The 57,671-nt window shown below is 51.0% G+C and carries 54 protein-coding genes, 1 tRNA gene and 5 pseudogenes (1 of these 60 only partly in view); 28 read left to right on the top strand and 32 right to left on the bottom strand.

Going from position 1 to position 57,671, the window contains the following annotated elements; translation table 11 throughout:
* The 3 genes in view from coaE to yacG are tightly spaced (at most 9 nt apart) and all read left to right on the top strand, a layout consistent with a single transcriptional unit that may run on beyond the window.
* A protein-coding gene (coaE, locus tag EHN07_RS00830) for a dephospho-CoA kinase (protein ID WP_124022340.1) crosses the window boundary here: on the top strand, positions 1-317 show its 3' portion. It extends 304 nt beyond the left edge of the window; the window shows 317 of its 621 coding nt (coding positions 305-621); its start codon lies beyond the left edge, outside the window; the stop codon is at positions 315-317.
* Positions 317-1,060, top strand: a complete 744-nt coding sequence (gene zapD / locus EHN07_RS00835; protein ID WP_124022341.1) for a cell division protein ZapD — start codon at positions 317-319, stop codon at positions 1,058-1,060. Before coaE ends, zapD begins: the two co-directional genes overlap by 1 nt.
* Before the next feature lie 9 nt (positions 1,061-1,069).
* Positions 1,070-1,267, top strand: a complete 198-nt coding sequence (gene yacG / locus EHN07_RS00840) for a DNA gyrase inhibitor YacG (RefSeq protein ID WP_124022342.1) — start codon at positions 1,070-1,072, stop codon at positions 1,265-1,267.
* Here yacG and mutT read toward each other — a convergent pair.
* From mutT to secM, 3 genes are all read right to left on the bottom strand, one after another.
* Positions 1,264-1,653: an 8-oxo-dGTP diphosphatase MutT gene (gene mutT, locus EHN07_RS00845; protein WP_124022343.1), complete on the bottom strand. Its 390-nt coding sequence runs from the start codon at positions 1,651-1,653 to the stop codon at positions 1,264-1,266. The genes yacG and mutT overlap by 4 nt on opposite strands.
* Positions 1,654-1,717: 64 nt before the next feature.
* Positions 1,718-4,423, bottom strand: coding sequence for a preprotein translocase subunit SecA (secA, locus tag EHN07_RS00850; RefSeq protein WP_124022344.1), 2,706 nt, complete (start codon positions 4,421-4,423; stop codon positions 1,718-1,720).
* A 67-nt stretch (positions 4,424-4,490) separates the two neighbouring features.
* Positions 4,491-4,997, bottom strand: a complete 507-nt coding sequence (secM, locus tag EHN07_RS00855; protein WP_124022345.1) for a secA translation cis-regulator SecM — start codon at positions 4,995-4,997, stop codon at positions 4,491-4,493.
* Between the two features lie 22 nt (positions 4,998-5,019).
* On the opposite strand from secM, the gene EHN07_RS00860 reads away from it, so the two are divergent.
* Complete coding sequence (locus EHN07_RS00860) at positions 5,020-5,538, top strand: DUF721 domain-containing protein (protein WP_124022346.1); 519 nt, start codon at positions 5,020-5,022, stop codon at positions 5,536-5,538.
* 8 nt (positions 5,539-5,546) lie between these two features.
* Here EHN07_RS00860 and lpxC read toward each other — a convergent pair whose 3' ends face one another.
* From lpxC to ilvI, 19 genes and pseudogenes are all read right to left on the bottom strand, one after another.
* Positions 5,547-6,464: a UDP-3-O-acyl-N-acetylglucosamine deacetylase gene (lpxC, locus tag EHN07_RS00865; protein WP_124022347.1), complete on the bottom strand. Its 918-nt coding sequence runs from the start codon at positions 6,462-6,464 to the stop codon at positions 5,547-5,549.
* Positions 6,465-6,564: 100 nt separating this feature from the next.
* Positions 6,565-7,716 (bottom strand): cell division protein FtsZ, encoded by a 1,152-nt coding sequence (gene ftsZ / locus EHN07_RS00870; protein WP_124022348.1) that lies wholly within the window; start codon positions 7,714-7,716, stop codon positions 6,565-6,567.
* Positions 7,717-7,779: 63 nt separating this feature from the next.
* Positions 7,780-9,036: a cell division protein FtsA gene (ftsA, locus tag EHN07_RS00875; protein ID WP_034460940.1), complete on the bottom strand. Its 1,257-nt coding sequence runs from the start codon at positions 9,034-9,036 to the stop codon at positions 7,780-7,782.
* Between the two features lie 2 nt (positions 9,037-9,038).
* Positions 9,039-9,872: a cell division protein FtsQ gene (ftsQ, locus tag EHN07_RS00880; RefSeq protein ID WP_124022349.1), complete on the bottom strand. Its 834-nt coding sequence runs from the start codon at positions 9,870-9,872 to the stop codon at positions 9,039-9,041.
* 1 nt (position 9,873) lies between these two features.
* On the bottom strand, positions 9,874-10,794 hold the full coding sequence (locus tag EHN07_RS00885; RefSeq protein WP_124022350.1) for a D-alanine--D-alanine ligase: 921 nt from the start codon (positions 10,792-10,794) through the stop codon (positions 9,874-9,876).
* Entirely contained in the window at positions 10,787-12,262 is a 1,476-nt protein-coding gene (gene murC / locus EHN07_RS00890; protein ID WP_124022351.1) for a UDP-N-acetylmuramate--L-alanine ligase, read from the bottom strand. Before murC ends, EHN07_RS00885 begins: the two co-directional genes overlap by 8 nt.
* A 66-nt stretch (positions 12,263-12,328) precedes the next feature.
* On the bottom strand, positions 12,329-13,396 hold the full coding sequence (murG, locus tag EHN07_RS00895; RefSeq protein ID WP_124022352.1) for an undecaprenyldiphospho-muramoylpentapeptide beta-N-acetylglucosaminyltransferase: 1,068 nt from the start codon (positions 13,394-13,396) through the stop codon (positions 12,329-12,331).
* Positions 13,393-14,637, bottom strand: coding sequence for a cell division protein FtsW (ftsW, locus tag EHN07_RS00900; RefSeq protein WP_124022353.1), 1,245 nt, complete (start codon positions 14,635-14,637; stop codon positions 13,393-13,395). Before ftsW ends, murG begins: the two co-directional genes overlap by 4 nt.
* The gene (gene murD, locus EHN07_RS00905; RefSeq protein WP_124022354.1) at positions 14,637-15,953 is read right to left on the bottom strand and encodes a UDP-N-acetylmuramoyl-L-alanine--D-glutamate ligase; all 1,317 of its coding nucleotides are present in this window, start codon (positions 15,951-15,953) and stop codon (positions 14,637-14,639) included. Before murD ends, ftsW begins: the two co-directional genes overlap by 1 nt.
* Before the next feature lie 2 nt (positions 15,954-15,955).
* A complete protein-coding gene (gene mraY, locus EHN07_RS00910; protein ID WP_064556689.1) occupies positions 15,956-17,038 on the bottom strand; it encodes a phospho-N-acetylmuramoyl-pentapeptide-transferase in 1,083 nt (360 codons plus the stop codon).
* Positions 17,032-18,390 carry a UDP-N-acetylmuramoyl-tripeptide--D-alanyl-D-alanine ligase gene (gene murF / locus EHN07_RS00915; RefSeq protein ID WP_124022355.1) on the bottom strand — a complete coding sequence of 453 codons (1,359 nt, stop codon included), beginning with the start codon at positions 18,388-18,390 and terminating at the stop codon, positions 17,032-17,034. The genes mraY and murF overlap by 7 nt, the downstream gene beginning before the upstream one ends.
* Positions 18,387-19,874 carry a UDP-N-acetylmuramoyl-L-alanyl-D-glutamate--2,6-diaminopimelate ligase gene (murE, locus tag EHN07_RS00920; protein WP_124022356.1) on the bottom strand — a complete coding sequence of 496 codons (1,488 nt, stop codon included), beginning with the start codon at positions 19,872-19,874 and terminating at the stop codon, positions 18,387-18,389. Before murE ends, murF begins: the two co-directional genes overlap by 4 nt.
* Complete coding sequence (locus EHN07_RS00925) at positions 19,861-21,627, bottom strand: peptidoglycan glycosyltransferase FtsI (RefSeq protein WP_124022357.1); 1,767 nt, start codon at positions 21,625-21,627, stop codon at positions 19,861-19,863. The genes murE and EHN07_RS00925 overlap by 14 nt, the downstream gene beginning before the upstream one ends.
* A gap of 15 nt (positions 21,628-21,642) precedes the next feature.
* A complete protein-coding gene (gene ftsL, locus EHN07_RS00930) occupies positions 21,643-22,008 on the bottom strand; it encodes a cell division protein FtsL (RefSeq protein WP_124022358.1) in 366 nt (121 codons plus the stop codon).
* Positions 22,005-22,946, bottom strand: a complete 942-nt coding sequence (gene rsmH / locus EHN07_RS00935; protein WP_124022359.1) for a 16S rRNA (cytosine(1402)-N(4))-methyltransferase RsmH — start codon at positions 22,944-22,946, stop codon at positions 22,005-22,007. Before rsmH ends, ftsL begins: the two co-directional genes overlap by 4 nt.
* A gap of 3 nt (positions 22,947-22,949) precedes the next feature.
* On the bottom strand, positions 22,950-23,408 hold the full coding sequence (gene mraZ, locus EHN07_RS00940; RefSeq protein ID WP_034493348.1) for a division/cell wall cluster transcriptional repressor MraZ: 459 nt from the start codon (positions 23,406-23,408) through the stop codon (positions 22,950-22,952).
* Between the two features lie 560 nt (positions 23,409-23,968).
* Positions 23,969-24,972: pseudogene (cra, locus tag EHN07_RS00945) on the bottom strand (catabolite repressor/activator).
* A gap of 171 nt (positions 24,973-25,143) precedes the next feature.
* On the bottom strand, positions 25,144-25,635 hold the full coding sequence (ilvN, locus tag EHN07_RS00950; RefSeq protein ID WP_124022360.1) for an acetolactate synthase small subunit: 492 nt from the start codon (positions 25,633-25,635) through the stop codon (positions 25,144-25,146).
* A gap of 2 nt (positions 25,636-25,637) precedes the next feature.
* Positions 25,638-27,362, bottom strand: a complete 1,725-nt coding sequence (ilvI, locus tag EHN07_RS00955; RefSeq protein WP_124022361.1) for an acetolactate synthase 3 large subunit — start codon at positions 27,360-27,362, stop codon at positions 25,638-25,640.
* Between the two features lie 617 nt (positions 27,363-27,979).
* Here ilvI and leuA point away from each other — a divergent pair.
* Genes leuA through leuD form a run of 4 tightly spaced genes read left to right on the top strand, consistent with a single transcriptional unit; the run spans position 27,980 to position 32,665 of the window.
* Entirely contained in the window at positions 27,980-29,551 is a 1,572-nt protein-coding gene (leuA, locus tag EHN07_RS00965) for a 2-isopropylmalate synthase (RefSeq protein WP_124022362.1), read from the top strand.
* 2 nt (positions 29,552-29,553) lie between these two features.
* Complete coding sequence (gene leuB / locus EHN07_RS00970) at positions 29,554-30,645, top strand: 3-isopropylmalate dehydrogenase (protein ID WP_124022363.1); 1,092 nt, start codon at positions 29,554-29,556, stop codon at positions 30,643-30,645.
* A 2-nt stretch (positions 30,646-30,647) separates the two neighbouring features.
* Positions 30,648-32,048: a 3-isopropylmalate dehydratase large subunit gene (gene leuC, locus EHN07_RS00975; protein ID WP_124022364.1), complete on the top strand. Its 1,401-nt coding sequence runs from the start codon at positions 30,648-30,650 to the stop codon at positions 32,046-32,048.
* Positions 32,049-32,059: 11 nt separating this feature from the next.
* Entirely contained in the window at positions 32,060-32,665 is a 606-nt protein-coding gene (leuD, locus tag EHN07_RS00980) for a 3-isopropylmalate dehydratase small subunit (RefSeq protein WP_124022365.1), read from the top strand.
* Between the two features lie 54 nt (positions 32,666-32,719).
* Here leuD and EHN07_RS00985 read toward each other — a convergent pair whose 3' ends face one another.
* From EHN07_RS00985 to trmB, 3 genes are all read right to left on the bottom strand, one after another.
* Positions 32,720-33,436: a YggN family protein gene (locus EHN07_RS00985; RefSeq protein WP_124022366.1), complete on the bottom strand. Its 717-nt coding sequence runs from the start codon at positions 33,434-33,436 to the stop codon at positions 32,720-32,722.
* A gap of 72 nt (positions 33,437-33,508) precedes the next feature.
* Complete coding sequence (locus EHN07_RS00990) at positions 33,509-33,835, bottom strand: YggL family protein (RefSeq protein ID WP_124022367.1); 327 nt, start codon at positions 33,833-33,835, stop codon at positions 33,509-33,511.
* Positions 33,835-34,554, bottom strand: coding sequence for a tRNA (guanosine(46)-N7)-methyltransferase TrmB (gene trmB, locus EHN07_RS00995; protein WP_124022368.1), 720 nt, complete (start codon positions 34,552-34,554; stop codon positions 33,835-33,837). The genes EHN07_RS00990 and trmB overlap by 1 nt, the downstream gene beginning before the upstream one ends.
* A gap of 152 nt (positions 34,555-34,706) precedes the next feature.
* Between trmB and mutY the strand changes: the two genes are divergently transcribed.
* From mutY to mltC, 3 genes and pseudogenes are all read left to right on the top strand, one after another.
* Positions 34,707-35,792, top strand: a complete 1,086-nt coding sequence (mutY, locus tag EHN07_RS01000) for an A/G-specific adenine glycosylase (RefSeq protein WP_124022369.1) — start codon at positions 34,707-34,709, stop codon at positions 35,790-35,792.
* Positions 35,793-35,794: 2 nt separating this feature from the next.
* The gene (locus EHN07_RS01005) at positions 35,795-36,067 is read left to right on the top strand and encodes an oxidative damage protection protein (RefSeq protein ID WP_124022370.1); all 273 of its coding nucleotides are present in this window, start codon (positions 35,795-35,797) and stop codon (positions 36,065-36,067) included.
* A 56-nt stretch (positions 36,068-36,123) separates the two neighbouring features.
* Positions 36,124-37,199: pseudogene (gene mltC / locus EHN07_RS01010) on the top strand (membrane-bound lytic murein transglycosylase MltC).
* Positions 37,200-37,238: 39 nt separating this feature from the next.
* Here the strand turns inward: mltC and EHN07_RS01015 are convergent.
* On the bottom strand, positions 37,239-39,374 hold the full coding sequence (locus EHN07_RS01015) for an ornithine decarboxylase (protein ID WP_124022371.1): 2,136 nt from the start codon (positions 39,372-39,374) through the stop codon (positions 37,239-37,241).
* Between the two features lie 433 nt (positions 39,375-39,807).
* Between EHN07_RS01015 and EHN07_RS01020 the strand changes: the two genes are divergently transcribed.
* Positions 39,808-39,883, top strand: a tRNA-Phe gene (locus tag EHN07_RS01020).
* A 590-nt stretch (positions 39,884-40,473) separates the two neighbouring features.
* On the opposite strand, the pseudogene EHN07_RS20790 reads toward EHN07_RS01020, so the two are convergent.
* A pseudogene (locus tag EHN07_RS20790) lies at positions 40,474-40,668 on the bottom strand (restriction endonuclease); the annotation flags it as partial.
* A 2-nt stretch (positions 40,669-40,670) separates the two neighbouring features.
* Between EHN07_RS20790 and EHN07_RS01030 the strand changes: the two are divergent.
* The 4 genes and pseudogenes from EHN07_RS01030 to EHN07_RS01045 form a co-directional block, all read left to right on the top strand.
* Positions 40,671-40,752 (top strand): annotated as a pseudogene (locus EHN07_RS01030) (IS6 family transposase); the annotation flags it as partial.
* 195 nt (positions 40,753-40,947) lie between these two features.
* Positions 40,948-42,978, top strand: a complete 2,031-nt coding sequence (locus EHN07_RS01035) for an EAL domain-containing protein (protein WP_148085458.1) — start codon at positions 40,948-40,950, stop codon at positions 42,976-42,978.
* Positions 42,979-43,042: 64 nt separating this feature from the next.
* A pseudogene (locus EHN07_RS20570) lies at positions 43,043-43,203 on the top strand (helix-turn-helix domain-containing protein); the annotation flags it as partial.
* Between the two features lie 382 nt (positions 43,204-43,585).
* The gene (locus tag EHN07_RS01045; RefSeq protein ID WP_124022373.1) at positions 43,586-44,770 is read left to right on the top strand and encodes a tyrosine-type recombinase/integrase; all 1,185 of its coding nucleotides are present in this window, start codon (positions 43,586-43,588) and stop codon (positions 44,768-44,770) included.
* Between the two features lie 53 nt (positions 44,771-44,823).
* Here EHN07_RS01045 and EHN07_RS01050 read toward each other — a convergent pair whose 3' ends face one another.
* The 3 genes from EHN07_RS01050 to EHN07_RS01060 all read right to left on the bottom strand — a co-directional run bounded on the left by EHN07_RS01050 (position 44,824) and on the right by EHN07_RS01060 (position 48,536).
* Positions 44,824-45,180, bottom strand: a complete 357-nt coding sequence (locus EHN07_RS01050; protein ID WP_124022374.1) for an Arm DNA-binding domain-containing protein — start codon at positions 45,178-45,180, stop codon at positions 44,824-44,826.
* Positions 45,181-45,229: 49 nt separating this feature from the next.
* A complete protein-coding gene (locus tag EHN07_RS01055; RefSeq protein ID WP_124022375.1) occupies positions 45,230-47,143 on the bottom strand; it encodes a DUF927 domain-containing protein in 1,914 nt (637 codons plus the stop codon).
* 85 nt (positions 47,144-47,228) lie between these two features.
* Positions 47,229-48,536 (bottom strand): tyrosine-type recombinase/integrase, encoded by a 1,308-nt coding sequence (locus EHN07_RS01060; RefSeq protein ID WP_124022376.1) that lies wholly within the window; start codon positions 48,534-48,536, stop codon positions 47,229-47,231.
* Positions 48,537-49,136: 600 nt separating this feature from the next.
* Between EHN07_RS01060 and EHN07_RS01065 the strand changes: the two genes are divergently transcribed.
* The 9 genes from EHN07_RS01065 (at position 49,137) to EHN07_RS01105 (ending at position 53,679) form a co-directional block, all read left to right on the top strand.
* Entirely contained in the window at positions 49,137-49,490 is a 354-nt protein-coding gene (locus tag EHN07_RS01065) for a hypothetical protein (protein ID WP_039260984.1), read from the top strand.
* Positions 49,483-49,914, top strand: a complete 432-nt coding sequence (locus tag EHN07_RS01070; RefSeq protein ID WP_124022377.1) for a hypothetical protein — start codon at positions 49,483-49,485, stop codon at positions 49,912-49,914. Before EHN07_RS01065 ends, EHN07_RS01070 begins: the two co-directional genes overlap by 8 nt.
* A gap of 47 nt (positions 49,915-49,961) precedes the next feature.
* On the top strand, positions 49,962-50,390 hold the full coding sequence (locus EHN07_RS01075) for a DUF2787 family protein (protein WP_101778740.1): 429 nt from the start codon (positions 49,962-49,964) through the stop codon (positions 50,388-50,390).
* Positions 50,391-50,448: 58 nt separating this feature from the next.
* Positions 50,449-50,913: a lecithin retinol acyltransferase family protein gene (locus tag EHN07_RS01080; RefSeq protein ID WP_023337779.1), complete on the top strand. Its 465-nt coding sequence runs from the start codon at positions 50,449-50,451 to the stop codon at positions 50,911-50,913.
* Positions 50,914-50,972: 59 nt separating this feature from the next.
* Entirely contained in the window at positions 50,973-51,131 is a 159-nt protein-coding gene (locus EHN07_RS20815; RefSeq protein ID WP_369181968.1) for a DeoR family transcriptional regulator, read from the top strand.
* Between the two features lie 74 nt (positions 51,132-51,205).
* A complete protein-coding gene (locus tag EHN07_RS01090) occupies positions 51,206-51,592 on the top strand; it encodes a hypothetical protein (RefSeq protein ID WP_244202332.1) in 387 nt (128 codons plus the stop codon).
* Between the two features lie 142 nt (positions 51,593-51,734).
* Positions 51,735-52,484 (top strand): YaaW family protein, encoded by a 750-nt coding sequence (locus EHN07_RS01095; protein ID WP_000257250.1) that lies wholly within the window; start codon positions 51,735-51,737, stop codon positions 52,482-52,484.
* A gap of 102 nt (positions 52,485-52,586) precedes the next feature.
* Positions 52,587-53,300 carry a helix-turn-helix transcriptional regulator gene (locus tag EHN07_RS01100; RefSeq protein ID WP_048227223.1) on the top strand — a complete coding sequence of 238 codons (714 nt, stop codon included), beginning with the start codon at positions 52,587-52,589 and terminating at the stop codon, positions 53,298-53,300.
* A 58-nt stretch (positions 53,301-53,358) separates the two neighbouring features.
* Positions 53,359-53,679 (top strand): hypothetical protein, encoded by a 321-nt coding sequence (locus EHN07_RS01105; RefSeq protein ID WP_124022378.1) that lies wholly within the window; start codon positions 53,359-53,361, stop codon positions 53,677-53,679.
* Between the two features lie 148 nt (positions 53,680-53,827).
* Here the strand turns inward: EHN07_RS01105 and EHN07_RS01110 are convergent, their stop codons facing one another.
* Both EHN07_RS01110 and EHN07_RS01115 read right to left on the bottom strand, forming a co-directional pair.
* Positions 53,828-54,643, bottom strand: coding sequence for an ImmA/IrrE family metallo-endopeptidase (locus EHN07_RS01110; protein ID WP_058841928.1), 816 nt, complete (start codon positions 54,641-54,643; stop codon positions 53,828-53,830).
* A 7-nt stretch (positions 54,644-54,650) separates the two neighbouring features.
* Positions 54,651-54,974 carry a helix-turn-helix domain-containing protein gene (locus EHN07_RS01115; RefSeq protein WP_048227226.1) on the bottom strand — a complete coding sequence of 108 codons (324 nt, stop codon included), beginning with the start codon at positions 54,972-54,974 and terminating at the stop codon, positions 54,651-54,653.
* A gap of 264 nt (positions 54,975-55,238) precedes the next feature.
* On the opposite strand from EHN07_RS01115, the gene EHN07_RS01120 reads away from it, so the two are divergent.
* The 3 genes from EHN07_RS01120 to EHN07_RS01130 are packed head-to-tail and all read left to right on the top strand — an operon-like array spanning position 55,239 to position 57,512.
* Positions 55,239-55,901 carry a multiubiquitin domain-containing protein gene (locus EHN07_RS01120; protein ID WP_124022379.1) on the top strand — a complete coding sequence of 221 codons (663 nt, stop codon included), beginning with the start codon at positions 55,239-55,241 and terminating at the stop codon, positions 55,899-55,901.
* Positions 55,876-57,069, top strand: a complete 1,194-nt coding sequence (locus EHN07_RS01125; protein ID WP_124022380.1) for a ThiF family adenylyltransferase — start codon at positions 55,876-55,878, stop codon at positions 57,067-57,069. Before EHN07_RS01120 ends, EHN07_RS01125 begins: the two co-directional genes overlap by 26 nt.
* Entirely contained in the window at positions 57,066-57,512 is a 447-nt protein-coding gene (locus EHN07_RS01130; protein WP_208646963.1) for a ubiquitination-like system serine protease family protein, read from the top strand. The genes EHN07_RS01125 and EHN07_RS01130 overlap by 4 nt, the downstream gene beginning before the upstream one ends.
* Positions 57,513-57,671: the final 159 nt, after the last annotated feature.

Below are 57,671 nucleotides of genomic sequence, written 5' to 3' on the forward strand. Positions count from 1 at the left end.
GGGCCCTTTCTCCTTATGTTTTGTGGGTTGTTCCTTTGCTAATTGAGAACCACCTGCAACACAAGGCCGATCGCGTTCTGGTTGTTGATGTCTCGCCAGAAGTGCAAATCGCACGTACTATGGCGCGCGATAAAGTCAGTCGCCAGCATGTGCAACAAATTCTCGCGGCACAGGCGACACGCGAGGCGCGCCTGAGCGCTGCCGATGATGTAATAAATAATGATGGTGACACCGCACAGGTGGCCGCACATGTTGACCGTCTGCATCGCCAGTATCTGAAACTGGCGAGCCAGGCCGCACAGCAGGATAACGAATAATGAGCACCCAGATACTTTTTGAGCACCCACTAAATGAAAAAATGCGTACCTGGCTGCGTATCGAATTCTTAATTCAACAACTCGAAAGTTCATTACCGGTAGATGACACCTCCAAAGCGCTGCACTTCTTCCGTAACGTTGGCGATCTGCTCGACGTTTTTGAACGCGGCGAAATTCGTACCGATATTCTCAAAGAGCTGGAGCGCCAACAGCGTAAACTGTTGAACTGGGCCGAAGTTCCGGGCGTTGATATGCAGCTCATTGATTCACTGCGCAGCCAGTTAAAAGAACGCGGCACCGTCTTAATGGCCGCTCCGCGTCTGGGGCAGGCGTTACGTGAAGATCGTCTGATAGCCCTGGTTCGCCAGCGTCTTAGTATTCCTGGCGGCTGCTGCAGTTTCGATTTGCCAACCTTGCATATCTGGCTCTACTCGCCACAGGCTCAGCGCGATACCCAGATTAATCACTGGCTGGCAACGTTACAGCCGCTGAAGCACGCCTTAGAGCAGATTCTGGACATTATTCGTAATTCAGCGCCCTTCCGTAAGCAAACCAGCCTGAACGGTTTTTATCAGGACAACGGCGATGATGCCGATCTGCTGCGTTTGCAGTTGGATCTTTGCACTCAGCTTTATCCGCAGGTTTCGGGCCATAAAAGCCGTTTTGCCATCCGTTTCCTACCGCTTGATAGCGAGAATGGCCTTATTCCTGAGCGTCTAGATTTCGAGCTGGCATGCTGTTAAGGAGCCACAGTGTCTGAACCAACAAAAGTAAACTGCCCGGGCTGCGGCAAAATTGTGGTCTGGAATGAAACCAGCACGTACCGCCCCTTTTGCAGCAAACGCTGCCAGCTGATTGATTTAGGTGAATGGGCCGCCGAGGAAAAACGCATTCCAAGCAGCGGCGACCTGTCTGAAAGCGACAGCTGGAGCGAAGAAGACCTGCGTTAACTCTGCTGTAATCTACTGATAACCGGTTCATTAGCTGGTGGGAAATCTGCTGCCACCAGCGCCTTCTGCGCGATCCACCGGCCCGGCTGCCCCTCTTTCCCCCACGGCTCACCTTCCCAGCCTTCCACCATAAAGAACCACAGCGTGATGTGCCTGTCCGGGAACTGGTAAGCCAGCTTCTCAAATAGCGTAAATTCCGTCGCGGTAATCCCCGTTTCCTCCTCCAGCTCGCGAACCAGTGCCTGCTCTGGCGTCTCACCGGCTTCTATTTTGCCACCGGGAAACTCGAGTTTATTCGCCATATGGGCATCGGATGCACGTTGGGTAATAAATATCTCACCCTGTGGATTACGGATAATACCGACGGCGATTTGTAGTTGTTTCATTTTTGTGCAGATACTCCATAGAAAAAAGGCGCAGCAAGCTGCGCCTTCATCGACAATTAAGTGTTTAGCTTAAACGGCCATGACACTGTTTGTATTTTTTACCGGAACCACATGGGCATGGGTCGTTACGGCCCACTTTGCGTTCACCGGTTTCTGCGGCCAGTGCCTCAGCGGCAAGGGTATCGTCATCCTGGTGGCTCAGCTGTTGCATCTGTGCTAAACGCTCAGCTTCTTCGCGACGCTGCTGCTCCATTGCCTCGACTTCTTCAGGCATACGAACCTGTACTTTGCTCAACGTGCTGATCACTTCATATTTCAGCGCTTCAAGCATGGATGCGAACATCGCAAAAGACTCGCGCTTGTACTCCTGCTTGGGATCTTTCTGCGCATAACCACGCAAGTGGATGCCCTGGCGCAGGTAATCCATTGCCGCAAGGTGCTCTTTCCACAGTGAATCCAGAGTCTGCAGCATGACGCCTTTTTCGAAATGACGCATCATCTCCACGCCAACCACTTCTTCTTTACGCTGATACACTTCGATGGAGTTTTGCAAAATACGCTCGCGCAGCGTCTCTTCGTGCAGTTCAGGCTCTTTATCCAGCCACTCTTTAATTGGCAGTTCAAGATCGAAGTCATTTTTCAGGCGCTCTTGCAGGCCTTCAACATCCCACATCTCTTCCAGCGATTGCGGTGGAATGTGCGCGTCGATAGTCACTTTAAAGACATCTTCGCGGATGCTGTTAATGGTTTCGCTCACGTCGCTGACATCCAACAATTCGTTACGCTGGCTGTAGATCGCGCGACGCTGGTCGTTCGCTACATCATCATATTCCAGCAGCTGTTTACGGATATCGAAGTTACGGCTTTCAACTTTACGCTGTGCGTTAGCAATAGCCTTGGTGACCCATGGGTGTTCAATCGCTTCACCCGGCTTCATACCAAGCTTACGCATCATGCCGGAAACGCGGTCCGATGCAAAAATACGCATCAGGGAATCTTCCATCGAGAGGTAGAAGCGTGAGGAACCCGCATCGCCCTGACGGCCAGAACGGCCGCGCAGCTGGTTATCGATACGGCGAGATTCGTGGCGTTCAGTACCGATAATATGCAGACCACCAGACGCCAGCACCGCATCATGGCGAACCTGCCAGTCCGCTTTAATTTGTGCAATTTGCTCAGGCGTTGGGTTCTCAAGCTCGGCAACTTCTGCCTGCCAGCTACCACCCAATACAATATCAGTACCACGGCCGGCCATGTTAGTCGCAATGGTCACGGCAGCCGGGTAACCCGCCTGGGCAACAATGCCGGCTTCGTTGGCATGGAATTTGGCGTTCAGCACGTTGTGCTTGATACCCGCTTTGGTCAACTCCGCAGACACCACTTCCGATTTCTCAATGGAAATGGTCCCCACCAGCACCGGCTGACCGTTGATGGTACGTTCTTTAATGTCTTCGATAATGGCAGCAATCTTGTCTGCTTCGGTCATGTAGACCAAATCAGGCATATCCTTACGGATCATCGGGCGGTTAGTTGGCACCACGATGGTATCGAGCTTGTAGATAGAGCTAAATTCGAAGGCTTCGGTATCCGCCGTCCCCGTCATACCCGCCAGTTTTTCATACAGGCGGAAGTAGTTCTGGAAGGTGATGGAGGCCAGCGTCTGGTTCTCATTCTGAATATCAACGCCTTCTTTTGCCTCTACCGCCTGGTGCAGACCATCTGACCAGCGACGGCCCTGCATCGTACGGCCGGTGTGTTCATCAACGATGATCACTTCGCCATCTTTCACGATGTAATCCACGTCACGGGTGAACAGCACATGCGCACGCAGCGCAGCCGTTACGTGGTGCATCAGCATAATATTAGCTGGGGAGTACAATGACTCGCCCTCTTCCATCATACCTTCACGCACCAGAAGTTCTTCAACCAGCACCAGACCGCGTTCGGTAATGTTTACCTGACGCGATTTTTCATCCACGGAGAAGTGGCCTTCGCCCTGGAAAGTATCGGAGTCTTCTTTTTCCTGACGGATAAGGCTTGGGATGATTGTATTTACTTTTCTGTACAGCTCAGAGCTATCTTCAGCAGGGCCCGAGATGATCAGCGGGGTACGCGCTTCATCGATCAGAATTGAGTCAACCTCATCCACCAGCGCGTAGTGCAGCTTACGCTGAACGCGTTCTTCAGGGCTGAACGCCATGTTGTCACGCAGGTAGTCAAAACCGTATTCGTTGTTGGTGCCGTAAGTGATGTCAGCCGCATACGCTTCGCGTTTTGCCGGCGCGGGCATGTTTGGCAGGTTGATGCCAACGCTCAGGCCCAGGTATTCGAACAGCGGACGGTTATTTTCCGCATCGCGCTGCGCCAGATAGTCGTTCACGGTAACCACGTGAACGCCGCGGCCGCTTAATGCGTTCAGATACGCAGGCAGTGTTGCGGTCAGCGTTTTACCTTCACCGGTACGCATTTCTGCGATACAGCGATCGTTAAGCACCATGCCGCCCAGCAGCTGCACGTCAAAGTGACGCATCCCGAATACGCGCTTACTCGCTTCACGCACCACGGCGAAAGCTTCTGGGATCAGACTTTCCAGCACTTCGCCTTTTGCAAGACGCGCGCGGAACTCACCGGTTTTGGCTTTTAATTCATCGTCGGAAAGCTTTTCGATTTCCGGTTCCATGCTGTTGATAAGATTAACAACTTTACGCATACGACGCAGAGTACGGTCATTACGGCTACCGAAAACTTTAGTTAATAATTTGATTAGCATAATAAATTCTCAAACGCCTGCCGCCAGGGCAGAGCTAAAAATAACGTGATAATGAAAAGGCGTGGTTTTAGCTAAGGCGTAATGGACCGGCGCGGATACCCTGGACCTGGCTTATCCATACGCCGGGACTGAAAGTCTCGACGGCTGGCGCTTGCCAAAGTGCAGTGTGGCGCACAATAACAGGGGGTTTGCTTTCCTGAGTGAGAAGCGCGCTGAGCGTATCCAGCAAAGCAAGTTTATGCGCCTGAAGCGGCAAACTCTCTTCTGCGACCGGAAGCGTTTGAGGCGCCATAGCAAAAGAGAGGTGGCGTATAACGGTACGAATGGCATGCTGATGCCAGTAATCGACACTAAATGATGGCCTGCGGGTACTTTCCTGCAATAATGCCAGACTATTGAAGCTGACCTTATTGAGATAGTCGTGGCTGCTGGTAGAGGTTTCCGCGGGGGCTGTCGGCTCGGTATTCTGGCTAAGCGCAGGCATGCCAAAGCTTGCCGCGACCATCCCCAGTAAGAGATGCGGCCAGAAATAACGTCTGCCAAACTGTCGCCAACAATTTAGAATACCAATCACTTTATCCGCCGGAGCATTAAGTATGCGTGATAGTCGCCCACAATCTTTAGATAATCTGTTCGATGATGCCGGAGCCGCAAGCGTGTTGCAAAACGTGCAACAGCGCGCTACTGCGCTACTTCGTCTCAACAGGGCGGTGAAAGGGATATTACCCGCTCAATTACACCCCTGGTGCCGGGTCGCCAATTTTCGACAAGGCATTCTGGTACTTGAAACCGCAAATGCCAGCTGGCTGATGCGCTTACGCTATGAACAAGCCACGTTACTGAGTGCATTACGTGCGCAAATATTACCATCATTGACATCAATCGACATCAGGATTAATCCATCGCTGGCTGCAATTGGGCAAGAATCAGTACAAGAAAACAGCATTCAGACGGTAACAGGTAAAACTGAAGGGGTGAACAGAGTGCTAAGCCTGCAAAGCGCTGAGGCATTAAGAATGGTGGCTGAACGTAGCCCGGAAAAACTGAAGGCAATAATAGAACGACTGGCGTCATTGGCCGGAGAGAGTACCAATGAAACCAGTCGCAATAAATAATTCGGCGCTTAGGCCAGAACCATTTTTGGTGCTTTAAACGCTAACGGAAGTTCGGCTTCGTCTTCGAAGGTTGCCCATTCCCAGGCTTCCTGCTTCGCCAGAACCGCCTGCAGCAATTTGTTATTCAGCGCATGGCCCGATTTATAGGCGGTAAACGCGCCGATAATGTTATGGCCGCACATGAACAAGTCACCGATCGCATCGAGCATTTTGTGACGAACGAATTCATCTTCAAAACGCAGGCCGTCTTCGTTCAGTACGCGATAATCGTCAACAACGATGGCACAATCGAAGCTACCGCCCAGGCACAAACCGCGGGACTGCAGATATTCGATATCACGCATGAAGCCAAAAGTACGGGCACGGCTAATCTGGCGCATAAACGCGTCTGCAGAGAAGTTCATGCTGTAGCGCTGGGTGCTGGCATCAATCGCCGGATGGTTAAAGTCGATGGTAAAGTCCAACGAGAAACCATTATACGGCTTGAATTCAGCCCATTTGTCGCCATCTTCCACACGAACGGTTTCTTTGACGCGCACAAATTTCTTCGCGCAGTTTAATTCGTCAATCCCGGCATCAAGCAGCAGGTAAACGAATGGCGCTGCGCTGCCGTCCATGATCGGGATTTCCGGGGCATTGACTTCAACAATAATGTTATCAATCCCTAATCCCGCAAGGGCAGCGTTCAAATGCTCAACGGTAGAAATCCGCACATCGTGCTCGTTCACCAGGCAAGTACAGAGCATGGTATCACGCACAGATTTGGCATCTGCCGGAAAATCTACCGGAGGATTCAAGTCGGTGCGACGATAGATGACCCCGGTATTGGCCGGCGCAGGGCGCAACGTCAGTATGACTTTCTTGCCGGTATGTAAACCGACGCCAGTCGCCTGAACGATACGTTTAAGTGTCCTTTGTTTGATCATCGTATAATCTCGCCAAATTAACTATCCAACCGAAGTGTATATCACAATCGGCGGGTCAGTTTAGCACAAAGAGCTGAGATCCCCAACTTCCGGTTTATTCTTAATCAGCTTGCTTGCGCAAAAATGCTGGAATATCCAGATAATCAGGCTCTTTCGCGGTTTGTGGTGTGGTGTCGTTAACCACTTTCGCCGCAGGCTTTTGTTCCTGAGTCAGCGGTGCCATACCGTGTTGCTGGTAGCGATCCATCACCGGCTGCTGCGTCTGCTTGTTGGTCACCAGGGTAATTTCTGGACGTTTGTCCATACCAATACCGGTAGCAACAACAGTTACACGCAGTTCGTCGTTCATCTCTGGGTCCAGAGATGTGCCGATAACCACAGTAGCGTTATCAGAGGCGAACGCACGAATGGTGTTACCCACGGTTTCGAACTCATCCAGACGCAGGTCGAAGCCCGCGGTGATGTTAACCAGCACGCCGCGCGCGCCAGACAGATCGATATCTTCCAGCAGCGGGCTGGAAATCGCCATTTCTGCCGCTTCTTCTGCACGGTCTTCGCCGCTTGCCACGCCAGAGCCCATCATGGCATAACCCATTTCGGACATCACGGTGCGCACGTCAGCAAAGTCGACGTTCATCAGACCCGGACGGGTAATCAGTTCAGCGATACCCTGCACTGCGCCTTTGAGCACATCGTTTGCCGCGCCAAAAGCGTCAAGCAAAGAGATACCGCGGCCCAGCACTTTCAACAGTTTGTCGTTCGGGATGGTGATCAGGGAGTCAACATGCTTAGACAGCTCGGCAATACCCTGCTCCGCGAATGCCATGCGCTTCTTGCCTTCGAAGTTGAAAGGCTTAGTCACCACTGCGACAGTCAGAATGCCCAGATCTTTTGCGACCTCAGCAACCACAGGTGCCGCACCTGTACCCGTACCGCCACCCATACCTGCGGCGATAAACACCATGTCTGCGCCTTCAAGGGCCGCACGTAACGCATCGCGGTCTTCTTCCGCAGCGGTACGACCCACTTCAGGATTGGCTCCAGCACCCAGACCTTTGGTAATGCCATTACCAATCTGGATAGTCTGGCCTACCGCAGTTTTACGTAACGCCTGAGCATCGGTATTCACCGCAAAGAATTCAACACCTTCGATGCGTTCACGCACCATGTGTTCAACGGCATTGCCGCCGCCACCACCGACGCCGATGACTTTAATCACCGCGTCGTTGGTCAGTTCCATAGGTTCAAACATAGTTTCTCTCCGTTTTGTGCCTGTCGCCTGAGACCGCTAATTTTGTCTGGTCTCTTAAAAAAATTAAAACTCTTTTCTCAGCCAGCTGTTGATTCGCTTAATCCATGAGCCGACAGAGGTGCGTTTTTCCACTTCTGCTTCACCACTAAGATGGGTTTCTTTCCCGTAGTGCAGCAAGCCGACCGCTGTGGAGTAATAGGACTCCTGGGCATAGTCAGTCAGGCCAGTAATATTTAACGGTTGCCCAATACGCACTTGCGTATGGAACACTCGCTGCGCGCAGGCTGCCAGCCCTTCGATTTGCGCCGCGCCTCCCGTCAGTACAATCCCCGCCGCCAGGTGGTGCTTCACACCCTGCTGGCGAAGTTGCTCCTGTAACTGCAAAATTTCTTCGTTTACCAGGTTCAACAGCTCGGTATAACGAGGCTCGATCACTTCCGCGAGCGTCTGGCGTTGCAGGCTACGCGGTGGGCGGCCACCCACGCTTGGCACCTCAACGTTTTCGTCTTTACCCACAATCGAACCCAGCGCACAGCCATGACGCACCTTAATCGCTTCGGCATCGCTTGGCGGTGTGCCGAAGGCATAGGCGATATCGCTGGTCACCACGTTCCCTGCATAAGGGATAACCTTGGTGTGGCGCAGTGCGCCGCCGGTGTAAACCGCGATGTCCATAGTACCACCACCAACGTCAACTACGCAGACCCCTAATTCACGTTCATCTTCGGTCAGCACCGCGTAGCTTGCCGCAAGCCCGGCAAAGATCAGCTGGTCAACTTTAAGACCGCATCGTTCAACGGCTTTGACGATGTTTTTAGCCATATCATTATGGCAAGTAATCAAATGCACCTTGGCCTGCATACGCACACCCGATAAACCTACAGGATTTTTGATGCCTTCCTGATAGTCAATCGCGTATTCTTGCGGAATGACGTGCAAAACACGATGTTCGTCACGTACACGCACTGATTTAGCGGTGTGGACCACGTTCTCAACGTCTTCCTGCGTCACTTCTTCTTCCGAGATAGGCACCATGCCAATCTCGTTCTGACAGCTAATATGCTTACCTGACAGCGCAAGGTAGACCGAAGAGATCTGGCAATCGGCCATCAGTTCGGCCTGGTCAATCGCACGCTGCACGCATTTTACGACTGACTCAAGATCGTTTACGCCACCTTTGTCCATACCACGCGATGGGCAACTGCCCACGCCAATAATATTGACCATTCCGTCAGGCAGAACTTCCCCTACTAAAGCGGCAACCTTTGCGGTACCGATCTCCAGTCCTACTACCAGTTTTCTGTCCGTCGCCTTGATCATTGTTATTCTGCCTGTGACTGATTCTGTTGCTGATTAGGATTAGGTTCCTCTACGGGAGCTGGCTGCCAGCCCACTGCCGCACCCGAGTCATAACGCAGGTCGACATAGCTAATCCTTTTATTATCGACTTGCTCTTGCTGCTGCAAAACCGGGTAAAGTTCTACAAAGCGACTCAGGCGTTTCATCGTATCGCCCCGGCCGAGGTTGAGCTTGATACCGTTGTTCAGCGTCAATTGCCAGGAGCGACGAGCGGTCATAGCCGCTGCTTTCAACGTAAATTTATCCTTTGCCAGCACCGCACCCATTGCGCGATAGCCCTGCAATACTTCAGCTTCACTGCCTTCGGGCCCCGATAACATAGGTAAAATCTGTTTTGCCGCACGCTGGGCCGGAACGCTAAACGAATTTCCTTGCGCATCAATCATATGCTGATCGTTCCAGCGGGCGATGGGCACATATTCAACCAGATGAATCTTCAATTCGTCCGGCCACTGCTTTCTGACGCTCGCCTGCTTGATCCACGGCAAGCGCTCAATTTGCTGCTGGATGATATTCACATCCTGGGTCATAAAGGTGCCAGGTGGCCCCAGCGCCAGAATAGACTGGCGAATATCATCGTTACGGGTGTAATGCCGTTCACCTGTCACCACCAGCTTAGAGAGCGGCAGGCGCTGAGCATCTTCCATCCAGCCGACCACAATCCAGCCGCCGATAAATACCGTAAACAGCACCGCGCTCAGGAAAATGATCCCGGCCAGCCTCCCACCGTTACTGCGACGAGAGCTGGTTTCCTCCTCTTGCTGGCGATTACGCGTATTCAGAGCTGCTTGCGACATATCAGTCTGCCAACTCCAGAATCCGCACAACCAGTTGAGAGAATGTCATCCCAGCCTGGCGTGCCGCCATTGGCACCAGACTGTGGCTGGTCATGCCTGGAGAGGTATTCACTTCCAGTAAATAAAACTGGCCGTCACCGTCCTGCATGACATCGACGCGTCCCCAACCGCTGCAGCCCAAAACTTGCCAGGCCTGCAGTACTAAAGCCCGTAACTCTTGCTCACGGGATTCGCTTAAACCGCCTGGGCAGAAATACTGTGTCTCATCAGAGAGATACTTCGCCTCATAATCATAGAAAATGCCGGCCGGTTGGATACGAATCGACGGTAATATTTCTGCGCCAAGGATCGCCACCGTGTATTCAGGACCGCTGAGCCACTTTTCGATCAGAACTTCTTCGTCGTGTTCAAAGGCCAATTCAAGCGCTGCGGGTAAGGCCGCAACGTTATCAACCTTCGACATGCCCACGCTTGAGCCTTCACGGCTTGGCTTAACAATGACCGGCATCCCTAAGCTTGCAATACGCCCGACGGTAGCAGCATCGATCCCAGCTTCAACATCGCGACGCGTTAAGGCAACCCACGGAGCCACCGGTAAATCCGCGCCTTTCCACAACAGCTTGGTACGCAGCTTGTCCATGGAGACGGCAGAAGCCATTACGCCACTGCCGGTATAAGGAAGCTGCAGCAATTCCAGCAGCCCCTGCAGCGTTCCGTCTTCGCCGCCACGGCCATGCAATGCGATAAAGACTTTGTCAAAGCCCTGCGCTTTCAACTCAGTTACCGGCGTGTTTTGCGGGTCGACTTCATGGGCATCAATCCCCGCTTCGCGCAGACCGGCAAGCACCGCAGCACCGGATTGCAAAGAGACCTCACGTTCAGCGGAAGTGCCGCCCAGCAGAACAGCGATTTTATCAGCCATGACGATCTCCTTCCTTAGTGTGGGGCTGTAATTTAAATTCAGCCAGGTTTCTTGCCACTTTGCCGACATTTCCCGCACCTTGTACCAGGATCAGGTCATTTCCCGACAAAACAGGGGCCAAAAAGTCCGTGACCTGGGTGGCGTCCGGAACCAGGATAGGGTCGACTTTGCCACGACCGCGAATGGTACGGCATAGCGAACGGCTATCCGCCCCGGGAATAGCCGCTTCGCCAGCAGCATAAACATCCAGCATCAGCAGCGAATCCACCTGCGACAACACGTTAGCAAAGTCATCATACAAATCACGCGTCCGGGTGAAACGGTGCGGCTGGAAGATCATCACCAGGTTTTTATCCGGCCAACCGGCGCGTGCCGCTTTGATGGTGGCATCCACTTCCGTCGGGTGGTGACCGTAGTCGTCCACCAGCATGGCAGTCCCTGGCTTGCCGTTCACCGCGGCAAGCGGATATTCACCAAGGAAATCAAAGCGACGCCCGGTTCCCTGGAAACTTTCCAGCGCACGCAGAATGTCTTCGTCATCAATGCCTTCTTCCGTCGCCACAGCAACCGCTGCCGCCGCGTTTAACGCGTTGTGGCGACCCGGCGCATTCAGCGTCACGTGCAGCGCAGGTTTATCCTGACGCACAATCGTGAAATGCCCCTGTGGCCCTTTCTGCTGGTAGTCTTCAATGCGCACGTCCGCATCTTCGCTAAAGCCGTAAGCGGTAATTTTACGGCCAACGCGTGGCAGCAGCTCACGGATCACCGGGTCGTCCACGCACATCACCGCCAGACCATAAAACGGCAGGTTGTGCAGGAAGTTAATAAACGTCTGCTTTAAATTCTCGAAGTCGCCCTGGTAGGTATCCATGTGGTCAGCTTCGATATTCGTGACGACGGAAACCATCGGTTGCAGATGAAGGAATGACGCATCGCTTTCATCTGCTTCAGCAATCAGGTAACGGCTGTTACCTAAGCGCGCATGGGTTCCCGCGGCTTTTACCAGGCCACCATTCACAAAAGTAGGATCAAGGCCTGCTTCGGCATAAATACTGGAAACCATCGCCGTGGTCGTGGTTTTACCGTGCGTACCGGCAATCGCAATGCCATGACGGAAACGCATCAGCTCGGCCAGCATTTCAGCACGACGAATAACCGGGATACGCGCTTCATGAGCGGCAACAATTTCCGGGTTATCCATTGAGATAGCGGTAGATACCACCACCACGCTCGCATCGAGCACGTTTTCCGGGCGATGGTTGAAATAAATCGTGGCGCCCAGCGCCGACAACTGCTGCGTGACCGGGTTCGGCGCCAGATCGGAGCCGCTTATCTGGTAACCTTCATTGGCTAAAACTTCGGCAATGCCGCCCATACCGGCACCGCCGATGCCAACAAAGTGAATGTGCCGGACGCGACGCATCTCGGGCACAATAGAACGCAGTTTCGCCAGTTGTTGTGTATTCATTCTCTAACCTGCAGCGTCAAACGCCATTACTTCAAATATTCATGGGCAACAAGCCGCCCACAATGATTACGCCAGTGCTGCGGCGCTCACTTCTTTGGCTACCCGCTCTGTGGCATCAGGAATGGATGCAGCACGCGCACGCCCGGCCATTGCCAGTAACGTCGCTCTGTCCCACCCGGCGAGAGTCTGGGTAACGGCATCCACGGTAAACTGCGGCTGCTCCAGTATTTTTGCCGCCTCCGCTTTTTCCAGCGGCAGCGCATTCCAGTATTGCTGCCGATCTTTATGCTGGAAGGGAACAAACAGCGCAGGTAACCCTGCGGCCGCGATTTCGCTCACGGTTAATGCACCGGAGCGACAGACCACGACATCGGCCCACGCATACGCGCCAGCCATATCATCAATAAACTCGGTCACTTTATGCTGTGGCTGCGCGGCTTCTGCATACGCCTGCGCCACCACCTCCAGCCCGCCTTTGCCACACTGGTGCCAGATGGTCACGGCATCCCCAAGGCGGCCTGCAACTTTGGGCATAGTCTGGTTCAGCACACGAGCTCCCTGCGAACCACCAACAACCAGCACCCGCACAGGGCCTTCACGCCCGGCAAAACGTTGCTGCGGTAATGGCAGCGCTAACACGTCGGTACGCACCGGGTTGCCGACCACATCCGCATTCGGGAAGGCGCCAGGGAACGCCTGCATGACTTTTTTGGCAATTTTCGACAACCATTTATTGGTTAAACCGGCAATCCCGTTTTGCTCATGCAACACCACCGGAATACCGAGCGACCAGGCGGCAAGCCCGCCAGGACCTGATACATAGCCGCCCATCCCCAGAACCACATCCGGGCGATAGGCTTTCATGATGGCCCGCGCCTGACGCCAGGCGTTGAAGATACGCACCGGTGCCAGCAGCATCGCCTTCAGGCCCTTGCCGCGCAAACCAGAAATACGAATGAAATCAATCTCGATGCCATGTTTCGGCACCAGGTCTGCTTCCATACGATCGGCGGTGCCCAGCCAGCGCACCTGCCAGCCCTGAGCCATTAAGTGATGCGCCACCGCAAGACCCGGGAACACATGCCCGCCAGTCCCGCCTGCCATCACCATTAACCGCCGGGTTTGATTACTCATCGCACACCCTTCGTAAACGCCTGGGCTTTTGCCAGACGTGTTTCATGATCGATACGCAGCAACATCATAATTGCTGTAGACATAATTAACAGGCTCGAACCACCGTAGCTGATCAATGGCAGCGTCAGGCCCTTGGTAGGTAACATACCGGCAGCGGCACCGACGTTGACCAGCGACTGGAAACTAAACCAGACGCCAATTGAGCACCCCAGGAAGCCCGCAAAACGCTGGTCCATTTCCAGCGCCCGCTTGCCGATGGACATCGCGCGAAAAGCGACGAAGAATACCATCAATAAAGCCAGCACCACACCGATATATCCCAGCTCTTCGCCGATAATCGAGAAGATGAAGTCGGTGTGTGCTTCCGGCAAATATTCGAGCTTTTGCACAGAATTCCCCAAGCCCTGCCCCCACAATTCCCCGCGACCAAATGCCATCAGAGACTGTGTCAGCTGGTAGCCGCTGCCAAACGGATCTTCCCACGGGTTCCAGAAAGAGGTTACGCGGCGAATACGATAAGGTTCGGCAAGGATCAGCAAGATAACCGCAGAAATCCCCATCCCGATAATGGCCAGGAACTGCCAGAGTTTGGCCCCCGCCAGGAACAGCATCGCCAGCGTGGTGACAAACAGCACAACAACCGTCCCTAAGTCAGGCTGTGCCAGCAGCAAAATGGCCATCACCAGAATGACGCCCATCGGTTTCATGAAGCCGCGTAGGTTATTACGCACCTCATCAACTTTACGAACCAGATAGTTGGCGAGGTAGCAGAACAGCGACAGTTTCGTGAATTCAGCAGGCTGAATACGCAGCGGGCCAAAAGCAATCCAGCGTGACGCACCGTTTACCGAGCTACCGACAACCAATACGATCAACAGCATCGCAATAGACAGCAGCAGCATTGCGGTACTGTGGCGCTGCCAGAAATCCATTGGCAAGCGCAGCGTGATCATCGCCATGGCAAACGCGAGGACAATGTATAGACCATCACGTTTAGCAAACAGGAACGGATCGTTCGCCAGACGCTGGCCGACGGGCATCGAAGCCGAAGTCACCATAATAAAGCCGACGGCAGCCAGCCCGAAAGTGAGCCATAACAGCGTGCGGTCATACATCACGATGTTATTGGACTCCGCCTCCTTCGAGCCCATCACCCAGCCTTTAAGCGCCGACGCCAGCCAGCTCAGGATGGCAAATCCCGGCACTCGTGGCATTCGCAGGCGAGGGAGCGATAAGCGCATCAGCCAAGCTCCTTCGCAAGTTGGGTGAACTGATCACCACGTTGTTCGAAGTTCTTAAACTGATCGAGACTCGCACAGGCCGGTGATAAAAGAACCATGTCGCCGGGTTGAACGCGGGCGGCAATCAGTTTCATCGCCTCAGCCATGGTTTCAGTTTGCTCGGCAACATCAGGGCGCAGTGCAGCAAGTTCAGCTCCGTCACGGCCAAAGCAATACAGTCGAATGGTGGAACCTTGCAGATACTGGCTCAGTGACGAGAAATCAGCTGATTTACCATCGCCGCCTAACAGCAGATGCAATGTGCCTTCAACTTTCAAACCGTTCAGCGCCGCCTCTGTGCTACCGACGTTGGTCGCTTTCGAGTCGTTAATCCAGCGCACGCCGTTGCGCTCCCATGCCAGCTGGAAGCGGTGCGCAAGACCGGTAAAGGTGGTCAATGCCTGCAGGCTGCTGGAGCGTGGCAGTTTCACCGCATCAGCCAGCGCCAGCGCGGCAAGCGCGTTGGTATAGTTATGGCGACCAACGATTTTCATCTCTTTGGTATTCAGCACTTTCTCGCCCTTCACACGCAGCCAGGTATCCCCTTGCTGATGATTGAGGTGGTAATCGCCGACATCCACGCCAAAGCTGATACAGCGCTCGTCTGCGCCACGAACCGGCATGGTCAGGGCATCATCGGCGTTCACCACGCAAACTGCGGCGTTTTCATAAACGCGCAGTTTAGCCGCGCGATACTGTTGCAGACCGAACGGGTACCTATCCATATGATCTTCGGTAACGTTAAGAATGGTCGCCGCCGCCGCTTTCAGGCTAAAGGTGGTTTCCAGCTGGAAGCTCGATAACTCAAGGACGTAAAGCTCACGGTTTGGATCAAGCAGCATCAACGCAGGCAAGCCGATGTTTCCACCCACGCCCACATTCACGCCAGCCGCCTTAGCCATTTCACCGACTAACGTGGTGACGGTGCTTTTCCCGTTAGAACCCGTAATCGCAATAATTGGCGCTTGTGCTTCACGGCAGAACAGTTCGATATCACCCACGATTTCGACGCCTGCGTCTGCCGCACGGCTCAACGCAGGGTGGGCTACCGCAATACCAGGGCTGGCAATAATCAAGTCAGCCGCTAACAGCCAGTCTTCGTTGAGCGCGCCGGTATGTCGCTCCACCGTCTCAGGCAGTTTTTCCAGGCCCGGAGGTGAGATGCGGGTGTCCATCACGCGCGGCGTAACGCCACGCGCAAGGAAGAAATCCACGCACGACAGGCCGGTAAGGCCCAACCCGATGATGACGACATTTTTCCCCTGGTAATCAGTCATAGTTAACGCACCTTCAGGGTAGCCAGGCCGATCAGTACCAGCATCAGCGAAATAATCCAGAAGCGCACAATCACTCGCGGCTCCGGCCAGCCTTTCAATTCATAATGGTGATGAATCGGGGCCATACGGAAAATACGCTGCCCGCGCAGTTTGAAGGAGCCAACCTGCAAAATGACCGACAGCGTTTCAACCACAAATACCCCACCCATAATCACCAGCAGGAATTCCTGACGCAGCAGCACCGCGATGGTACCGAGCGCACCGCCCAAAGCCAGTGAGCCGACATCCCCCATAAATACTTGCGCCGGATAGGTGTTGAACCACAGGAAGCCCAACCCGGCCCCCACAATCGCGGTACAGACGATAACCAGTTCGCCCGCATGGCGCAGGTAGGGAATATGCAGATATTCCGCGAACTTAATGTTACCTGTCGCCCAGGCGACCAGCGCAAAACCAGAGGCCACCAGCACGGTTGGCATAATCGCCAGGCCGTCGAGGCCGTCGGTGAGGTTGACGGCGTTACCGGTGCCGACGATCACAAAGTACGCCAGCAGCACGTAGAACAGGCCAAGCTGCGGCATCACGTCTTTAAAGAACGGCACAACCAGCTCGGTGGCTGGCGTTCCTTTTCCTGCGCTGTACATGGTGAATGCGACTGCCAACGCGATAACGGACATCCAGAAATACTTCCAGCGGGCAATCAAGCCTTTGGTGTCTTTGCGCACCACTTTGCGGTAATCATCAACAAAGCCAATCGCGCCGTAACCGACCAGCACAAACAACACGCACCAGACGTAGGGGTTTGACGGATAAGCCCACATCAACACCGAGATAACGATAGAGGTCAGGATCATAATCCCGCCCATGGTTGGCGTACCGCGTTTGCTGAAATGGGACTCCGGGCCGTCGTTACGCACCACCTGGCCGAAGGAGAGCTGCTGCAAACGCGCAATCATACGTGGCCCCATCCATAACGAGATGAACAGAGCGGTCAGCAGGCTGACAATGGCGCGAAACGTCAGATACGAAAAGACGTTAAAGCCGGAATAATATTTGACCAAATGCTCGGCCAGCCAAACTAACATGTTCCATTCTCCTGTAATGCGCGTACGACCTGTTCCATGGCGGCACTACGTGAACCCTTCACTAAAATAGTTATCATTGAATGCTCGGCGATAAGCGCCTTCAGGCGCACGATTAAAGAAGACTTATCGGTAAAATGTTCGCCGACTTCAGAGGCCTGGCTGATAAATTCGCTCAGCGTGCCTACGCTTAGCAAGCAATCAATGCCTGATGCTTTTGCTGCTTCACCCACCTGGCGGTGGCACTCAACAGCCTCGTCACCTAATTCGGCCATATCGCCAACGACCATCACGCGCAAACCCGGCATTTCAGACAGCACCTGCGCAGCGGCGGTCATTGACCCGACATTGGCGTTATAGCTGTCATCAAGCAGAAGCTGGTTTTCGCAAAGTTGGATCGGGAAGAGACGACCGGGCACGGCTTTAAGGTCGGCAAGGCCGATCTTGACCGCTTCCAGCGTTGCGCCCACCGCCATCGCAAGCGACGTCGCCGCCAGCGCGTTGGCGATGTTATGACGACCCGGTAACGGTAAAGTCACATCAATGTCGCCAACCGGCGTTTTGATGGTGAAATCGGTGCCACGTGCGGTGATGCGCACGTTGGTGGCGGAAAAATCGCTGCCTGCGGCATTCGGCGAGAAGCGCCAGGTTTTGCGTTCGCCAATCACTTCCTGCCAGTTCAGCCAGTCGTTATTGTCTGCATTGAGAATCGCGATACCGTTATCCGGCAGCCCGGCGAAAATCTCACCTTTTGCTTTCGCAACACCGGCAAGTGAACCAAATCCTTCCAGATGTGCCGCAGCGAGGTTATTGACCAAAGCGGCTTCCGGACGGGTCAGGTTTACCGTCCAGGCAATTTCGCCCTGGTGGTTAGCACCCAGCTCAATCACCGCAAATTCATATTCTGGCGTCAGGCGTAACAACGTCATGGGCACGCCAATGTCGTTATTCAGATTGCCAGCGGTATACAGCGTGTTGCCGCACTGGCGCAGAATCGCCGCGGTCATCTCTTTAACGGAGGTCTTACCGGAAGACCCCGTCAGCGCAACAATACGCGTTGGCACCTGCTGGCGAACCCATGCTGCCAGCTCGCCAAAGGCCTGATGGGTATCGGCCACCACAAGCTGGGGAATATTCACATCCAGCTTGCGGCTAACCAACAATGCTCCGGCGCCATCGTTTACCGCGTCCTGTGCAAAATCGTGAGCATCAAAACGCTCGCCTTTCAGCGCCACAAACAGACAGCCCGGCGTTAATTTGCGGGTATCGGTTGTGACCTCGACGATCTCAGCATCCGTACCGTGCAGTTCCGCCTGCATAACAGCGGCAAGCTGGCTCAATAAGACGCGAATCATGCCACCACTCCCAGCAGGCGGGCGACGGTAACGCGGTCCGAATAGTCCAGACGGCGCACACCAACAATTTGATAGTCCTCGTGGCCTTTACCGGCAACCAGAACCACATCATTTTCATTGGCCTGCATAATCGCGTTGGTCACGGCCTCGGCACGGCCTGACACCACATGCGCGCGCCCCGCATCCAGCATGCCGGCCAGGATATCGCCAACGATGGCTTTCGGCTCTTCGGTGCGCGGGTTGTCATCGGTAACCACCACCACATCAGCGTATTGTTCAGCAATTCCCCCCATAATCGGGCGCTTGCCTTTATCGCGGTCGCCGCCGCAGCCGAACACACACCACAGCTTGCCGCTGCAATGTAAACGAGCAGCTTGCAGTGCTTTCTCAAGGGCATCCGGCGTGTGGGCATAATCCACCACTACTGTCGGTTTGCCCGGCGCGCTGAACACCTCCATACGTCCGCAAACGGGTTGCAGACTCGGGGCCGTTTTCAGCAGTTCTTCGAGTGGGTAATCCAGCACTAACAGAGTAGCTAGCGCTAACAACAAATTGCTGACGTTGAAAGCCCCCATCAGACGACTTTCAATTTCTCCATCGCCCCATGAAGAGCTGAACTGGATAGTGGCCCCGCCATCGTGATAATGCACGTTGGTTGCTTTCAACCAGCGGCCACGGCAGCCAGGCTGCAAATTATCTTCCATCGTCACGGCAATGGCATCGGGCAAACGCGCAAGCCAGCGACACCCGACTTCGTCATCCGCATTGATGATGGCATGGCCGTAATCATGTTCCGAAAACAGCAGCCATTTAGCCGCTTCATAACCCGCCATATCACCGTGATAATCAAGATGATCGCGGCTGAGGTTGGTAAACACGCTGGCGGCGAATTTCAGCGCGGCAACGCGATGCTGCACCAGCCCATGGGAGGAGACTTCCATGGCGGCGAAGCTCGCGCCTTGCTCAGCGAGGCTGGCCAGCACATGCTGCACGTCAACGGCTGAGCCGGTAGTGTTTTCGGTTGGCTTTACGTTACCGAGCAAACCGTTGCCTACGGTGCCCATTACCGCACTGGTTTCGCCCAATAGCTGGCTCCACTGTGCCAACAATTGAGCCGTGGTCGTTTTACCATTGGTGCCGGTTACGCCAACCAGGCGCAATGCACTTGAGGGTTCGTTATAAAAACGCCCAGCCAGAGCAGAAAGACGTTGATGCAGCTGGCTCAGATAAATAACCGGCACGCCGTGCATTTCACGGATTTCACCATCGACGGCTTCGCCTTCAGCTTCAGCAACGATTGCGGCTACGCCTTGCGCTATTGCCTGTGGGATATATCGACGCCCGTCCGCCTGATGGCCTACCACAGCCACAAAAAGGTCGCCCGATGCCGCCACGCGGCTATCGAGTGTCATTTCTCGCAGTACTCGCGAAGGCAGCTCTGGCACCCACGGAGCGAGAAGGTCGCGCAAATTACGATCTGCCACCTGATCCCTCTTTTTGATTAATTACAAATTCACTTTTTTCGCCTGTCGCCAGTGCATCCGGCTCGATATTCATGGTGCGCAGCACGCCGCCCATGATGGCACCGAACACGGGTGCAGAGACGGCACCGCCGTAATATTTCCCTGCCTGCGGGTCGTTAATCACCACAACCAGTGCAAATCGAGGGTTACTTGCTGGCGCAACGCCTGCGGTATAAGCGATGTATTTGTTAACGTATTTGCCATCCGGCCCGACTTTTTTCGCGGTACCGGTCTTAATGGCGATACGGTAGCCTTTAATCGCCGCTTTCACGCCGCCGCCGCCGGGTAATGCCACGCTTTCCATCATATGCACCACGGTACGCACCAGCGGCTCAGGGAAAATACGCTCGCCAGGCACCGGAGGGTCAACCTTAGTAATCGACAGCGGGCGATACACGCCGTAGCTGCCAATCGTTGCGTAGACTCGCGCTAACTGTAACGGGGTTACCATTAGCCCGTAGCCGAAAGAGAAGGTGGCCCTCTCTATGTCAGACCACCGTTGTTTTTGCGGATATAAGCCACTGCGTTCTCCGACCAGCCCCAAGTTGGTCGCTTTTCCCAGTCCAAAACGTGAGTAAGTATCTACTAACGCTGAGGAGGGCATCGCTAACGCCAGTTTTGAAACCCCGACGTTACTCGACTTCTGTAGCACCCCGGTAAGGGTCAATTCGCTGTAGCGCGCCACATCTTTGATCTCATGACCATTGATGCGGTACGGCACGGTATTCAGAACGGTATTTTCACGCACCACGCCACGTTGCAGCGCGGTCATAACCACCATCGGTTTAACGGTGGAGCCCGGCTCGAAAACGTCCGTGATGGTGCGGTTACGCATCACATCTTTTGGCGTGCCGCTCAGATTGTTTGGGTTATAGGACGGGCTGTTTGCCATCGCCAGCACTTCACCGGTATTCACATCCACCAGCACCGCACTGCCCGACTCGGCTTTGTTAAAGGCCACGGCGTTGTTTAGCTCGCGATAAACCAAGGCCTGCAAGCGCTCATCAATGCTCAGCGCCAGATTGTGGGCGGCCTGGCTGTCGGTTGAAGAAATATCTTCAATCACGCGCCCAAAGCGGTCTTTACGCACAATGCGCTCGCCCGGTTGCCCGGTCAGCCATTTATCAAAGCTCTTCTCAACCCCTTCAATCCCCTGACTATCGACGTTGGTGAAGCCAATGAGGTGAGCAGTTACTTCGCCTGAAGGATAGTAGCGACGAGATTCCTCACGGAGATGAATCCCCGGAAGTTTGAGTTTTTTGATGTAGTCGCCAATGTCCGGGTTTACCTGGCGAGCCAGATAAATAAAGCGACCTTTCGGGTTGCTGTTAACGCGGGAGGCGAGCTGATCGAGAGGGATTTTCAGGGCGTCCGCCAGCGCTTTCCAGCGGTTATCCAGCGTAATGCCGCCTGCGTCGTGCAACTCTTTCGGGTCGGCCCAAATCGCCTTAACCGGCACACTGACGGCCAATGGGCGGCCTGCACGGTCGCTAATCATGCCGCGGGAAGTTGAGACTTCCTGCACACGCAAGGAACGCATATCGCCCTGACGTACCAGCATGTCTGGCGCGATGATTTGCAGCCAGGCCACGCGACCTAACAGGAAAACCAGCGCCAGCAAAATGCAACCGCAAAGCAACGCAAAACGCCAACTGACAAAGTTGGCCTGTTCTTCCTGGCGTTTCGGTTTAAGCGTTTTTGCCGCTGCTCTCATCTGCCACGCGATTCCTTATTGCTGAACTACAATGTTTTCCTGCGATGGGTCGACATGCTGCAACTGCAGCTTTTCCGTCGCGACCCGCTCCACCCGGCTATGATCGCCCAGTGCGTTTTCTTCCAGAATCAGGTTGCGCCATTCGATATCCAGCGCATCACGCTCCACCACCATTTGCTCGCGCTGTGCGGTGAGCAGACGGGTGTGGTGCGCGGTGGTCACAACAAAAATGGCGGTAACGATAATGGCGGCAAATAAGATCAGCGGCAGTTTCCCATGACGCAACAAGTCACCACCAATCACCGTAGGCAGCGCATGACGCTCGCCACTGCTCAGCTGACCTGTCACTTTACTCAGGGTTTCTGCCACTCTGCCTATCATGCATTCGTCCTTTCAGCGATGCGCAGTACCGAACTGCGGGCACGCGGGTTTTCCGCCACTTCTTCGTCGCCAGGCATCATTTTGCCGATGGATTTTAAATACCTGCCGCCGAGCTTATTCAACTGAGCTTCCGTCATTGGCAGACCCGCCGGAACCTGGGGTCCACGGGTGTTTTCACGCATAAAGCGCTTAACAATGCGGTCTTCAAGCGAGTGGAAGCTGATAATCGATAGCCGACCGCCAGGGGAGAGCGTTTCAATTGAGCCTTTCAGGGCCTGCTCAATCTCTTCGAGTTCGCTGTTGATCCAGATACGGATAGCCTGGAAGGTGCGCGTGGCCGGGTGTTTGAACTTATCTTTCACCGGCATGGCCGCAGCGACAACCGTTGCCAGCTCTTTGGTACGCGTCATTGGCTGTTCGCGGTTGCGCTCGATAATGGCGCGGGCGATACGCTTGCCGAACTTTTCTTCACCGAAGGTTTTGATAACCCAGGCAATATCCGCTTCGTCTGCGCTAAGCAGCCACTGCGCGGCAGATTGACCGCGCGTTGGGTCCATACGCATGTCCAGCGGGCCGTCGCGCATAAAGGAGAAACCACGTTCCGCATCGTCAAGCTGTGGGGAAGAGACGCCAAGATCCAACAGGATGCCGTCGATTTTCCCCAGCAGGTCACGTTCGCGGGCGTATTCGGCTAATTCAGAAAAAGGCCCATGAATAATGGAGAAGCGCGGATCGTCAATCGCCTGTGCCGCCTCAATCGCTTGTGGATCGCGATCGATAGCCAGCAGACGTCCTTCTGGCCCCAGCTGGGAAAGAATTAAGCGAGAATGGCCACCACGGCCAAAGGTGCCATCAATGTAAATGCCATCCTGACGAATGTTAAGGCCATTCACGGCCTCATCAAGCAGCACCGAAGTATGTTTAAAATTTTCCATCATTATTTAGAGTGACAAGTCCTGCAGCCTATCCGACAACGTAGTCGTCGTGGCCTGCTCAGCGTCGATGTCTTCCTTGACCTGTTGATGCCAGGTCGTTTCATCCCACAGTTCAAACTTATTGAACTGCCCAACCAGCATCACTTCTTTGGTTAGCCCGGCGTGTTGGCGCAAAACGGGTGCCAGCAACAATCGCCCGGCGCTATCCATCTGACATTCACTGGCATGGCCCAGCAGCAGCCGCTGCACGCGACGCTCTACCGGGTTCATGCTCGACAGACGAGCTAGCTTTTGTTCAATAATTTCCCACTCGGGAAGGGTATAAAGCAGCAGGCACGGGTGATGGATGTCGATGGTACAAACCATCTGACCTTCAGAGGTTTCGACAAGCTTTTCCCGGTAACGGGTAGGTACGGCAAGCCGCCCTTTGCTGTCGAGATTGACTAATGTTGCCCCACGGAACATGCCAGCCTCACCCTTAAATTCCCCTTTCCACCACTTTGCCCCACAAAATCCCACCTAAAGGAGTTTACGGAGCGGAGGAAAACCTTGTCAAGCAAGCTACAACGCTAATAGAAATAATTTCCATCTTCTAAGCGATTGATAAATGACTGGCGTGAAAAGGCGCTACATCCACGATGCAAAATTAACGTTATGAATATTTGAAAGAAAAAAGATCAATAAGCATAAATATCGTTAAATCGACTGAAAACCTGACAGGTAAAATAGGAAGTGTTCAGTTTGCGACGCGGTCGGCATTTTAAGGTATTTCGCGCAAGGTTAACAGCGCCAGATGCAGGCGAAACGGGGGCTGGCAAGATAGTTTGTGCAGTAAGCGATGACGATTGTTTAATTATCCGGCATTTTTACCCTTTGCTGTGTAACAAAATAATTCAAAGACCAGAATTATATCTATTTATGTATTAACCATTGCTTATTGCCAATGAAAAATAATTGTCTGAATAACCGGGGAATAAAAACGGGACAATTCTTAATTAAATGGCAGCCGTAACTGCCATCACGGTTTAGCGGCGACTTAAACTTCCCCGACGATAGAGATTACGGCGAATACGCGTCAGCCCGGCCTTAGGTTTGCGCGGCTCATCTAAACTTGCCAGAACTAATTCCAGCACGCGCTCGGCAACATCACGGTGACGCTGGGCAACGGCAAGCACCGGGCATTGCAGAAAATCGAGCAGCTCATTATCCCCAAAGGTCGCAATCGCCAGCTCAGAAGGCAGCTGCCCTTCGCGGCGCAAGGTGACATCCATCACTCCCTGTAATAATGCGAATGAAGTGGTGTATAACGCCTGCGGCATGGGGTGTGTTTCCAGCCATTGATCAAATAGCCGTGCTGCGGCTTCGCGTTCATAGCTGTTAGCGTATAAAAAATGCACTTCACGCGGATCGTCTTTCCACGCGCTACGAAAACCTTGTTCACGCAGGTAACTGACGGAAAGCTCCGGCAGCGCACCGAGATAAAGTACGGTTTCCGCAGGGAAAGTACGCAACTCGCTGGCGAGCATTTCTGCATCTTCCTGGTCGGCCCCTACGACGCTAATAAAGTTTTCCCGATCTAATGCCCTGTCGAGGGCGATAATCGGGAAGGGATCGTTCGCCCAGCGCTGGTAGAAAGGATGCTCAGGCGGCAGTGAAGTCGACACGATGATCGCATCCACCTGACGCTGCAAAAGGTGTTCAATGCAGCGCATTTCATTATCGGGCTGATCTTCTGAACAGGCGATAAGCAGCTGGTAGCCACGCTGGCGCGCCTGCCGCTCAAGATAGTTAGCGATACGGGTATAGCTGGTGTTCTCAAGATCTGGAATGACCAACCCGATAGAACGCGTGCGCCCGGCACGCAATCCCGCGGCACCGCATTAGGGTGGTAGTTGTGTTCGCGTACAACCGCCATGACTTTCTCAACGGTCTTATCGCTGACGCGATACTGTTTTGCCTTACCGTTGATAACGTAGCTCGCCGTGGTGCGCGACACTCCAGCCAGGCGCGCGATTTCATCCAATTTCACAGTAGCCCCTTCTTTAGGATTTCCATAACCATACCCTGGTCATGGTTTCGTTTTTAGCATCTAAGCGCAGAATAATAACTCGGGCAACCGCTTTTGCGGGCAGTTGTTGGGTCATTGGCAAAAAAAAACCCGGTTCTGGTTACCGGGTTACTATTCCGCCACCTTCACAGGCTAGCGCATGATCTTATCGCCACGCGATACGCCGACAATACCCGAGCGCGCCACTTCAACAATTTTTGCCACTTCGCGGATGGCGTTGAGGAACGCATCCAGCTTGTCGCTGGTGCCTGCCAGCTGTACGGTGTAGAGCGTGGGCGTAACGTCAATGATCTGCCCGCGAAAAATCTCTGCGTTGCGTTTCACTTCTTCACGACCATAGCCACTCGCCTGAACTTTTACCAGCATGATTTCACGCTCAACGTGCGCCCCCTGCCCCAGCTCGCTCACGCGCAGAACATCCACCAGCTTATGAAGCTGCTTTTCGATTTGCTCCAGCACTTTGGCATCGCCTACCGTTTGAATCGTCATCCGTGAGAGGGTCGGATCGTCTGTCGGTGCTACCGTCAGGCTTTCGATATTGTAGCCACGCTGAGCGAACAGGCCTATAACACGGGACAGCGCCCCGGACTCATTTTCGAGTAAGACAGATAATATCCGGCGCATAATCAGGTTCTCTCCGTTTTGCTTAACCACATCTCATCCATACCGCCGCCACGGATCTGCATAGGGTACACATGTTCGCTGCCATCAACGGTGATATCGACAAACACCAGGCGCTGATTACGCACCGCCTCCAGCGCTTCAATCAGTTTGCTTTCCAGCTCTTGCGGCTCGCTGATACCGATCCCAACATGCCCGTACGCTTCGGCAATACGCACAAAGTCCGGTAAGGATTCCATATAGGACTGGGAATGGCGGCCTGAATAAATCATATCCTGCCACTGCTTCACCATGCCGAGATAGCGGTTGTTAAGGTTAAGCACCAGCACCGGCAAACCGTATTGCAACGCGGTAGAAAGCTCCTGGATATTCATCTGAATACTGCCATCCCCCGTCACGCAAACCACGGTTTCTTCCGGCAATGCCATTTTCACCCCCAACGCGGCTGGCAGGCCGAAGCCCATCGTGCCGAGGCCACCGGAGTTAATCCAACGGCGGGGTTTATCAAAGGTGTAATAGAGTGCGGCAAACATCTGGTGCTGGCCAACGTCGGAGGTGACATATGCCTCGCCGTTGGTCAGACGACAGATAGTTTCAATGACCGCCTGCGGCTTAATTTTGTCGCTGGTTCTGTCGAATTCCAGGCACTGACGCGCGCGCCATTGTTCAATCTGCTGCCACCAGTCGCGAATATCATCACAGGCTTGTGGGGTATCTTCCTGCGCCAGCAGTTCCAGCATCTGCTGAAGAACCTGCCGCGCATCGCCAACAATAGGAATGTCGGCGCCCACGGTTTTAGAAATAGACGTCGGATCGATATCAATATGCAGCACGGTTGCATTCGGGCAGTACTTCGCCAGATTGTTAGTCGTGCGATCGTCAAAGCGCACGCCCACGCCAAAAATCACGTCGGAGTGGTGCATGACCATATTGGCTTCGTAGGTGCCATGCATCCCCAGCATACCCAGCGCCTGACGATGGCTTCCGGGAAATGCGCCGAGGCCCATTAAGGAAGAGACGACTGGAATATTCAGTTTTTCTGCTAAGCCGAGTAATTCATCGTGGCAGGAAGAAGTAATGGCGCCGCCGCCCACGTACATCACGGGTTTTTTCGCCGCCAGCAGCGTTTGCAATGCCCGCTTAATTTGCCCTTTATGCCCCTGAGTGGTGGGGTTGTAAGAACGCATGCTAACGGTTTCAGGATAGCTATAAGGCAGCTTGTTTGCCGGGCTCATGATATCCTTCGGCAAATCAATGACGACCGGCCCTGGACGGCCGCTTGCCGCAAGCCAGAAGGCTTTTTTGATAATCGCGGGAATATCTTCCGCTTGTTTAACTAAAAAGCTGTGCTTCACCACCGGGCGCGAAATCCCCACCATGTCGCACTCCTGGAAGGCGTCATACCCAATCAGCGATGTCGCCACCTGGCCTGATAGCACCACCATCGGAATGGAATCCATATAAGCGGTGGCAATCCCGGTAATCGCATTGGTGGCACCAGGCCCGGATGTGACCAGCACGACACCGACTTCTCCCGTTGCCCGCGCAAGGCCATCAGCCATATGCACAGCGGCCTGTTCATGGCGCACCAGCACATGATCGATACCGCCAATAGTATGAAGCGCATCGTAAATATCGAGGACCGCGCCTCCGGGATAACCGAATACATACTTAACGCCCTGATCGATTAACGATCGGACGACCATCTCGGCTCCTGACAACATCTCCATGGTTTGCCTCCAGGCTTGCGTGTTTGACCGACTGCAGAAATCATTTCTGCGGAGTCGTTGAGGCAGGTTGTTGCGCCCTGCATGTTATTTTTCTAGTGCGCTTAACATAACCGTTGAAAATCAGGCAATCAATTGCCAATCTTCGGCTGCGGGCCAGAGGTTCGCTTGCGAGTACTGCAAAACCCCTATCTGGCGGAGTTAAGCTCTAAACATACGCCTGTACTATGCTTAAAAGTATCATCAAAGATAGCTTTTCAGGTTAAATCTAATTAACGCAGGATTTATTACGCGCTCAAAAAGCCCCGCGTATCCCAACATAAATAGCTAAGCATTCTTCTGTACTCACTAGACCAAAGTGGTGTTGCAAAGCAATCGAGTGTTGACAGCGCAGGGCAGATCAAGTACCAATAAATACATCACGAAATTCATTTGGGGCTTGAAACATGATCCGCAGCAACCGCCTACTAGATCTACTACTAAACGCAACTTCTTTGCGCGGTAGACTGGTGGGCGAAATCAAGCGTTGATTCAAGCCACCAGACAGAAAAAACCCGCGCCACTGCGCGGGTTTTTTTATGCTCGTAGCAACGGCCCCCAAGACGAGAAAGGACCACAACATGAGCCAACAAGTCATTATTTTCGATACCACTTTGCGTGATGGTGAGCAGGCGTTACAGGCAAGTCTGAGTGTAAAAGAGAAGCTGCAAATCGCGCAGGCCCTGGAGCGTATGGGTGTTGACGTGATGGAAGTGGGCTTCCCGGTTTCCTCTCCGGGTGATTTTGAATCTGTACAAACCATTGCCCGCCATATCAAAAACAGCCGTGTATGTGGTCTGGCGCGTTGCGTAGATAAAGATATCGACGTCGCCGCTGAAGCGTTGAAAATTGCCGAAGCATTCCGCATTCATGTATTTTTGGCCACCTCGACCATGCACATCGAAACCAAATTACGCAGCACCTTCGATGATGTCCTGGCTCGCGCAGTCAATTCCGTCAAACGCGCCCGCAACTATACCGACGACGTAGAGTTCTCGTGTGAAGATGCCGGCCGTACCCCAATAGATAACCTGTGCCGTATCGTAGAAGCGGCGATCGGCGCAGGCGCAACCACCATCAACATTCCTGACACCGTGGGCTACACCACGCCGGTCCAGTTCGGCGGCATTATCCAGACCCTGTACAACCGCGTGCCGAATATCGATAAAGCGATTATCTCCGTTCACTGCCACGACGATTTGGGCATGGCGACCGGCAACTCAATTGCGGCAATCCAGGCTGGCGCGCGTCAGGTTGAAGGGACGCTGAACGGTATCGGCGAGCGTGCCGGTAACACTGCGCTGGAAGAAGTCATCATGGCGATTAAAGTGCGCGGCCAGATGCTGGGCGTGCACACCAATATCAACCACCATGAAATCTACCGCACTAGCCAGATTGTTAGCCAGCTGTGCAATATGCCGATTCCGGCTAATAAAGCAGTGGTCGGCTCCAACGCCTTCGCCCACTCCTCCGGTATTCACCAGGATGGCGTGCTGAAAAACCGCGAAAACTACGAAATCATGACCCCGGAAACTATCGGTCTGAATCAGGTGCAGCTGAATCTGACCTCCCGCTCTGGTCGCGCAGCTGTAAAACACCGCATGGAAGAGATGGGCTATAAAGAAGACGATTACAACCTGGATTCTTTGTACGACGCCTTCCTGAAGCTGGCGGATAAAAAAGGCCAGGTGTTTGATTACGATCTGGAAGCTTTAGCCTTCATCGGTAAGCAACAGGAAGAACCTGAACATTTCCGCATGGAATACTTCAACGTGCAGTCCGGTTCAAGCGTGATTTCTACCGCTTCCGTGCAGCTGCAGTGCGGTGACGAAACGCAATCTGAAGCCGCTACCGGCAACGGCCCGGTCGATGCTGTCTACCAGGCGATTAACCGCATCACAAATTACGATGTAGAACTGGTGAAATACCAGCTGTCGGCCAAAGGCCAGGGCAAAGACGCGCTGGGCCAGGTTGATATTGTTGTAACCCATAAAGGCCGCCGTTTCCACGGTGTGGGTCTGGCGACGGATATTGTGGAATCTTCAGCCAAAGCGATGATTAACGTGCTGAACAATATCTGGCGTGCGGGGATCGTCGAAAAAGAATTGCAACGCAAAGCTCACAATAAAGAAAATAATCAGGAAACGGTGTGAACATGTCAAAAACTCATCATATAGCAGTATTGCCGGGTGACGGCATTGGCCCGGAAGTGATGGCTCAGGCGCTGAAAGTGCTGGATGCCGTTCGTACACGCTTCGATATGCGCATTACTACCAGTCAATATGACGTGGGTGGCATTGCCATCGACCGTCACGGCAATCCGCTGCCGCCTATTACCGTTGAAGGCTGTGAGCAGGCAGATGCGATTCTGTTCGGCTCCGTGGGCGGCCCGAAATGGGAACACCTGCCGCCGGCGCAGCAACCTGAACGCGGCGCATTATTGCCGCTGCGTAAACATTTTAAATTGTTCAGCAACCTGCGCCCTGCGCGCCTGTATCAAGGCCTGGAAGAGTTCTGCCCGCTGCGTGCTGACATCGCCGCCAACGGTTTCGATATTCTGTGCGTGCGTGAATTAACCGGTGGCATTTACTTTGGCCAGCCGAAAGGGCGTGAAGGCAGTGGTCAACACGAAAAAGCCTTTGATACCGAAGTGTATTACCGCTTCGAGATCGAGCGAATTGCGCGCATCGCCTTTGAGTCAGCCCGCAAACGCCGCCGTAAAGTGACCTCCATTGATAAAGCCAACGTGCTGCAATCATCCGTGATGTGGCGGGAAATCGTCGGTGAGATTGCCAAAGAGTACCCGGACGTTGAGCTGGCGCATATGTATATCGACAACGCCACCATGCAGCTGATTAAAGACCCGTCGCAGTTCGACGTGCTGCTGTGCTCCAACCTGTTTGGCGATATTCTGTCTGACGAATGCGCGATGATCACCGGCTCGATGGGCATGCTGCCATCGGCAAGCCTGAACGAACAAGGTTTTGGCCTGTACGAACCCGCCGGTGGTTCCGCACCCGATATCGCAGGCAAAAACATTGCAAACCCCATTGCGCAGATCCTGTCTTTGGCTTTGTTACTGCGCTACAGCCTGGATGCTGAAGAGGCCGCTGTGGCCATTGAAAACGCTATCAACCGTGCGCTGGAAGAAGGCTTCCGTACCGGCGACCTGGCCCGCGATGGCAACGCAATCAGCACCGACGAAATGGGCGATACCATTGCTCGCTTCGTAGCAGAGGGGAAATAATCATGGCGAAAACGTTATATCAGAAATTGTACGATGCCCACGTCGTTTACGAAGCGGTGGATGAAACCCCGCTGCTGTACATCGACCGTCATCTGGTGCATGAAGTCACCTCTCCGCAAGCGTTTGATGGCCTGCGCGCGCACAAGCGCCCGGTGCGCCAGCCGGGCAAAACTTTTGCCACCATGGATCACAACGTTTCCACGCAGACTAAAGACATCAACGCTTCCGGTGAAATGGCCCGCATTCAGATGCAGGAGTTGATGAAGAACTGCAAAGAGTTCGGCGTTGAGCTGTATGACCTGAACCACCCATTCCAGGGCATCGTCCACGTGATGGGCCCTGAGCAAGGCATTACCTTACCTGGCATGACCATCGTTTGCGGCGATTCCCACACCGCAACCCACGGTGCGTTCGGCGCGCTGGCGTTTGGCATCGGGACTTCTGAAGTTGAGCATGTACTGGCAACGCAAACCCTGAAACAGGGCCGCGCGAAAACCATGAAGATTGAAGTCACCGGCACCGCAACCCCTGGCATCACGGCAAAAGATATCGTGCTGGCGATTATCGGAAAAACCGGCAGCGCTGGCGGCACCGGGCATGTGGTGGAATTCTGCGGCAGCGCGATTCAGGCGCTGTCGATGGAAGGCCGCATGACGCTGTGTAACATGGCCATCGAGATGGGCGCCAAAGCGGGCATCGTGGCGCCGGATGAAACCACTTTTAATTATGTGAAAGGCCGCCTGCACGCGCCGAAAGCGGCCGACTGGGACGAAGCGGTCGCGTACTGGAAAACCTTCAGCACCGACGAAGGCGCAAAATTCGATACCGTTGTCACGCTGGATGCCGCTGAAATCGCACCGCAGGTGACCTGGGGCACCAACCCGGGCCAGGTGATTTCAGTCACTGAAAATATCCCGAACCCTGAATCTTTCGCAGATCCGGTAGAACGCGCATCTGCCGAGAAAGCCCTGGCGTATATGGGCCTGAAGCCAGGTATCCCATTAACCGAAGTCGCCATCGACAAAGTGTTTATCGGTTCTTGCACCAATTCGCGCATTGAAGATTTACGTGCCGCGGCGGAGATTGCTAAAGGTCGTAAAGTGGCCCCAGGCGTGCAGGCGTTAGTGGTCCCGGGCTCCGGTCCGGTAAAAGCGCAGGCGGAAGCAGAAGGCCTGGACAAGATCTTTATTGAAGCGGGCTTTGAATGGCGCTTGCCGGGTTGCTCAATGTGCCTGGCCATGAACAACGATCGCCTGGAACCGGGCGAGCGCTGCGCTTCCACCAGCAATCGTAACTTTGAAGGCCGCCAGGGCCGCGGTGGCCGCACGCATCTGGTCAGTCCGGCAATGGCAGCAGCAGCCGCTGTCTCCGGTCATTTTGCTGACATCCGCACGTTGAAATAAGGAAAAACACCATGGCAGAGAAATTTGTTCAACACACCGGCCTGGTCGTTCCGCTGGATGCCGCAAACGTTGATACCGACGCAATTATTCCTAAGCAGTTTTTGCAGAAGGTCACGCGCACCGGTTTTGGCGCGCACCTGTTTAACGACTGGCGTTTTCTGGATGATGCAGGCCAGCAGCCAAACCCGGAATTCGTGCTGAACTTCCCGGAGTTTAAAGGTGCCTCTATTTTGCTGGCGCGTGAAAACTTCGGCTGCGGTTCATCTCGTGAACACGCTCCGTGGGCGTTGACCGACTACGGTTTCAAAGTGGTTATCGCGCCAGGCTTTGCCGATATCTTCTACGGCAACTCATTCAACAACCAGTTGCTGCCGGTGACGTTGAGCGAAGCAGAAGTCGATGAGCTGTTTAAGCTGGTTGCGGCAAATCCGGGGATTAAGTTTGTTGTGGACCTGGAAGCGCAAACGGTGATTGCCGGTGAGAAAAGCTATGCATTTAACATCGATACGTTCCGCCGCCACTGCATGCTGGAAGGGCTTGATAGCATCGGCCTGACGCTGCAACACGAAGGTTCAATCTCTGCTTACGAGCAGCAACAGCCGGCGTTTATGCGTTAACAGCAGCACCTAAAAAAAGCGGAGGCGGGTCAATGAAATGACCCGCCTTTTTTATTATTTCAACGTTTCAACCAGCCCTTTACGCTGCCCTTCCAGCGTCACCACTTTGCTGCACACCTCGCGGCCAAACTGCTCGAAATCTTTTTCCTGATGCTTCCACTCGTTTTGGATCGCAGTCTGTAGCCCGCCAAGGCTGCCCAACACGCCCTGCAGCGGGTTACCGCCACCTTTCAAAATGGCTTTCGCACCCATCTCATTGATGCTGTCCTGCAAGATGCCGCCCATCGCCTGATTCACCAGCTGTTGCCCTTCGGCACGCACCTGATCGATCGCTTTATAGTGGAAGGTCAAACCATCCGGGCGCGTCTCGATAATGCGCTTCATCTGCTGCTTGAGTTGCGCGTCCAGTTTCGTCAGGCGGCCGCGCATATTGCTGCTCTCGCCCACTTCCTGAGCGATGATTTTATCCAGCGCAACGCGGCCTTTTTCAACGCGAGCCAATGCGCCGTTATTGATCCATGGCAGATCGCTACGCAACGCTTGCTGGTACTTCACCGCCAGCTGGCGCTGCGTGGCATTTAAAGTATGTGGCCTGCCGTTAAATTGCAGGCTGCCATCCGGGGCAATAACCAGATTGCCGTTTTCACCCACAACCTGAACGGACTGCGGGTTGATAACCACGTCATCGCGAGGCGTGACGCTGCATTTATAATCGGCCTGCGCCTGCATCGCGGTGAGCAACAGAACGCCCATCAGAGCCTTACGAATCATAGCTACTCCTGAACATCTAAAAATTTAAGAAAAAAAAGGCCGGTTTTCACCGACCTGATTATTCTGCAACTATCAATCCCACCAGACGTCGAACAGATCGCTGGTGCGAACGTCTTCAGCCTTGTGATCTTCAAGCCATTTGCGCACCAGAGCCTGGTGCTCTTCGGTGCATTTGCCGATTTCCTGCAGGCAGATTAAGCCTTCCCAGGAAAGGTGGCCGCCGCCATCAAAAGCCAGACCATTTTTGTCGATAACGTCTTCAATGAACTCATCAACGATTTTATCGATTTGTTCTTCGGAGGTGCCTTCCGGGAAACGCCATGCAACAGAGAACCCCACTTCCTGGAATTCGTCGATGTGCATTTTCTTACGCAAACGACGGCTACGATTAATTGCCATTACTTTACCCTCTCGAACATTAAGTCCCATACGCCGTGGCCAAGACGATGGCCACGTTGTTCAAATTTGGTCACCGGACGTGAATCCGGGCGCGGTACGTAGTCGTGACTCTGCGACTGATTCTGATACCCCTCCATAGAGGACATCACTTCGAGCATGTGTTCAGCATAAGGTTCCCAGTCGGTTGCCATATGGAACACGCCGCCCAGTTTTAGCTTACTTTTTACCAGCTCGGCAAACGGCACCTGAACGATACGGCGCTTATTATGACGCGCTTTGTGCCACGGATCGGGGAAAAAGAGCTGAACCATGGATAAAGAATTGTCAGGAACCATTTTTTGCAGCACTTCAACCGCGTCGTGACACATCACGCGCAGGTTCTCAACGCCTTCTTCATGAGCCGTCGCGAGGCATGCGCCAACGCCCGGTGAATGCACTTCTATGCCCAAAAAGTTCTGCTGTGGATTAGCCTTCGCCATTGCCACCAGCGACGTACCCATGCCGAAACCGATTTCCAGCGTGACTGGCGCTTCGCGGCCAAACAGCTCGGCAAAATCGACAGGCGCGTCCTGATATTCAACGCCCATCACCGGCCAATAGTTTTCCAGTGCGAACTCCTGGCCCTTAGTCAGGCGGCCCTGGCGGCGCACAAAACTACGAATCCGGCGCATTGCGCGGCCTTCTTCATTAAATTCCGGTGAGATGACGTCATTTTTCATGGTGTTCAGGCTTTCGTTAGTGTTCGGGAAACGGGCATTATCCAAAGTTAAGGGTGAGAAGCAAGCACCAGAAAGTTCCGGTTTACAGCATGGAGCGCTCTGTGCTGGAATCAGCCCCCTAAATCACACATTTATCGGATGGCCTGGCAACAATGACACAAGCGCCGCAATTCTCCCACCGGGTTCTCGACTGGTATCAAAAATACGGCCGCAAAACACTGCCATGGCAACGCGAAAAAACGCCTTATAAAGTATGGCTGTCTGAGGTGATGTTGCAACAAACCCAGGTTGCGACCGTTATTCCTTACTTCGAGCGCTTTATGGAACGCTTCCCGACGGTGACCGACCTCGCCCATGCCCCGCTTGATGAGGTACTGCACCTGTGGACCGGCCTTGGGTATTACGCCCGCGCCCGCAATTTGCATAAAGCTGCACAGATGGTAGCTAATCAGCACAATGGCCTGTTCCCGGAAACTTTTGAAGAAGTGGCCGCGCTCCCGGGCGTTGGGCGTTCGACCGCGGGTGCGATTCTTTCGCTGTCGCTGGGCAAACATTTCCCGATTCTGGATGGCAACGTCAAACGCGTGCTGGCACGTTGTTATGCAATACCCGGCTGGCCGGGGAAAAAAGACGTCGAGAAAAAACTCTGGGAGATTAGCGAACGGGTTACTCCAGCCGAAGGTGTCAGCCAGTTTAACCAGGCGATGATGGATCTTGGCGCAATGGTTTGTACCCGCTCGCAGCCAAAATGCGAGCTTTGCCCGATAAATAATATTTGCATCGCCTACGCCAACAACAGTTGGGCAAGCTATCCCGGTAAGAAGCCAAAGGTGACGATTCCTGAGCGCACCGGCTATTTCCTGATGATGCAGCACCAGCAGAGTATTTTGCTTGCTCAGCGCCCGGCAGTGGGTCTGTGGGGGGGGTTATATTGCTTCCCACAGTTCACAACCGAAGAAGAGCTGCGCGACTGGCTGGCACAACGCCAGATCCCCGCCGATAATCTCACGCAGTTAAACGCCTTCCGCCATACATTCAGCCACTTCCATCTGGATATTGTGCCAATGTGGCTGCCGGTGCTTTCGTTTAGCGGCTGCATGGATGAAGGCACCGCTCTCTGGTATAACTTAGCCCAGCCACCGTCCGTAGGGCTGGCCGCCCCTGTAGAGCGTTTATTACAGCAATTACATGCCGAGCCGGTGGTACTTAACCCCGCCCAGGCCGTTGAAGAGGAATAAAGATGAGCAGAACTATTTTTTGTACTTACCTGCAACGTGACGCAGAAGGCCAGGATTTCCAGCTGTATCCAGGCGAACTCGGCAAACGTATTTATAACGAAATCTCTAAAGAAGCCTGGGCCCTGTGGCAGACCAAGCAAACCATGCTGATTAACGAACGCAAAATGAGCATGATGAACCCGGAGCACCGCAAAGAGCTGGAAACTGAAATGGTTAACTTCCTGTTTGAAGGCAAAGAAGTCCACATCGAAGGCTACACGCCGCCAGAAAAATAAACAGACTTAGGGCCGCAGGCCCTTATGTACATCAAGCACAACGCATACACGGAACGATGAAAAAATTTCTCGCGCTAGCTCTGGTTGTCCCGTTGCTCATCTCCTGTTCGAGCAAAAAAGAAGATTCCTACAACGAGGCGTTTGTTAAGGACACGAATGTTTTGATATTTTGATGGGGCAGTTTGCCCATAACATCGAAAATATCTGGGGTATGAAGGAAGTATTGATTGCCGGTCCAAAAGACTACGTAAAATATACCGACCAGTACCTCACCCGTAGCCACATCAATTTTGATGACGGCACGATAACCATTGAAACCATTGCCGGCACCGATCCTGCGGCGCACCTACGCCAGGCGATCGTCAGCACCTTGCTGATGGGTGACGATCCGGGCTCGATCGATCTTTATTCCGATGCCAACGACGTGTTGATCTCTAAGCAGCCGTTCCTGTATGGCCAGGTGGTGGATAACACCGGCCAGCCGATTCGCTGGGAAGGCCGCGCGGCCAGGTTTGCTGACTATCTGCTGCAAACGCGCCTGAAAAGCCGCAGCACCGGCCTGAAAATTGTTTATAGCGTGACGATTAACCTGGTGCCAAACCACCTTGATAAGCGTGCGCATAAATATATCGGTATGGTGCGCAAAGCGTCGAAGAAATATGGTGTCGATGAATCGCTGATTCTGGCGATTATGCAGACCGAATCCAGCTTCAACCCCTACGCGGTCAGCCACGCCGATGCGCTCGGCCTGATGCAGGTGGTGCAGCACAGCGCCGGAGTTGATGTGTTTAAATCACAGGGGAAATGGGGCAAACCCAGCCGCAGCTACCTGTTTGATCCAGAAAGCAATATCGATACCGGTACGGCTTACCTCGCCATTTTGCAAAATAGCTACCTGGCGGGCATTGATAACCCGACATCCCGGCGCTACGCGGTGATCACCGCGTATAACGGCGGTGCAGGCAGCGTGCTGCGCGTGTTCAACAGAGATAAGAACCGCGCCTATAGCATTATCAACAGCATGACGCCTGGTGATGTCTATCAAACGCTGACCACCCGCCACCCTTCTGCGGAATCACGCCATTATTTGTATAAAGTTAATACCGCGCAGAAGAGCTATCGTCGGCGGTAATTGATGAGTCTGGAGGGTGGGCAACCCCCCCTCCAGATTTTACTTCACCATATAACCGTAAAGTCGCTTAATCCCATCGGCATCCGTTTCGCTATACACCCCCTGCAGCTCTGGCGAAAAGCCCGGCAGCATATTTACGCCCTCTTCCAGAGCCAGGAAGTAACGCAGTGCGGCGCTGCCCCAGACTTCGCCCGGCACCACGCATAATACGCCAGGAGGGTATGGCAGCGCGCCTTCAGCCGCGATGCGCCCTTCCGACTGGCTCAAACGCACCAGCTCCACATTGCCACGAATAAACTCGCTGTTAGCATCCTGCGGATTCATGGCAACAGCTGGCAGACAAGCCTTGCGGAACATCGCTTTTTGCAGATCCTTCACCGCAAAACTAACGTAAAGATCGTGCATTTCCTGGCACAGCTGGCGCAGCGTGTAGCCCTTATAGCGCTGGGAATATTTCTGATAGATAGTCGGCAGCACATCCACCAGCGGCGTATCGTCTTCAATATGCTGTTCGAATTGCGCCAGCATCGCCACCAGATGCGCCATCTTCTCCGTGCTTTCAGCGGGAGTCAGCAAGAACAAAATCGAATTAAGATCTGCTTTTTCAGGAACGACGCCGTTTTCACGCAGGTAGTTTGCGAGGATTGCCGCGGGCACACCAAATTCCGTGTACTCGCCGGTTTGCGGATCGATCCCCGGCGTGGTCAGCAGCAGCTTGCAAGGATCAACAAAGTATTCATTCTGCGCATAGCCTGCAAACCCATGCCATTTCTCACCCGGTTCAAAACTAAAGAATCGACGCTCCTGCGCGATGATCGTCGTGGGATGATCCTGCCACGGTCTGCCTGCAACCACCGGCGGAATAAACGGTTTGATCATCTTGCAGTTAGCAACGATCGCTTTGCGTGCTTCAATCCCCAGTTCGACGCACTCAGCCCACAGACGGCGGCCGCTTTCCCCTTCGTGAATTTTCGCATTCACCTCAAGTGCAGCAAACAGCGGGTAGAACGGGCTGGTTGACGCATGCAGCATAAACGCATTATTCAGCCGCTTATGCGGGCAGAAACGCTCTTGCCCGCGCAGGTGGTTATCTTTCTTATGGATCTGGGAAGTCTGTGAGAAGCCAGCCTGCTGTTTATGCACCGATTGCGTAACAAAAATCCCCGGATCGTTTTGGTTAAGATCCAGCAGCAGCGGCGAACAATCCGCCATCATCGGAATAAATTGCTCATAGCCAACCCATGCCGAATCAAACAGTATGTAGTCGCAAAGATGGCCGATGTTATCCACCACCTGGCGTGCGTTGTACACCGTACCGTCGTACGTCCCGAGCTGGATAACCGCCAGGCGGAACGGGCGTTTTTCCTGGGCGCGTTCCGGCGCCACTTCCGCAATCAATTCACGCAGGTACTTTTCATCAAAACAATGCGCGTCGATTCCACCGATAAAACCAAACGGATTGCGAGCCGCCTCAAGATAAACCGGCGTTGCCCCCGCCTGAATCAGCGCGCCATGATGGTTTGATTTATGATTATTACGATCGAACAGCACCAGATCGCCACGGGTCAGCAGCGCGTTGGTGACGACTTTATTCGCCGCCGACGTGCCGTTGAGTACGAAATAGGTTTTATCGGCGTTAAACACTTTGGCGGCAAACTTCTGGGCATGTTTTGCCGAACCTTCGTGGATCAGCAAATCGCCGAGCTTGACGTCTGCGTTACACATGTCGGCACGAAACAGATTCTCGCCAAAGAAATCATAGAACTGGCGACCTGCCGGGTGCTTTTTGAAAAACTCGCCGTGCTGGTGGCCCGGGCAGGCAAAAGTGCTATTTTCCATCGCGACATATTTCGTCAGCGTGTCGAAGAACGGCGGCAATAGGCCTTCTTCATAATCAACAGCCGCAGTTTCCAGCTCCAGATAATCCTGCGCTTTACCGGTTATCAGCCCCGTCATACCTTCCTGCTCGCCTGGCCACTCATCAGCCGCCAGAAAAACAGGAATCGCAAAGCCCGTGCGTTTGAGCAATGCCAGAATACCGCTGCGGCTATCGGCCACCGAAAGGACAACGGCGGCAATATCGGTAAAGTCAGTGTTATCGAGAGTGACCACTTCACGATGCGTGGACAGTGTGGCAGCCACATCGTGGCTGGCGGCAATTTTCAAAGATTTCATATGCACCAATCCCAGAGCTCAAGGATGAGTGAGTGCCATGCGGCACGGCAAAGGGAGCATTCCCCGGCGAATGTGTCCTGATGGTCTGATGGATGATCCCCACTCCGACCGCCAGACATCAGTAAAACCAGGCATCACCTGATTTTACTGATGTCCTGCAGTGAGCGTGCGTTGCCCTCACCGCATGGTGAGCAAAGGTCTTAGGGAACCGAGCGAGGGGGGAACGGGCGCCATCGAGAGATGTCGGTAAACATTGACTATAAACATCAATAAGCGCCCCGTTGCGGATGTCCGAAATTTCGCGCAATCATGGCACCTTCTGCCCCGGCGTTCAACCCAGGGGGCCCCGCAGCACATTATTCGCGCAAACGCACGGCTTATTCATATAAAACCGTTGACGCCTGCCAGGCTTTACGGTTTAATGCGCCCCGTTGCCCGGATAGCTCAGTCGGTAGAGCAGGGGATTGAAAATCCCCGTGTCCTTGGTTCGATTCCGAGTCCGGGCACCACTATTCATAAGGCCTCGCTGCAAAGCGGGGCTTTTTCCTTTTCTGGCTACGGTAGATTTCTGGTCGTTGCAACACGTTATTTGTTTGCTGGATTTCTCGCCATTTTCGCTGATATTCGTTACTTTTAGACACCTCAACATCCTCTGATGTACCTTTTCCTAACCTCACTGCTACGGTCTTTCTACGGTCCTTTACGGTTCCTTTCTCTCAGATCATTCATAAATACGGGGAAAACGGGGGGATTATCATTTCTCCTTAATCCGCTGGTCTTAAAGTGATTTTGTCGCGGGGAATAGGGTGGGGAAATCCCCAATAGCAAGCGGGGAAACCAGGCAGCATACGCCCTCCACCAATCACATGGGGATCTTCACCAGTCAGTCCACCTGCAACAAGCTCTTCTTTCCTTTTCATTTCTTATCGTTACCAGAATCCCCCGTCCTCCACGCCATCATAAAATGGTTTATCCGTAGTACTACTTGAGCTAAACGTATTGGACTGTTAAAGCTGAGTGTCCGCTGTGAGGGATATGCGGGCATTACTAGCAGCATTCTGTGTGAAACAACGGGGAGCAGTCACCGCTTCCCAACCCGTTATTTCAGCGTGCCGAACTGTTTGTTCTTCAGTGCATATAGTCGGTCGAACTCAGCATAGGGCTCTCCCGTTTCAGCTGCGTGCCGGGTTTTAGCGTCCAGAAGGTCGGGCAAAGGGATTCCATGACTCAGTGAGTGGTAAAGATCATAACCACTGACACAGATAACACGCTTCCCTTTACCAAAAGCCGTCAGACTGTAAACACGGTATCAGTTATCGTGAATTACAGGAGATGCTGGCCGAACGCGATATCAACGTCGACCACACCACGTGGGTAGGAGAATTTGGCCATCAAAACAGTCGATTACTGGTTCCCGAAGGGATCTCAAGCACATACTTATGTCGTTTATATAAAAGCACGGTTAAAGCTGGTAATAATTTGGATAAATATCTTTCATATAAAAACAAATGTATAATTCAATTTATACGCAATAATAAATGAAACATTTGTGCTACAAGCCGAAAACAATAAAATGAAAACATCAACACTGCTCACACATTTATCTAAAAACAGAATAACTCAAAACACAGTAGCAAGCACAATATCCATAATGCCATATTCAATGATTAGGGCAATCATTGTTGTTTTTTCTACATTAGCATCAAGTATGGGCTACACCAAAACGTTTGACTGGCTAAATAACCTACAGCTCAGCATGCTTACTTTAATGCCAATTATAATAAATGTATTATTTTCTTTTCATTGGGCAACAAAAAACAAAACGTCAGTTATTTTATCAATGGCTACAAGCCTAACAGCACTAATGATAGTGACAGGGATGTTTTCTAATGAACAAACATTTTACCTAAATACCAGCATCCCAATATCAATTGCTATATCAATAATAGTCAATATTCTGATTGAAAAAATTTCAAGTGCCACTAGGGTGTGGTCAAATAATATTTTCACCAACTTGATAATCCCATCAACCCCATTGATACTGGTTACACTTGCAAGCATCATCATCAAGTTCTACCTACCTATAGACCTACACAATACCTACCAATCCATTTTAGGTTTAATTTATCCTGATAGCTATTTAAATGGGTTGATTTATGAGGTTGTCAGAGGTGCAAGCTGGTTTTTGGGAATTCATGGGCAACTTATGTTTCAGGACGTTGGGTATGAATTCATTAGACAATCAAATATAAACATACAACAATGGGAAAGAGGAGCATCGCCCCTTAATATACTAAATCAGTCATTCTACGATGTATGGTGCTCCACGGGGGGGACGGGTTCAACATTAAGCTTATTAGTATGCTTAATATTTTCAAATGCCAATCAATATAAAAAATTAATTCGAAAGGCTCTCCCGCTATCGTTCTTTAATATAAATGAACCTCTGATATTTGGATTCCCAATAGTGTTGAATCCTATAATGGTCATACCCTTCCTATTGGCTCCAATAGTAAACTATAACATAGCGTACGCAGCAACAGCATATGGTTTAATAGAGCCGATGCATTACCTTGTCGGTTGGGCTACACCACCATTTATTAACTCATGGATAGCTAGTGGTGGAAATTCAACAGCCGTTGCATTGCAAGTTTTCCTTATAGCTTTAGGTGTTCTTATCTATTATCCATTTTTTTATATAATGGAAAGGATGACCAGCTTAAAAATCTCTGATGCAACATCTAGAATACCCACAATAGGCGACAAGTCACAGAAATCATCATTAGATATAAATTTGATTTCAAATCACCACCACCTCAATGAATTTGATGAAATCACTGAGGCACAAAACCAGATAAAAAAACTAACATCATCAGGTGACTTCATTCTTTTCTTTCAACCACAGGTTAGAGTCTTCGACAGAAAAATAACAGCACTGGAAGTACTGTTACGTCATGAGGATAAGAATGGTAAAATAACCCCTCCATACTTTCTTTCTTTCTATGAACGATTAAACCTAATGCCAGAAATGGATTTTTGGGTTTTAGAAAATGCCATTTATCATGCGCGATATAAATTTAAACAGTTTTCAGGGATGACTCTATCGATAAACATCTCACCACAAACAATCACAGACCCAAGATTATTAGTTATTGTTGATGAGGCATTGAAAGATAGTATGCCGACAGGATGGTCACTTGAGTTTGAAATTACAGAGTCTCAAAAAATAACAAACCCCGAGGAGCTAGGGTTTGTTATTAATGTATTACGAAATAAAGGCATAAGAGTAGCGCTTGACGATTTTGGTAGCGGTTACTCCACTTTATCATACCTCTTAAAGTATCGACTTGATAAAATAAAATTAGACAGAACTTTAGTTACAGGGTTGTCATTACATCAAGGGGGCAATTTTTTAAAAAAGGTTGTTCACCTATGCCGTACAACTTGTCCTGTAATTTTAATTGAAGGTGTTGAGACACAAAAAGAGTATGATGAATGCATAGATGCGGGCGTGGATTTAATACAAGGATTCCTTTTTTATCGCCCCATGCCTAGTGATGAAGTAACCAAGATATTATTGCAAGATTTAATAGCCCCAATTTAATATAAAATTTACGATGATAAATCAATCCAGCGTCACGACAAGTTGTGACGCTGGGTGGGGTTGGATATCTCTTTGGCTTGATGAAAGAGAGACGATAACTAGAGGGCTGGTAGCAAAACGCAGTATCAGGGAAATGGCTGATAAATTATCAAGATCCCCTCGACTATTAGCCGCGAGATACAGAGGCTCGGAGGTGAAAATCAATACCGTGCAACAAAAGCTGAAAAGGAAACAAATCATAGACAGGTCACATTGGGGAAACTAAGCCATCCCCTCAACAATTGATTTGCGTATTCTTCTTTGAAATGACCGCTCCTGGCACATAGCCGCCCCACATACAGGCAACGCTACTGGTCCTTATGGCATGTAATTATACCCGATTGAAACACATATTATTTCTGTGAACACTTCCCAACGGCACTTTTCCCCTTCAGACAAGACCAGAATCGGACCGTAGTCTTCTTCTGCTCTGCTCATCATCCTTCGTACCTTCACGCCGAATACCATCATTCACGTTGCCACGAAAGCAACCCGCAACAACCATCAAACGTACCGTGCCGGGGATGGGTCAACCCTGACGTTCTTTACACCAGTCACAGGAGGTAATATGTCCACCCCCAAACGCTTCCGTTTTACTAATCAGCTCATTAAATCACTGCCCCCTAACACATCAGATGCACGCAGCACCGATGCCGAATACAGCGACACCGAGATTTCCGGCCTGAAGTGTCTGGTCAGCAGAAGAGAAGGTCGTAAAAAGTTTTTGCTACGCTACCTCTATCATGGACGAAAACGCGCCATCGCCATTGGTCACTGGCCTGAAGTGGACGTCAATCTTGCTCGTCAGATTGCCATAGAATATAAACGCTCCCTTGCCACCGGCACTGACCCTAAGCAGGAGCGTGAAAACAAGAGAAGGGAGCTGACGTTCGATGAACTCTTTAATCAGCATTATCTGGTTTGGGCAAAATCCGCAAAACGTAGCTGGGGCAAGGATGTTCAGCGCTACCGGGATCATATCCGTCCCGCCTTAGGTCAGGTTCTACTGAGTGATATAACACCAGCCACCATTCTCCGCCTCCAGCAGACGTTAAGCATTTCACTGTCAGCAGCAACCTGTAATCGTGTCATCGTACTGGTTAAAGCGGTATTTACCTGGGCCGGAAGGCAAAGCATTACCTCTGTCCATCCGGCAAGAGTGGTACAGCTTCTCAGGGAGAACAACGCCAGACAACGCTATTTCACCGAGGACGAAATTCGTCGTATTTTTCTCTCTGCCGATAACGATACTAGCCCCGTCGCGGCCCGCTATGTGAAACTACTGCTACTGACTGGCCTTCGTCGTGATGAACTGCGTCTGGCAAGGTGGGAGCATGTTGACACGGTCAAACGCACCCTGTGGCTCCCGGAAACCAAGAATGGCTATGGACGGATTGTTCATCTTAACTCACTGGCGATGGACGTAATCAGAACTCTGCCAACACAGCGCGGAAATCCGTGGTTGTTTATCGGTAAAAAACAGGGCATGCCGCTGAGTAACCCGGTTAAAGCCTTTCAGCGTATCGTGCGTCGGGCGGGAATTTTCGACAAGGAAGTGTGTATTCATACCTGCCGCCATTCGGTTGCCGCCCTCATCGTGTCCTACGGCGGAACACTGTATGACGTTCAGGCTCAACTGGGGCACCGCAGCAGTCAGTCTTCGCAGCGATATGCGCATCTTCACCCTCAGCGTTTACAGAACACCAGTCAGTTACTGGCGGAAAGGATAACGGCTCAGCTACCGTCCTTGTGATAACAGAAAAGCAGAGGCAAATGCCCCTGCTTTTTTTACTGTTCAGCCATCAGTCAGAACGGGATGGCCCCATATTCTTCATCCGGCACCCGGTTATCATCAAATGCGTTATAGACTTCACGTGCTCGTTCACGTGCGACGTTAACGGACATACGTGGAAACGTGCCGAGGGGTTCATAATAGCAGGCCCCTTCACGCGTATAACGAGCCAGGAATTTAATCTCACCGTTGGCAATGACGGCCCGGAGCGCAGGCTCGCTGCCATCGAAGATTTCACGAGAAATGCCGTGATACAGGCACTCCGCCAGTGTGTTAAACAGAGCGTAATTATTGAATGACGTGTTTTCTTCATTTTCACTGCTGATGGCGTGAGGAAAACCCTCATAGTACTCGTCTGATTCAGGAAACATACATCACCTTTTATTCGTTGTGGTTCAGTCAAAATGGTTATATTCAGGGTTAAAATTCGTTCATCACATTGCATTTCAGAAATGCTTTTGTGACCTGGTAGTAAGATTGCGCCATCGTCTTCAGCGCTCTTTTTTTATAGTGACCCGCACTTTCACCAAGCAGATAACCGGTACGCTCTAACGGTCTGGCCACATCAACGGTCTTAAGTCCCTTTTCAGAGCAGAGTTTTTCAAACACCGATTCATAAATCAGGAAGTCGCCGGTTTTATGGTGAACGAATCCCCACATATCCCCCGGGCATCGGGCATGTTCTTCACGCAGGGTGATAAAGTGCCTGCTGCTTTTTGTCACCAGAGTCAGCTGAAGCTCCTCCAGCATGTTACGTACCGGGTTATACTGATTATGGTTATCATCCAGCCAGCGCCGTGCAGCTGACATCACGGATTCAACCACCGCATCGCTTTCGAAAGGTAGCAATCCATAGTCCAGCGCTTTCTCTCCTGCCAGCCACACCAGCGCAAATCTTCTCAGTCCACGCCGCTGAACGCGGGTAATATCGCGCCCTTCATCTCTCAGGGCCTCTTCCAGTGCGTTACAGCAGGCATCTGTCTGTTCCTGGAGCCAGGATGAAAACTCTGCATAAGTGCGAAGACTCCCATCCGCATTATTCCCGGATAACAGCTTGCCGATAAATGCAGGCCCGGCATGACCGTAAGCCTCTCCCAGCCCAGTCTTCAGTGCATCTGCACGGGCACGTGTTTCTGATACCGGTTCATCCGGTTTTTGAGCATCCTCAGGCAGCAGCTCCATACTGATGGCCCTGTGCTCCTGCCCTCCCTGTAACACGGCTTTCTGTTCAGCCAGCTTTTCGGATATTGACATCTCACCGGTGGAGAGAATAAACATGCGCCATTTAAACGGCTCATCTGCCGTCAGGCCACGGTTCAGGCGCTCTTTTGCCGTACCTGACGTAATGTTGTAAAGCAGTGAGGAAAGTTGCTTATGATTACTCGCACCCAGCTCATCGACGCAGGCGACCAGACCGGAATAGTCAGCGAGAAGGCGCTCCATCGCGTTAGGCGTGGTATTCCAGCGAATAATATTTACATTCCCCCCACTACCCGGCTCGCTGCCATCACCATGGACCGATGCAGCCAGCATCAGGAGAAGCGTTTTACCGGTGGTGGATACGCCGTGAAAATGAAACATGCCCACATCCATACCGGCAGGAACCAGAAGCATCGAAGCAAAGGAGGCACTCAGCGCAAAGGTCTGCGCCCAGCCATGGGCATTTTCCCGGATGAGGTTAATCCACTCCTCCAGAGCCCCGCCTTTGTGCAGTCCGGGACGCACGCGGAATCCCGGCAGCAGATAATCAAACCCGGTCAGAGAGGTCACAACGGGCTCATGACCATGTAAAAAGGCCATATCCTCCGAAACGAATCCCATTGCATCTGCCATCAGATAGACAGGCAGCGGTAAACTCCGGCAGCTCTGAATAAAACGGTCAAAAAGAGCAAGCTGCTGTGGAGAGGGGCCAACACAAAATCCACGACCTGCCAGTCTGCCCATAACCTGAGCACCACCCTGAACAATATCCTCAAAGCTCACCTGGGCCTTAACATACTTACCCAGCCCGTTACCGGTCATCAGGCTGATCCCAAGACCGGACTCCTTATCTTTTCCACAAAACAGGGCGACAGGCACAACTGGCGTGGTGCAAACCTGCACAGGTTTCTGTCCACCGATGTAGAAAAGGCCATCAGCCGTATTCACATAATGCCGTGGCAGCCCATCACCAATACCGAGTAAAGCGATATCATCTTCACCGACCTCAGTGTTTTCAGCACGCCTGATAATTGCTTCCGACATTTTGTTGAAATTTTTATCGCGGTCAGCAAAAGCGCGAATACGCTTAATCCCGGAAACCTTAGGAACATTAATTGTCACTTTTTTATTCATGTGTATTACCATCAAATTACGCCACCGTCAGAAAACGGGTGACATTTGAACCCTAGTTAAAAGCCATGTCGTTGAATGCAGGTTGTTACCCCATCGCCCGATTAACGACTTCGTGATAACGCGCCGGGGAAGCGTGCAAGTAAAGTTCCGTTACTTTTATCGTGCTGTGACCCAGTAAGTCTTTGACGGTGTGAATGTCGGCCCCGCTCTCAATGAGCTTTGTCGCAAAGGTATGTCGCATCTCATGGATGGTGAACGGTGGAATACCCGCAGCCTCACAAAGCCGTTTTTGCAGGCGACGCGGCTCAGAAACCGGATTGTCGGTCCCCTTGCCCGGAAATACCCAGCCTTCATCACCCAGATGCTGACGCTGTTCTGTCAGAAGAACGAAAGCCTTATCACATACCGGTACACGGCGGAGTTTGCCGTTTTTGGTATGGCGAAGGGTGATAACCTTCCGGATCCAGTCCACATCCTCAAGACGAAGATGACGGGTTTCCCCCAGACGCAGCCCCGTCAGGGCAAGGAACATGAGCAGAGCAAGGGCTTCATGATCGGGTTTACCATTACGCCAGCGCTCACAGACGTCCATCCAGCGCTGAAGCTGGGAGTCATCCATGGCACGGCGATCTGACGTCACTTCAGGCAGCGCTTTGATATAAAGCGCCGGAGAGCGGCTGATGTATCCCATGCGTATAGCCCAGGTAAACACCGCTTTAATGAGCGCCAGATGGCGGTTGCGGGTGGCAGGCTTGAGATCGAGATTATGCAGATAGCTCAGAATATCTGCCTCCGTCATACCTGCCAGCTTTTTGGCACCGAGAAGAGGGCGCAGGTATTTACGGATCTTAGAAAGGTCGGTGTTAGCTGAACGCTTAACCCCCGTGCTGAGTACGCTTTTCTCATACTCATCCACAAGCTCATTAAACGTCATTTTACTGTGAGTAAGAAAACGCTCACCATAAGTCTCAACGGAAGCCTTAAGATCCTGAATTATTTTAAAGGCATGCTCCCTTGCGTTATTAATGGAAAATTCAGGGTAACTTCCTACGGAAACGTAAACATTTTTTCCGCGAATACTTTTGCGGACAATAAACTTAATGCGTCCGGATGAGTGGAATATAGCCTTAAGCCCGGTACATTTTGTATCGCTGGCTTCGATAGTCCGGCCAGTTTGTACTGCACGGATTTTATATTCATCAAGAAAGGCTTTAGTAAAAACACCTCCAGTATTTTTAGGTGCAACCTCTGAATATTCTATAGCATTAGATACTCCTTGGTCGGAATATCCATGAATCTCCGCATCTACATTGAAGGAATTTTTATGAGCAGCAGCGATGCTCTTTTCATCCAGCGCTTGCGTTATTTTATTTAAAGGGTAATTAACATCCATAATATGTACATGGTCCTCTGAAAATTCAGATGATAATGAGTAAGTTAATATGTCGGCCAACAATGGGATAAGCTTATTTATTCGTGACATCACTTTCAAGCCCATGAAAAATCAGCTCTTACATGCCCATTGACATTTAATACTCAAGTCAGAAAGACCATGATGATTCATCAGGAGTACTCCTGCTCAGGGAAAAGTGAAAATAGCGTTAAACCATATAAAAAAATTGTGTTCCGGATGCGTCGCCCAAAGTAAGTCAACTTTTGAGGCTCTGAAATAAGAAAATGGTGATACACCTCACCGATTTTCGCCTGAAAAACGACCTCATAAGGTATTTAAAATTAATACTTTTTAAATCAATAGATTAAAGTAATGGTTTTGACAATATGCAGCCCAACTTAAGGGTGAATCAACCTTTCCACAATCAAAACCACACTCTATTCATTTTTTATTATTGTGACACTCGTCACATTTCACGCCTGCGGGTGCTTTGATTTTGTACATTCACAAAGCTCACCCACACCAACGACTATGACCGTAAAAAACCTCTTTTTATGCACATATTATCTCCATGTAAATCAATTCATTATGGAGATAATCATGTTTAAACTCACGACCCCCACCAGTCTTCCCCTTCTCAACCTGCCCGCCTCCGCACTGGCGTCCCTCAGCAATGAAATCCTCGGCCCCGTCGATGATATCGACCTGTTTACCGATTTCTGGAACGAAACGGGAACCCTGCTCTGGCATCTCAACCACGATGACACGCTCCCCGAAGACCCGCTGCTGGCAGTCGCACTGGCTAACCCGGAATACGTCACCGCACTTGATGATGGCTGGTATCTGCTTCTCGGTATCGTCTGTGATAACGGACAGGGTATCTATCTGGTGTTCCCGGACTCGACTGTTATCACTCAACTCCAGAACCTGATTGAGGCGCTGAACCATGAGTAAGAAAAAAATCGCTACCGAAGCCGCCGTCACCGAAAGCTATACCGTGTTCTACAGGGGTGAAGCAGATAAAATCAGCCCCCACAGCAAGGGACTGCTGACGTATGAGCTGGGTAGAGAGGATGAAACCGGAAGCCTTGCCCTGCGCTTAACCGCCAATGGCGAAGGAGGCCTGTTCTCCCGTGAATGGATAATGCTTGATGCTATTCACGCCATTCTTGAACAGCAGCAGGACAGCTTTCCGTCGCGTGTGTTTCGACCACTATTTGGTCAGGGCAGCACCAACAACGCCGGGTTTCTTGCCGCCGTACTCAGAAGTCCGGATATCTGCCTTATCGAAGCGGACAGCAGCAGACTCTTTATGCACCGCTGCTACGCCGACTGGCAGCACCGTCTGACGCAGCTTGCCGCAATCAGCCAGGACTAATCCCCCGCTTTTTCTGTGTTCCATACCCCTTAAAAAGGAAATTCACTATGTCATCACCCGCTATATTGCAGGGCGGCTATGTGCTGCCGCTCTCCCGGTCGTTCACCCAACTGCTTCTGGGTATCGTTGCGCAAAAACCGCCCCATCGTCACCCCATCACCGGATTAACCATTAACTTTCGTGACCCTGAATACTCACCGGAAACGGGTGGCTGGCATCCGGTCGAAATACGCCTCATCCCTGCCGGAGAAGACTGGCAGCTCGATTACGTCACCGATTTTCACTATGCAGGACATCCGTGGCCTGAGCTTGAAAAAGATGTCGATGTGAGCTGGACGCAACAATACACGTGGCTTTCCCGTTGTGGCGATATCTCTCATGTCGACGCCCGTGAGTTCTGGTCGCTATGGGAAAGTAACTTTATGGCGTACCACGATATGGGGGTTTTCACGGTCCGTACGTTGTGGGAAAGCTGAGTGTTCACTCCGTTTCCCACGCATCCCCCTCTCCCCCCGTAGTAAGGAACTGAATGTTATGTACCGGCTTCTGCTGCTGAACTTCGTGGATTCATTTATCGATAACTGCATTCTCTCCTGCGTCGATGAACCGGCTTACGGTGGTATCGTGCAGTGCGAACTGCTTTTTGGCCTTGCCGCACACAGCGGTATCTATGTGGGTAACGGCGATATTGTCCATCTTGATGGCGATGGAACCGTTATCAAAAGTAAGGCCAAAGGGTTTCTTGACCGGCTCGATGGCTGGAACTCCGCTATCTCGGTGTATACCGACTGTATGGATTTGACGCCTCAGGGTTGTGCGCGGGCCGCTGAACGGGCAAAGGCGGCAGTGGGTCAGCGCTATCCTTATAGCCTGCTCGACTTTAACTGCCACCGGTTTACTGCCCGCTGCGTTACCGGCGATTCGTGCCCTGATATCTGGCTTGCCAGACACCTCGATTCTTTTCAGAAAGGGGACCGATGGCGCGTATGGCAACGATGAAAGCCAGCCGTTGCAGGCAACGTGTCACCGGACAGGGAGAACGGCTTATCCGACTGACCATGGCCCTGTTTTACGGTCAGACAATATCTGTTCGCTACATCATCCGGCAGTTTGACGTGTCTCCCCGTACAGCAAGACGGGACCTCACCCATCTGGCCTTTGTGCTGGAATCCGCTGGCCCTCACCTCTGGCGACTGGCTCCCTCTCTGAAACCCTGACTTTTTTCTCTGCCGGACATATCCTGACCACCCCGTATGGCAGGCTGTCTCCGCTTTTCAATCCATAAGGGAACATGATGAAAATTGCTAAACTGTTAACCGCCACACTTCTGCTTTCAGCCTTCAGCCACAGCGCATTTGCCGACGAGCAGGCTGACGCTCAGATGATAACCAACTCGACCTTCTGTGCGATATACTCCACCCGCCTGACCCAGACCAGTGACAGTGGCCTTCAGGTAAAAGGCGTCAATCTCAATGCCCGCTTCAACGGACCGGTATTCAACCGGGTACTTCAGGTGATGAACAAAACCTATGGCAGAACCTGGCTCGAATCAAATGCCCGTAACGGCAGCATGACCGCCATGCAGCTTTCGCAGTCGGAGCTGCTCTATAACCCGGAATATGCCCGGCAGTGCGATGCCTTTGCGGATAAAGTGGAAAAGGAATGGCGCGGAAAGTAATCCCGACGCGTTATACCTCCATCCGGTGAACAGAAACCTGCTTTCGGGCAGGTTTTTTTTACTTTTTTATTTTTCAGGCGGACAAACCCTGTCCGGGGGCTTCCTTAAACTGTCAGGTCCAATATCCGCTATGAGGTGAAATATGGCTACCTACCGACACGACCCTGACCTTGAGTTTCTGCGCCACTGCCATCGTGACGATCTGGATTTACTGGTTTCTGTGCTTATCTGCGATCCGAAAGACGGACTGGCACGCATCACGGAAACGCTGACCTATGATCCTCAGTATAAAAAACACAAACCCAACCACCCGCGCTACTGGGATGCCATTGCCGCCGAGGTTCAGACGTTTGGGGCGAACAGCTTTGCCACGCTGCTCCGCTGGGGTAAAGGGGTGCTGTACCGGGAAATTCTCACCGATGCCTGCGATAAAATGAAGGTGAACTACAACAACAAATCCAGTGTTGAAACCATTGAAATGAATCTGCTGATGAAGATCCTGGAGAAAAGTCTTGAGAAGATGACGCCTGACCAGCTAAAGACCGTGGCGGAAGAATTGCAGACAGGCTACAGCAACCCCACGCCGGAGCTGCTGACCATGGCAATCCAGGCGGGGATTAAAACATCCGGGTTTGCGGCCTATCAAATGGCACTTGTTGTCACAAATGGTGTGGCGAAAGCCCTGTTAGGCAGAGGGCTGACCGTTGCAGGAAATGCCATGCTGACGCGTACCATGGGCGCTTTTGCCGGTCCCGTGGGCTGGGTGCTCAGTTCTCTCTGGCTGCTGATTGATTTAGCCGGTCCCGCATACCGGGTGACGCTACCATCCTGCATTTTTATTGCCTACATGCGCCAGAAGCATCTTTATTCACCTGAGAATACTGACGTTTAGCACTTACATTTAAGGTATTCAGACTTTAAAAAACTTCAGAGGGCGGACAAATCCTGTCCGCTACTGCTGGCATTATTTCCCGGCTAAATTCGGAAATGATGTATGACGCTGATAACACAAGAAAACGAACATGACAGACTGGCAACCCGCCTTTCCATCATCCTGAGCCGTTTGTTTCAGGGTGAAAAGCTGCATATCGGGACGCTGGCAGAAGAATTTGGAGTGACGACGCGAACGCTGCGACGGGATTTCAACGTCCGTCTGACGTACCTTGATATTGAACAGAGCAACGGCGTGTATCAGCTTGCTTCGCATTACTTTCGTCGCCGCACGGAACGGGATATGAAGATACTGGCGAGGTTGCTACATCTTGACCGTCTGTTACCCGCGATGGACGCCAAACTGCTGAGCCTTCTGCTTGACGGGGAGCACCCTTCACCCTACAGGATTATGCTACCGGAGCCGCGCCAGAAACCCACACTGTTCGGTGATTTCAGCAGACTAACCCTCGCCATACTTAACCAGACGCAGGTGCGTATCAGAACCGACGAAAACGTCAGCCATACCGTTCATCCCTATCGTCTGCTTTGCAGCCATGCGGAGTGGTTTCTTGCCGGATGTACGTCATCGGGCGTGTTCGTTATCTCCCTGTCCCGAATCAGGCTGGTTGAGGTATTACCGGATACAACGTTTGAAATCGATAATGCGCTCATTTCGCTGATTGAACAGTCTGACTTTATGGAAGCCTTACCACACATGAACATTATTCATCAGATAATGCATTACAGGAGCAAACAGGCGAATAATCGTAATTAAATTCACAACATATTATTAGTGATGATTAAATCACATTAACATGATAAGTGAGAAAGTTATGATTATCGAAAAAAAGTATGCGCTTGTTGATACAACTGCAAGACTCAACGCTGACCTGAGGGATTATGAACGTGAAATAAACAACGCCGCCACTATAACATTTGGCAATGACCTCATTGAGGTAATCGTATATCAGTTCAGCTTTGTCATCAAAGTCAGAACGAATAGTGAAAAGATCAAGCATGGTCTTCTTGTTAACTTTGGTAAAAACATAGCAAGACAGGTTTCATCCCTTTGTGAGTCCGCAATGCGATTCTACCCGAATGAAAGACATAAACCGAGCCGTCAGCTTTTTAGATGTATAAATAAAAATTCGTGACATTCATTATATATAGAAAGATAATTAGTGATGCATTTCAGATAGTAAGCCTTAATATTCCAATATCAAGGCGAGGGTTATACTAAACAAGTTAACTCTCGCCACAAATGAAATTAATAAAAAGCATTATGAATGACAATTTATCTAATCATTCACTTTCAAGTTCAAGCACACCCAGAGTATAGTCATATCCTTCAGTTGCAACAAACACATGTTCAATTAAATGTAAATCTTTCGGTTCATCAGGAAACCATAAATTTGCTGGCTGTTTTTTACTTTCACCAACAGGATTCGTTGATAATGAGGACATTAATGAACCCTCTGGAATTGATATAGGTGGAACACCTTTTGTTTTGATATATACTTTGCTTTTATATGCTTTTTGGTTAGAGGAAGCCCATAAAATCATACCATCCCTAGCTGCGACAACTACAATTCGCTTTGGAAGAATTTCCTTCAATTTCAACGCTGCAGCCATAAGAGATACATTATATCTATTGGCGCAGTGAATAAGTAATTCGATACTAAATTGCTGATGAGATGTTTGTTTTCTACAATCGTCCAAAGGCATTAAAAGATATGATGCAAATGTATCTGCCTCATTTTCTATATCGCGGACTGATAGAGATTGTTCACCAACTATAGATGTACATAAAAATTCATCCATTTCAGCACGATGCAACATGTAGTGTCCTAACTCATGTGCAATCGTAAATCTTTTACGACCTTCTGAACGAATATTTTCTTTATATAAAATCATCCATTGGCTTTTATTTGGATGTTTAATTAAGGCACCTTCAAAATTATCAACATCACTCTTTTTTATTTTCACTATAGGATCACTAGGAGAAGTTTCTTTAGAATACTCTAGCGCTAAAGATTCAACATCAACAGGAAACCTATCCTCTCCCAAAAAAATGCTCAGGATCTTTGATAACTTATTTGCCTCTGCCTTTGGCTTCATTTATTATTCAATCCTCGTCATCCCAGACATCTATTAACTTCCTCACTTTTTTCTTATCGCTATCTGAAAGACCTTTATATTTCCTAAAGAATGCCTCATCTATTACATCCTCATCAGGATTAGCACTTTTACTTTCGAGTAAAAATTGAGGTGTCACACCTAATGCTTTTGCTATATTTTCTATCTTTTCAGCCGAAGGGTTAGAGCTTTCCCTATTTTCTAACTCCCAAATATAGCTTTTACTTGTTCCAGACAATTCAGCAAGTTTATCAATACTAAATTTCAACTCCCTACGCCTTGCATTGATTTTATTACCCAATGTAGAACTCATGCTTTCTCCTTGGTGCTCTATTACTCGTTATAAACATTATCGTTTTGAAGTTAGCCAAAACATATGCCTATTAGTATAGCGAACATTTTTGTACTTTTACATAGTAACTATTGAGCAAAAGATCAACACATTTTCGATAAAGAGAACGATAAAAACACACTTGACCGAACGAAAAAATCGATCAATGATAGCTGCAAGTTCGATAAGTCGAACAAAATCGTTCAATATCTCTGCCCTTACAGAGTTCTATACCCAGGAGAACACATGAAAAATAAATTCATAAAAATCAATGACAAAACTGTTGAGATCGATGATCTCACTCCTACAGGGGCTCAAATCCTTCTTGTAGCTGGTGTCAAAGACATTGTTGAGTATGTTCTGTTCCAGAAGCTGAAAAATGGTTTGCTTGAAGAGATTCGTCCTGAAGAAAAAACGACTCTCGATAAAGAGGGGGTTGAAACGTTCCTGATGTTTAACTCCGATCGCACTTATCGTTTTACACTTAATGGCAAAATGTTTGATTGGGGAGCACCAAGCTTAACAGGGGCCACAGTAAAATCTCTCGCAGAGTGTGATTTTGACAGTAATGACGTATGGCTTGAAATGAAAAATGAGAAAGACAAACTCATTACTGACCATGAACATATTGACCTTACTCAGCCAAATGTTGAGCGCCTTTATACCCAGGAAACCAGTATTAACATCATTGTCAATGCAAAAATGCGGGTCGTAAATCGCCGCGTGATTAGCTACTGGGATGTTGTTCATCTGGCATATGAACATGCCGAAAATAAGGAAACATCAATCTATTCTGTAGATTACGCTAAAGGGCCAATTAGCAATCCAGAAGGCTCAATGGTTGATGGTCAATATGTTCAATTAACCGACGGGATGATTTTTTATGTCACTCAAACTGATAAATCTTAATCCTTGCCTGAAAAGACTTCAGGATGAGGGCTATGAACTCGAAATTAGAGATGGTTTCCTTATGGTTCACTCAGTACCATATGTAAACTCCAATAAAGAGGTCCTGAAAGGGACCCTTATCACTAATCTTGTTTTAGTATCCCCCGATGTTGTTGGTAAACCTAATACACACCAAATGTATTTCAATGGGGAACATCCCTGCCACCCTGATGGAAGAATATTAACAGCCATTCAGCACACCACTCCAAATCAAACACTTGGGAATGGCATCATAGGGAATCATTGGTTTTCCAATAAACCACCGTCAGGTAGCTATGATGATTATTATCATCAGATTACTAGTTACGTTAGGGTTATTGAGAGCCAAGCCAAAGCTATTGATGAAAATGTTTCAGCAAAAACATTTATTTCGCATTACCTTACTAATGATGAAGACATTTTCACATATCAAGATACAGCTTCAGCTCGTATTGGAACTGTTCAGCTCAACAATCTAATTGCAAATCAGAAAATAGCTATTATCGGGTTGGGTGGAACTGGCTCTTATATTTTAGATATGATATCTAAGACCTGTGTAAGTGAAATACACTTATATGATAAAGACCAATTCCAACAACATAACTCATTTCGTGCTCCTGGTGCCGCATCGATAGATGACTTAGAAAAAAAACAAACAAAATGTGATTACTATTATCAAACGTATAGTAATCTGAGAAATGGAGTCATTCCTCATAATGAAATGCTGTCAGAAACTAACTTACATGAACTAATTAATTATGATTTTATCTTCATAAGCATAGACAGCGCCACTTCACGTAAGATGATCACTGATTATCTATACCAACATAAAATCAGCTTTATTGATGTAGGTATGGGATTAAGTTTTACTGAAGACAAAAGCAGTATTTTCGGCACTTGTCGTTCTACATTATATACAAAAGATATGGATGATACGCCTTTAAAATCACTGCCAACCATATCAAGAGATGATGAAGTATACAGATCAAATATTCAGTTGGTAGAATTAAACTGCCTAAATGCAGCATTTGCTGTCATACAATGGAAAAAACTATTTGGTTTTTATTGTGACGACATGAGTTCGTATGAAATGACTTACAGTTTAGGGTTAAACAAAATAGCAAATAAGGTTATGGAGAGAGTAGAATGAAAACTCTATCCATTACTTTTACTGAATTTATCCCCGAGAAATTAGAAGAAGGCATCCTGTATGTTTCGATGCCATATTCTACGATAGCTCATCTATGTGCATGCGGATGTAAGAATGAGGTAATTACTCCACTTTCTCCACTTGATTGGAGTATGACTTATAATGGAAAAGAAATTTCATTACATCCATCTATAGGAAATTGGCAATTCCCATGTAGATCTCACTATTGGATAAGAGGCAATAAAATTGTCTGGGCCGGAAATATGCACAACGATATAATAGAAAATAATCGTAGTGCAAACTTAGCATTAAAAATGAAGAAATCTGAAACAAATATTACTTCACATAATTATACTGAAACCGGCATGAACGATAAACCTAAGCAAACCTCTTATTTCAATCAATTAATGAACACAATTAGAGAGTGGTTAGGATATAAGTAAAATCATTCTCAACCTTATAAGCAGCGCTTTAACATATGAATTTGAATCCAAGGAGGAAAAGTACTCCCTATTTCAATTAACTCAATTAAAATATTCATATCCATTTTCTCATGAATAGTAATTTTCACTTCTCAGTTAGCAACAAAAATACTGGTTACC

This window comes from Buttiauxella warmboldiae, assembly GCF_003818135.1.
Lineage (GTDB): Bacteria > Pseudomonadota > Gammaproteobacteria > Enterobacterales > Enterobacteriaceae > Buttiauxella > Buttiauxella warmboldiae.

Coding starts and splice junctions, on each gene's coding strand:
- EHN07_RS01055 (WP_124022375.1), bottom strand. CDS start 47,143: ATGAATAAAAAAGTGACAATTAATGTTCCTAAGGTTTCCGGGATTAAG.
- murC (WP_124022351.1), bottom strand. CDS start 12,262: ATGAATACACAACAACTGGCGAAACTGCGTTCTATTGTGCCCGAGATG.
- ftsA (WP_034460940.1), bottom strand. CDS start 9,036: ATGATCAAGGCGACGGACAGAAAACTGGTAGTAGGACTGGAGATCGGT.
- EHN07_RS01050 (WP_124022374.1), bottom strand. CDS start 45,180: ATGTTTCCTGAATCAGACGAGTACTATGAGGGTTTTCCTCACGCCATC.
- EHN07_RS01035 (WP_148085458.1), top strand. CDS start 40,948: ATGAAAACATCAACACTGCTCACACATTTATCTAAAAACAGAATAACT.
- EHN07_RS01045 (WP_124022373.1), top strand. CDS start 43,586: ATGTCCACCCCCAAACGCTTCCGTTTTACTAATCAGCTCATTAAATCA.
- EHN07_RS01065 (WP_039260984.1), top strand. CDS start 49,137: ATGTTTAAACTCACGACCCCCACCAGTCTTCCCCTTCTCAACCTGCCC.
- rsmH (WP_124022359.1), bottom strand. CDS start 22,946: ATGATGGAAAATTTTAAACATACTTCGGTGCTGCTTGATGAGGCCGTG.
- EHN07_RS00985 (WP_124022366.1), bottom strand. CDS start 33,436: ATGATTCGTAAGGCTCTGATGGGCGTTCTGTTGCTCACCGCGATGCAG.
- secA (WP_124022344.1), bottom strand. CDS start 4,423: ATGCTAATCAAATTATTAACTAAAGTTTTCGGTAGCCGTAATGACCGT.
- mutT (WP_124022343.1), bottom strand. CDS start 1,653: ATGAAACAACTACAAATCGCCGTCGGTATTATCCGTAATCCACAGGGT.
- EHN07_RS01110 (WP_058841928.1), bottom strand. CDS start 54,643: ATGAAGCCAAAGGCAGAGGCAAATAAGTTATCAAAGATCCTGAGCATT.
- EHN07_RS01060 (WP_124022376.1), bottom strand. CDS start 48,536: ATGGATGTTAATTACCCTTTAAATAAAATAACGCAAGCGCTGGATGAA.
- EHN07_RS01015 (WP_124022371.1), bottom strand. CDS start 39,374: ATGAAATCTTTGAAAATTGCCGCCAGCCACGATGTGGCTGCCACACTG.
- trmB (WP_124022368.1), bottom strand. CDS start 34,554: ATGAAAAATGACGTCATCTCACCGGAATTTAATGAAGAAGGCCGCGCA.
- zapD (WP_124022341.1), top strand. CDS start 317: ATGAGCACCCAGATACTTTTTGAGCACCCACTAAATGAAAAAATGCGT.
- EHN07_RS01070 (WP_124022377.1), top strand. CDS start 49,483: ATGAGTAAGAAAAAAATCGCTACCGAAGCCGCCGTCACCGAAAGCTAT.
- EHN07_RS00990 (WP_124022367.1), bottom strand. CDS start 33,835: ATGGCAATTAATCGTAGCCGTCGTTTGCGTAAGAAAATGCACATCGAC.
- mraZ (WP_034493348.1), bottom strand. CDS start 23,408: ATGTTCCGTGGGGCAACATTAGTCAATCTCGACAGCAAAGGGCGGCTT.
- murD (WP_124022354.1), bottom strand. CDS start 15,953: ATGACTGATTACCAGGGGAAAAATGTCGTCATCATCGGGTTGGGCCTT.
- ftsQ (WP_124022349.1), bottom strand. CDS start 9,872: ATGTCGCAAGCAGCTCTGAATACGCGTAATCGCCAGCAAGAGGAGGAA.
- leuD (WP_124022365.1), top strand. CDS start 32,060: ATGGCAGAGAAATTTGTTCAACACACCGGCCTGGTCGTTCCGCTGGAT.
- EHN07_RS01125 (WP_124022380.1), top strand. CDS start 55,876: ATGTCACTCAAACTGATAAATCTTAATCCTTGCCTGAAAAGACTTCAG.
- ilvN (WP_124022360.1), bottom strand. CDS start 25,635: ATGCGCCGGATATTATCTGTCTTACTCGAAAATGAGTCCGGGGCGCTG.
- ftsL (WP_124022358.1), bottom strand. CDS start 22,008: ATGATAGGCAGAGTGGCAGAAACCCTGAGTAAAGTGACAGGTCAGCTG.
- EHN07_RS01105 (WP_124022378.1), top strand. CDS start 53,359: ATGATTATCGAAAAAAAGTATGCGCTTGTTGATACAACTGCAAGACTC.
- EHN07_RS01075 (WP_101778740.1), top strand. CDS start 49,962: ATGTCATCACCCGCTATATTGCAGGGCGGCTATGTGCTGCCGCTCTCC.
- EHN07_RS00860 (WP_124022346.1), top strand. CDS start 5,020: ATGCGTGATAGTCGCCCACAATCTTTAGATAATCTGTTCGATGATGCC.
- murF (WP_124022355.1), bottom strand. CDS start 18,390: ATGATTCGCGTCTTATTGAGCCAGCTTGCCGCTGTTATGCAGGCGGAA.
- mutY (WP_124022369.1), top strand. CDS start 34,707: ATGACACAAGCGCCGCAATTCTCCCACCGGGTTCTCGACTGGTATCAA.
- mraY (WP_064556689.1), bottom strand. CDS start 17,038: ATGTTAGTTTGGCTGGCCGAGCATTTGGTCAAATATTATTCCGGCTTT.
- EHN07_RS01130 (WP_208646963.1), top strand. CDS start 57,066: ATGAAAACTCTATCCATTACTTTTACTGAATTTATCCCCGAGAAATTA.
- leuA (WP_124022362.1), top strand. CDS start 27,980: ATGAGCCAACAAGTCATTATTTTCGATACCACTTTGCGTGATGGTGAG.
- ilvI (WP_124022361.1), bottom strand. CDS start 27,362: ATGGAGATGTTGTCAGGAGCCGAGATGGTCGTCCGATCGTTAATCGAT.
- EHN07_RS01095 (WP_000257250.1), top strand. CDS start 51,735: ATGGCTACCTACCGACACGACCCTGACCTTGAGTTTCTGCGCCACTGC.
- murG (WP_124022352.1), bottom strand. CDS start 13,396: ATGAGTAATCAAACCCGGCGGTTAATGGTGATGGCAGGCGGGACTGGC.
- ftsW (WP_124022353.1), bottom strand. CDS start 14,637: ATGCGCTTATCGCTCCCTCGCCTGCGAATGCCACGAGTGCCGGGATTT.
- EHN07_RS01080 (WP_023337779.1), top strand. CDS start 50,449: ATGTACCGGCTTCTGCTGCTGAACTTCGTGGATTCATTTATCGATAAC.
- ftsZ (WP_124022348.1), bottom strand. CDS start 7,716: ATGTTTGAACCTATGGAACTGACCAACGACGCGGTGATTAAAGTCATC.
- EHN07_RS01115 (WP_048227226.1), bottom strand. CDS start 54,974: ATGAGTTCTACATTGGGTAATAAAATCAATGCAAGGCGTAGGGAGTTG.
- lpxC (WP_124022347.1), bottom strand. CDS start 6,464: ATGATCAAACAAAGGACACTTAAACGTATCGTTCAGGCGACTGGCGTC.
- EHN07_RS00885 (WP_124022350.1), bottom strand. CDS start 10,794: ATGGCTGATAAAATCGCTGTTCTGCTGGGCGGCACTTCCGCTGAACGT.
- EHN07_RS01100 (WP_048227223.1), top strand. CDS start 52,587: ATGACGCTGATAACACAAGAAAACGAACATGACAGACTGGCAACCCGC.
- EHN07_RS20815 (WP_369181968.1), top strand. CDS start 50,973: ATGGCCCTGTTTTACGGTCAGACAATATCTGTTCGCTACATCATCCGG.
- EHN07_RS01005 (WP_124022370.1), top strand. CDS start 35,795: ATGAGCAGAACTATTTTTTGTACTTACCTGCAACGTGACGCAGAAGGC.
- leuC (WP_124022364.1), top strand. CDS start 30,648: ATGGCGAAAACGTTATATCAGAAATTGTACGATGCCCACGTCGTTTAC.
- EHN07_RS00925 (WP_124022357.1), bottom strand. CDS start 21,627: ATGAGAGCAGCGGCAAAAACGCTTAAACCGAAACGCCAGGAAGAACAG.
- leuB (WP_124022363.1), top strand. CDS start 29,554: ATGTCAAAAACTCATCATATAGCAGTATTGCCGGGTGACGGCATTGGC.
- EHN07_RS01090 (WP_244202332.1), top strand. CDS start 51,206: ATGATGAAAATTGCTAAACTGTTAACCGCCACACTTCTGCTTTCAGCC.
- EHN07_RS01120 (WP_124022379.1), top strand. CDS start 55,239: ATGAAAAATAAATTCATAAAAATCAATGACAAAACTGTTGAGATCGAT.